The sequence below is a fragment of the Gammaproteobacteria bacterium genome, from assembly GCA_036381015.1.
GTDB lineage: Bacteria > Pseudomonadota > Gammaproteobacteria > Steroidobacterales > Rariloculaceae > ZC4RG20.
The window spans coordinates 1-57,004 of the sequence record DASVDR010000025.1 but is presented as its reverse complement, the minus strand read 5'-3'; the positions used below and the strand labels follow the sequence as shown (position 1 = coordinate 57,004).

Sequence of the window (57,004 nt, the reverse complement as noted above, 5' to 3'; positions counted from 1 at the left end):
AGATGAGGATACCGTCGGCCACGATCGGGCCCGAGCCCTGCTTCGCGGGATGGGTCCGGTAGTCCAGAACCTTCGTTTCCCAAACGAGCGCTCCGCTCTCCGCGTCGAGCGCGTAGATGAAGCCGTCCGAGCCGTTGTCGATGATCAGCCTGCCGTAGATCGCGAGATTGCGGTTCGTCGCGGGGAAGGGCACGTAGCGGCCGACGTCGTCCGGCAGGTCGCGCCGGTGCTCCCACAACGTCTCGCCGGTGGCCGCGTTCATCGCGGTCGTCACATCCATCGGCCCCGGGTAATACATCACGCCTCGATAGACGAGCGGGACGCCTTCCTGGCTCGGCGCGTCCGGGAGATCCTTCGACCAGACGAGCTCTAGATCGCTCACGTTGTCGCGGTCGATCCGATCGAGCGGGCTGTACCCCCAGCCGTCCAGCGTGCGGCGCCAGGACGGCCAATCGGCGGCGTCCGGATGCCGCAGCATCTCGTCCGTGACCGGCACGAAGCCGCCGTCGTCGGCGAGCACCGGACTCGAGATCAGTCCGACGAGCGGCAGGATAAGGCTCGACCGGCGGCTCTTCATCGCGTGGCTCCTTCCGAGGGCTCGGGCCCGAATGTTACGACGACGCGTTCATGCCGTGCACGCGCGGCCGAACCGCAGGCTCGGCGTCAACCCTCGACCCGGCGCGTGCGTTTTAAGCATGTCTTGATACGCATCGAGGGAGAGACATCGTGAAAACCAGTGCGACATGGATCGGCGTCGGATTGCTGCTGCTCGCGAGGCCGCTGCTCGCGGACGAGCCCGTGGACCGGAGCGAGCGGCTCGACGAGCGCGGCGAGCGCATCGAGGAGCGTCTCGACCGCCGCGGCGACCGCGTCGAGCGGCACGCCGACCGGCGGGGCGATCGAATCGACCGCCGCCTCGATCGGGCCGCGGCACGCGCCGAGGAGGCGGATCGGGATGTCGCGGCCGAGCGGCTCGATCGACGTGGGGACCGCGTCGACAACCGGCTCGATCGGCGCGGCGCGCGCGCCGATCGGAGACTGGACCGGCGCGGGGACCGCGTCGAGCGCCGATTCGACCGCCGCGCGGCGAGGGCCGATCGCCGCACCTGATTCGAGCGTTCCAGCGCGTCTCGAACGAGAGGCCCCGGCGGGTGCCCGCCGGGGCCTTCTCGTTCCTGCATCGTCCGAGGATCAGCGCGCGCGGCGTGGAGCGCGCTGCTGTGGCCGCTGCGGCGTGCCGCTGCGCGGCACGGCTCGCGGTAGCGGCCGGCGCACGGCGCGCTGCCGCAGCGCACGCCGCTGCTCCGGCGTCAGCTCGCGAAACCGCTCGCGCAGCTCGAGGCGGCGTTCGGGCGGCAGCGCGCGGTAGCGGCGATAAGTCTCGAGCAGGCGCTGCCGCTCGGCCGGCGGAAGGCGCCGAAGCTCGGCGTACCGCTCGCGGATGGCCGCGCGCTGATCCTCCGGCAGCGCTTGCCAGCGACGGAACCGCTCCCGTGCACGCTGGCGCTCTTCGGGGGCCATCTCGAGCCACCGCTCCGCTCCGCGCGCGATGCGCTCCTGGCGCTCCGGGTCGAGCCGATCCCACTGCTCTTGCTGAGGCGCGAGCAGCCGGCGCTGCGCGTCGCTCAGCTCGTCCCAGGCGATCCCCTGAGCGTCCGCGCGGCCCGCGAGCGTCAAGAGCGCCAGGCCGAGCGCGGCGATTCTAGTTGCTCTCGTCATCGTCTTTCCTCGCACGCTCCGGGGACTTGGCGTCGTCCTTCGGCGGCGCCTCCCGATGGGCGCGCTCGTTCTCCGATTCCGCAATCCGCCACAACTCTTCGTCCTCGCCCGCGCCCCAGCTGCCGAGATATTCGAGCAGGTCGACGTCCGGACCGGGCGCCGGCTCCTGCGCAGGCAGCGCGGCGGCCCCGAGAGCCGCGAGCAGGCCGACCGCGGCGGGACGGATCATCCGGCGCCGTCGGCTGCCGCGCCCGGCTCGAGCTCGGGCTGCTCCTCGAGCCACACGTAGAACTCGAGATCCTCCGTCAGCATCTCGAGATCCTCCTCTCCGGACAGAATCTCGAGATCGCCGAGAGCGGCCAAGTCGACGCGCGGGTCCGCGGAGGGGGACCCGAGCGGGCCCAGCCACCACCCGATCGCGACCGCCGCGAGCGTCGCGGCCGCCGCGAGCGACCATCGCGGAACGGCCGCGAACGGGGCGCGCGGCTCGAGCGCCTCGAGTGCGCGCAGCCGGGCATCCCGGAGGCGGCTTCTCGTCGCGACGTCGAGCGCGTCGACGCTGCGTTCGAACGCCTGTCTCGCGTGCCGTTCGAAATCGCTTTCGTTTTGCGGCCGACGTTCGTTCATTCCCGTTGCTCCTCGTCGTGGTCCGCCAGCAACTCGCGTAGGCGATGCACGGCCCGCGAGTAGTGGGTCTTCACGCTGCCTTGCGTGCAGCGCATCGCGGCCGCCGTCTGCGCGACGTCGAGCCCTTCGAAGTTACGCAGCATGAAGGCCTCGCGCTGGCGCGCCGGCAGCGTCCGCAGCGCTTCTTCGAGCGCGCGCATCGCGTCGTCCGAGGACGCGCGCTCGAGCGGGTCCTCGACGGCGGGCGCCGGCGCTTCTTCGATCGGGTCCCGCTCGGCGTCGCCTCCGCCGAAGAACGCGAGCACGCGCGAGCGGACGGTCCGCCGGCGCTGCGCGTCTCGAATCCGATTCTGGAGGATCCGATAGAAGATCGCGCGCCACTCGGCGCTCGGCCGCCGCGCGTAACGGCGAACGAGCCGAATCATCGCGTCCTGCACGATGTCGAGCGCCTCGTCGCGGTCGCGAATGCCGATCCACGCGATGCGATAGGCGCGCGCCTCCACGTCTCGAAGAAAGGCCTCGATCTCGATGCCTGCTTCGAGCGCCTGGATTTCGATGCCCGAATCCAGCGTTCCCTCCCGTCCAAGCCGCATCCGCTGCCCCGATGCACGCCATGTTAGCCTCGTCCCGAGCGCCCTCGGCCGGCGCTCGATCGAATCCGTGCACGCAGTCACGTTTCACGCTCGGACCTGTAACGCACGACCCCGCCCCGCGGTTGACACGCCGGCAGCGCCCCTGTCAACGCGGCTCCGGTCCCGTGCGTTGGAGGAAAGCAGCCCGGCAGCCGGCGACGACAGGAGGGTGAACGGATGAAGGACTTCGCTTCGGCCATCGCGGCGAACCGTTTCGGCCTCGGCGCTCGGCCCGGCGAGCTCGACCGGATCGCCGGCGACCCGCGCGGCTGGCTCGCGGCTCAGCTCGAGCCGCCGGCTCCGACGCTCTCGGGCGCCGGCCTCCGTAGCGCGGCCGGCGTGCTTGCCGAGACGTTGGCGCGGCGCCGCGCGGATCGCGCCAAACGGCTCGGCCGGACGGCGGAGGATCCGCCGGGAGCGGAGGGCCGAAGCTCCGAAGCGAGGCCTGGGGCGGACGCCTCGGAAGAGCGGGACCCCGCCCGGACCGCAGCGCGAGGCGGATCGGCACGCGCCGCGTATGCGGCCGAGGTCGACGCGCGCTTTCGGCATGCCGTCGCGACGGATCGCCCGTTTCTCGAGCGGCTCACGCAGTTCTGGACCAACCACTTCGCCGTCTCCGTCGACAAGCCCGCGGTCCTGGGGCTCGCCGGCGCGTTCGAGCGCGAGGCGATCCGGCCGCACGTGCTGGGCGATTTCGCCGATCTGCTGCTCGCTGTCGAGCGCCATCCGGCCATGCTGATCTATCTCGACAACTACCGCTCGATCGGCCCGAATTCGTCGATCGGAAGGCGCGCGGCCCGCGCCGGCCGAGACGTCGGCCGCAACGAGAATCTCGCCCGCGAGATCCTCGAGCTGCACACGCTCGGCGTTCGCAGCGGTTACACCCAAGAGGACGTGATCGCGCTCGCGAACGTGCTGACCGGCTGGTCGGTCGTCGGTCCCGCGGCCGGCCGCTTCCGCCCGGAAACGCACCGGCCGGGAGAGTTCGCGTTTCGTTCCGAGATGCACGAGCCCGGCGCGCAGCGGATCCTCGGCCGCCGTTATGCCGAGGACGGCGAGGCGCAGGGCGTCGCGGTCCTGCGCGACCTCGCGGCACATCCGTCGACCGCCGAGTTTCTCGCGACGAAGCTCGCTCGACACTTCGTCGCGGACGACCCGCCGCGGGATGTCGTCGGCCGGCTCGCGGCGGCGTTCGCCGAGACCGGCGGGCACTTGCCTGCCGTCTATCGCGAGCTGATCGGTGCGCCGGCGGCGTGGCGGGAGCCATTCGCCAAGTACAAGACGCCGAACGATTACGTCTTCTCGGTCTTCCGCGCTCTCGATTCGCCGATCGACGCCGGTCGCGGGACCGCGGCGCTCACGCTGCTCGGGCAACGCCCGTACGCGCCCGGCTCTCCGGCCGGTTGGCCGGACCGCAGCGCCGACTGGGATGCGCCTTCGGCGCTGCTGAAGCGCATCGAGTGGGCCGGCGCGCTCGCGGGCCGCGTCGGCGGCCGCTACGACGCGGCCGAGCTCGCCGAGCAGCTTCTCGGCGCGACGCTGAGCGAGGAGACGCGCCGCGCGGTCGCGGGTGCCGCGACTCGGCCGCAAGCGCTCACGCTGCTGCTGGCGTCGCCGGAGCTCTTGCGGCGGTGAGCACGACGGTCGTCCGGCCGTCGCGGGGGCGGCGCGGGACGACGGCCGGACGGTCGAGGCTCGATGGAGGGTTCGATGATGAACGGATGGGATCGAAGAGCATTTCTCGCGGCGGCATCGGCGGCGGCCGGAGCGCTTGCGATGCCGCGGGTCGCGTTCGCGGGCACGGGCGGCGACCGGCGCTTCGTGTTCGTCGTGCTTCGCGGCGCGCTCGACGGGCTCGCGGCCGTGCCCGCATACGGCGATCCGCATTACGCGGCGCTGCGCAGCGATCTCGCACTGCCTCCGCCGGGCGCGTCCGGCGGCGTCCTCGCGCTCGACGATCTATTCGGGCTGCACCCGAGTCTCGAGTTCCTCGCGGAGTGCCACGCGGCCGGCGAGCTTTGCGTCGCGCACGCCGTCGCGACGCCGTACCGGGAACGATCCCATTTCGATGCCCAGAACGTGCTCGAGACGGGCGCGGCACGGCCGTATGCGCTGCCGGACGGCTGGCTCAACCGGGCGCTCGGCGCGCTGCCGTTAGGCCGCGCGTCGTCGCCCGGTGTTGCGCTCGGGCCCGACGTGCCGCTCGTGATGCGGGGCGCGACGCCCGTGATCTCGTGGTCCCCGTCGCGGCTGCCGCCGGTTGACGACGACACGCTCGATCGGCTGTCGGATCTCTACGCGCACGACGACGTGCTCGGCAGGCGCCTCGCCGACGCGCTGTCGGCGGAGTCCGCTCTGCCCGTCGAGGCCGCGAGCGAAAGCGCGATGCAGGCGCCGAGCGCACGCGATCGCGGCGCAAGGCGACGGCGCGTTGCGTCGAACGGTCGTGCGCGCGCCGCATCCGGCGAGATCATCCGCGCCGCGGCCGGCTTCCTCGCTCGAAACGACGGGCCGGTCGCGGCCGCCCTCGACATCGGCGGATGGGATACCCATGCGAACGAGCGCGGTGCGCTTCGCCTGCGGCTCGCCGCGCTCGACGCTGCGCTTCGCTCGTTCAAGACGGCGCTCGGCACGACGTGGCAGCACACCGTCGTCGTCGTCGCGACCGAGTTCGGCCGAACGGCGGCGGCGAACGGCACGGGGGGCACGGATCACGGCACCGCCGGCGCCGCGTTCGTGCTCGGCGGCGCCGTACAGGGCGGGCGCGTGATCGCCGATTGGCCGGGCCTCGCTGCGCGCGATCTCTACGAAGGGCGCGACCTCCGGCCCACCCTCGACCTTCGGTCGGTGCTCAAGGGCGTGCTCGGCGAGCATCTCGGCGTTCCGGCCGCGGCGCTCGAGCGCAGCGTGTTTCCGGAGAGCAGGGCCGCCGCGCCGCTCGACGGCCTTGTGAAGGCCTGACGCTGCCGCACGAGCTTTCCGCCGGCCTGCAATGGCATCATGACGGCTTTCGGATCTCGTTCCGGGCGCCGTCGCCCGTTGCAGGATGCACATGAGCTCTTCCGCGGATGCCGCCACCGCGCGCGTCACCGACGCCGGTCCTCTCACCGCCTTCGGGCTGCTCGCTCTCCTCTGGGGCTACAACTGGGTCGTGATGAAGCTCGCGCTGCGCGACGCCGGGCCGATCGATTTCGCCGTGCTGCGCGTCGGGCTCGGGGCGCTGGTGCTGCTCGCGTTGTTGCCGGCGCTCCGCGCGCCGCTTCTGCCGCGGCACGTCGGCAAGACGATTCTGCTCGGCCTCTTCCAGACCACGGGCTTCGTCGGGCTGATCTCGTGGTCGCTCGCGGTGGGCCAGGCGGGAAAAAGCGCCGTGCTCGCGTACACGATGCCGTTCTGGGTGATCCTGCTCGGTTGGCCGTTCCTCGGCGAGCGCCTGCACGGACGGCAGTGGCCCGCGGTCGGGCTCGCGCTCGCCGGCCTCGTGCTCGTGCTGGAGATTTGGGACACCGGCGCCGGCTTCGCGAGCAGCCTCCTCGCGCTCGGCGCCGGTCTTTCGTGGGGGATCAGCGTCGTGATCGCGAAGAAGATCCCGATTCGCGGCCGCGCCGAGCTCGTCTCGCTGACGGCCTGGCAGATGGTATTCGGCTTCGTTCCTCTGGCGGGCGCTGCGCTGATCGTGGCGGAGCGGCCGGTCGAATGGAGCGGGTATTTCATCGGCGCGCTGGCGTACAACGCCGTCGGCGGCACGGCGCTCGCCACGCTGCTGTGGCTCTATATCCTGCAGCGCCTGCCGGCGACGATCAGCGGTCTGAGCTCGCTGATCGTGCCGATCGTCGGCGTCGTTTCGGCATGGTTGCAGCTCGGCGAGCGGCCGAATGCCGCCGAGGGCACGGGGATCGTGCTGATTCTCGCCGCGCTCGGCCTGCTCGCATCCGCCGGCCGCGCGACCGAGCCGCACGCACCGGAGGGCATGTGAATACGGAACTCGCGATCGGCGGCGTGCCGGAGCACTTCAACCTGCCTTGGCTCCGGCTTCTCGAATCGGGCGCGTTGGGCGGCGCCGGCATCCGCGCTGCGTGGAGCGATTTCCCGGGCGGCAGCGGCGTCATGAGCGCCGCGCTCGCCGAAGGGCGGCTCGACGTGGCCATGCTTCTCTGCGAGGCCGCCGTGGCGGCCGTCGCCGGCGGCGCGCCATTCCGCATCGTTAGCCTTTACACCGAAACGCCGTTGCTGTGGGGCATTCACGTGCCCGCCGGGTCACGCTGTGCTGGCGTGGACGACGTTCGCGGCGCGCGGTACGCGATCAGCCGGCCCGGGTCCGGATCGCATCTGATGGCCTTTGCGCTCGCCCGAGCGCGGGGTTGGCCGACCGAGGAGCTCGCGTTCGAGACGGTCGGCGGCGTTGACGGCGCCGTCGAAGCGCTCGAGCGCGGAGCCGCGGACGTTTTCCTTTGGGAGCGATTCATGACGCAGCCCCTCGTCGACGCGGGCCTTTTTCGGCGCATCGGCGAATTCGCGGCACCGTGGCCTGCGTTCGTCGTCTGCGCGTCCTTGTCGGCGATTGCCGAGAAGCGTGCTGCGCTCGCCGCCGCCGTGACGTCGGCTTTGTCGGCGGCGTCCGAGCTCGCCGCATCGCCGGGCGCTGCCGCGGAAATCTCCCGCCGTTACGGGCTGCGGGCGGACGAAGCGGCGCGCTGGCTCGCGGCCACGCGTTGGGCCCCTCGAATCCTACCCGCGGACGCCGCAGCCGCGGCCGCATTCGCGATGCTGCGCGACGTCGGCGTCGTCGCTGCCGGGCCCGCGCCGGTCATGACGGCCGCCCTCTGATTGCCGGGTGCGCGGCGCCCATTCGCCGCGGGAGCGTGTGCTAGCATTGCCGAGGCCGCGCGAAGCGGCCCAGTCGAATGATCTTGCGCAAATCAGGGAGGCCGCGTGCACCGGCGCGGTTTGCGCGGGGCGGGAGAAGAAGTCCAAGAGTCGAGCACGACCGTCGGTTCGGACCCGCCCGGCATGAGGAGTGAGCCATGTTGAACCTCTCCCGTCTCGGGGTGGCCGGAATGCTGGCTGCGTTGGGCGCCGCAGCGGCGGGACCGGCCGCCGCGCAGGTGAACCTCGCCGGCGTGTGGAGCGCGACGTATGCGGAGGATTGGCCGGACCGCATACCGGGGCCGGAGCTCGGCGACTACGCGGGCTTGCCCCTGAACGACGCCGACCGGCTGCGCGCGCAGAGCTGGAGCGCATCGATCCTTTCGCTGCCTCACTACCAGTGCCGCGTCCACCCTTCGGACTACGCCAACAGCTTCGCGGACATCCGCATCTGGGAGGAGATCGACACCGAGACTCAGGAGCTGATCGCGATCCATCTTCAGCACTTCGCGTGGAATACCCAGCGCACGATCTGGATGGACGGCCGCCCGCATCCGCCGGAGTTCGCGGAGCATACGTCGATGGGCTTCTCCACGGGCGAATGGGTGGGCCGTATCCTCAAAGTGACCACGACTCACTTGAAGGAAGGCTGGCTACGCCGCAACGGCGTGGCGCGCAGCGATCGAGCCACCGTCACCGAGCACTTCATCCGCCACGGCAATCATCTGACTTGGAACGTATTCGTGCAGGATCCGCTCTATCTGGAGGAGCCGTTCTTCCGGAATCGGGATTACGTGTTGAGCGAAGCCGGCCGGATCGGCGCGTATCCCTGCGAAAGCGTCGTCGAGGTCGTGCTGCCGGACGGGTATTTCCCGCACTACCTGCCGGGCCAGAACCCGTTCCTGATGGAGTACGCGCGCAAGCACGGCATCCCGTTCGAGGCGGCCATGGGGGGCGCGAAGACGATGTACCCCGAGTACATGGAGACGCTCGAGCGCTTGCCGGTTCCGCCGCCGCTCGAGGCCGAGTGAGCGCGGGACGAGGGTGACGGCATGGGGCTTCGAATGAACAAGCAAGCATTGGCCGCGCTGTGGGCGCTGGCGATTCTCGGCGTCGTCACCGCTGCTCCGGCCCGGGCGCAACGGGACTTCACCGACGTCGAGGTGCAGACGCTGAAAGTCCGCGACAACATCTACATGCTGGTCGGCGCCGGGGGAAACATCACGGTGCAGACCGGGGACGACGGCGTGCTGATGGTCGACACGCAGTACGCGGCGCTCTCCGACAAGATCATCGCCGCGATTCGCGAGCTGTCCGACAAGCCGATCCGCTACATCGTCAATACGCACCACCATCCCGACCATACCGGCGGCAACTCGAATCTTCGGCTGGCGGGAAGCACGGTCTCGGGCGGCAACATGCAGGGTGCGATCGCCGACGCCGGCGTCGGTGCGCAGCTCATCGCTCACGAGAACGTTCTGCTGCGCCTCAGCTCGGCGACGGGTGAGCAGGCGTTGCCGTCCTCCGGCTGGCCGACGAATACGTTTTTCGGCGACGAGAAGCAGATGTTCTTCAACGGTGAAGGGATCCGCATCATCCACTTGCCGTCCGCCCACACCGACGGGGACAGCATCGTCTTCTTCCGCCGCTCGGACGTGATCGCGGTGGGCGACTTGTTCTCCACGACGAGCTATCCGGTCATCGATCTCGAGGGTGGCGGAAGCTATCAGGGCTTCGTCGCCGCGCTCGAATACATCGTCGACCTGATGATCCCCGTCTACGGCCAGGACGGCGGCACTCTCGTGATTCCGGGGCACGGGCGCCTCAGCAACATCGGCGACGTGCTGAATTATCGAGAGATGGTGCTCGTCGTCCGCGATCGCCTTCAGCACATGATCGACGAGGGCATGACGCTCGAGCAGGTCAAGGCGGCCCGACCGACCCGCGACTACGATCCCGTCTACGGCTCCACGTCCGGCTTCTGGACGACCGAGCGCTTCATCGAGGCGGCGTACCGCAGCCTGAGCGAGCAGGAGTAGGACGAACATGAGGGCTCTGCAAGTGAACGCGTTCGCGAGGGCGGCGGCCGCCGGCCTCCTGGCCGTGCTGTGGCTCGCGGCCGTGACGCCCGCCGCCGCGCAGCGGGGCCGGCCGCCCGCCCCGGCGAGTCCGCGGGACGCGGCCCCGATCGATCTCACGGGGCAATGGGTATCGATCGTCACGGAGGATTGGCGCTTCCGGATGATGACCCCGCCGAAGGGCGACATCTCCGGCGTCTCTCTGACGCCGGCCGGGCAGGCGACCGCGGAGAGCTGGGATCCGGCGCGCGACGAGGCCGAAGGCAACGCGTGCAAGGCCTACGGCGTCGGCAACATCATGCGGATGCCGGGGCGGATTCGCATTTCGTGGGATGACGGCTCGACGCTCCGGATCGAGACGGACGCGGGGCGGCAGACTCGGCTCCTCCATTTCGGCGACGTGCCGGAGCCGGCCGGAGAGCCCACGTGGCAAGGCGTGTCGCGGGCGGAGTGGATCATGCACGGCGGCGGGCGCGGCCGGCCCCCGGTATACGGCTCGCTCCACGTCGTCACCACCGGGATGAAGCCCGGATACCTCCGCAAGAACGGCGTCCCCTACGGGGCCGAGGCCGTCGTCACCGAGTACTTCGACTTGCTCCACCATCCGGACGGCTCGCAGTGGCTCGTCGTGAAGACCATCGTCGAGGACCCGGAATACCTTGCGGCGCCGTTCATCACGAGCTCGAATTTCCGCAAGGAGGAGGATCGCAGCGGCTGGAATCCGACGCCCTGCAGGGCTCGGTGAGGAGCGGCTGCGAGGGGCGCCGCCGGCCGAAAAAAAGGCGGCTCCGCCCTCGCGGGACCGGAGCCGCCGGAATTGCCTGGCGCCGCGCGATGCTTCGCGGCGCATCGCGGGCTCAGCGAACCTGGAAGCCCTTACTCGGGTCGAACACCTTGCCGTCGTCGCGCGTCGCCTTCACCCAGAGCGCGGCCGGACGCCCATCCCTCATCGGATGGCCGGTGATCGTCACCTTGGTCCCCGGTGTAAAGTCGCTCCTGCGAATACCCGCGCGCATCAGCGTGCTCGGACCCTCGGCCTCGAAGCCCCACGTCGTGACCGTGCCGTCCTCGCCCGTGACGTCGACGAGGAGCCAGGAGTGGGGATTCGTGTATTGGAACTCCTTCACGACGCCGCTGACGGTGATCTCCTTCTGCTCGTCGAACATCACCGCCGAGTGATGGGCCGCTGCGATTTCGCTCGCGAGCATGCCGCCGAGCAGCATGAAGCCAGCGATCGTGCCTGCCAGTGCTTTCGTCATTGCCTCTACTCCTCGTCCTGGTTACCGCTCGGACGATCGTCTTTCTTGGTAAACGTGAAGTCCTGGAAGGTGGAGGTGCCTTCCTCCGTCTCGATCACGACGTTATTCTGGTTCTCCTGGCAGTGCCAGTAACGGATTCTCAGGCTCTTGTCGTCGTTCGAGAGCTTCTTGTACACCTGTCTAGTGTACCAAGGCTCGACCAGGGCCGGCGGATCGTAAGCCCACACGTCGGCGACGAGCGTGTCGTCGGCGGTCTTGTGCCAGATCTCGACGACCTCGATCTGCTCGCTGTACTCCGGCTGAATGCGTTGATATTGCCCGGGGCGCATCTGCGCGGTGTGAATCACGAGCCGATCGCCGTCCCAGAAGCCGATCGAGTCGCCTTCGTAGAGCGGGTAGGCGTCCTCGGGCGGCGGATGTCCGCGGCCGTCCGTGTAAATGCGGCGCACCTCGTTCATCATCTCGTTGATCAGCCACGTCTGCCGCGGCGTGACGATGAACTCTCTCAAGAACGGCTCCACCAGCCACCGCGGCATGCCTGCGGGATTGCAGGCGCTCAGCGGGTCGTACTCGATGCCTTGCTCGACCCTCTCGAGCTTCTCGAGCAGCCTGCGCTCGTACTCCGGCGTGAGCTTTGCGGTGGGCAGCGTTCCGGGCTGCTGATCCGGGTCGAAGTAGAACGGACTCGCCTCGCGCGTCCAGATACCGCTCCAATCCGGGACGTTCTCCCACGTCAGAGCATCGCCGCCGCCGGCTTGCTCCTTGAAGTACTCGTACAGCCCGAGGGCGGTTTCGTGCTCGATTCCGAGATCGATCATCCGCTGCTTTTCCGGCGAAGGCTCGACGACTCGAGCCTCCTGCGCGCTCCCGAGCGGCGTGATTGCCGCCGCGAGCCAGGCGGTGCCTGCAAGCAGCTTGATCTTCGTGGTGCTCGTCATTCGGTTCTCCTCGCGGACGCCAAGGGGATATTCGGCGGTGCGGGCCGCTCGATCAATGCCCTCGGCGATCCGACTTCATCGTCAGACAACCTGCGCCGACGCCGGTTTCCCCCCGGCGTGCCTCGACGTGTTGCGAAACGGGCACGCTCCGCGGCCGGCGCGGCCGGCGCGCCTGCGCGCAGGCCGCAAGAAATTTCCTTTGTTTTTCTTGACCTTGATCGAGCACGGCGCGCGAGTGTTATCGCATGATCGTCGCTGTGACGCAAATCTGCCGCGCCCGGGCCCGATGCCGCGGATCGATGCCGCGATCGGCGGCGTGTCGCGGCGCGCGGCCCGAAGGCTCGCAGCCGGCGCGCTTCAAAAGGCGCGCCCGGTCGGGGTGCCGGCGCGTTTCAAGGCGCGGCCGGTCGGGGTAACATGCGCCCGCGACGCTTCGGGGCGAGCGGAGCGACCCGGGTTCCCGATTCGGGATGCAGCGCCCATCCGTGACGCAGCGATGAGACGGCTTACACGCAAGGCCCCGTACCGGGCCGACTTGGACACCGAGCGCGCCTGCCCGTGAGCTCGCAGCCGGGAACGGAAGGCGCCGAGGCTGCCGCGGCCGTCGGCGAAGCGGCGACGAGCTTCGATTCGAAGCGGCGCGTGCTCGCCGGCGCGGCGCTTTGCTTCTTTCTTTCCGGCTTCGCCGCGCTGCTCTATCAGACCGCGTGGCTGCGCCAGTTCTCTCTCGTGTTCGGCACGACCGAGCTCGCCGTGGCCACCGTCCTTGCCGCCTACATGGGGGGCACGGCGGCCGGCGCCGCGCTCGCCGCTCGATATGCACGGCGCATGCGACGCCCGATTCTCGCGTACGGCCTGCTCCAGGCCGGCGTCGCCGTTTCGGCGCCGGCGGTGCCGTTTCTGACGGCCGCCGCCGGCGGCGTATACCGCTGGCTCCTCGGCGGTCTGCCGGAGCCCCCGGACGCGGCGGCGGCCGCTCACCCGGTCCTTTATCTTGCTGCCGCCTTCGTCGTGCTGATGCTTCCCACGGGTCTGATCGGCGCCGCGCTGCCGCTGTTGACGCGGTACGCGGTACGGCAAGATCGCGAGCTCGGTCCGAAGGTCGCGCTGCTTTACTCGATCAATGCGGCAGGCGCCGTCGGCGGGACGTTGGCCGCGGCGTTCGCGCTCGTCCCGGCGCTCGGCCTCGTGCGGACCGTTTGGGTCGGAGTCGGCGTGAACGTCGCGGTGTTCGTCGCAGCGGCGCTGCTGTCCCGTAAGGCGGGGACGACGGGCCTTACGGCCGCCGAGCCGCTTTCGGCGCCTCCGCGCTTCTTCGCAAGCTGCATCGCGCCGCTCGTGGGGCTCGGAGGCCGCCCTCGGCGCCCGGCCGTGCACCGCCAGCCTGCTTGGATCCTGCCGTTGATGCTCGTCTCGGGCGCCAACGCATTTCTGTACGAGGTATTGTGGACCCGCATGCTGTCGCACGTGATCGGCGGCAGCATCTATGCGTTCGGGACGATGCTCGCCGCGTTCCTTGCAGGCGTCGCGGCGGGGAGCGGGCTTGCGGGGCGCGTATCCGCGGATCGGAACCGTGCGGCGATCGGGTTCGCCGTCGCTCAGGCAGGCATCGCGGTCTTGTCGATCGCGGTTTATGCAGCGATGCAAGCCCTGGTTCCGGAGAGCCGAAGCCCGGCCGCGTTCGCGGGATATGCCGCGCTCGTGATGCTGCCGGCCACGCTGCTGATCGGCGCCACGTTTCCGCTCGCGGTCCGCGTGCTCGCACGGGGCCCATCGGAGGCGAGCGCGGCCACCGGCAGCATCTACGCCTGGAGCACCGTCGGGGCGATCGCCGGCGCCGTGCTGGGCGGACTCTTCCTGATTCCAGGTCTCGGGTTCGAAGGGACGATCCGACTCGCGGTCGGCGTCAACCTGCTGCTCGCCCTCGTGACGGCCGCACTCGTGGCGCCTCCGAAACGTGTCGCGGTCGGCGCGGCGGCCGCCGCGTTGCTCGCGGCCGCCGTTCTCTACCGGCCGGACCGCCCCGAGGCGGTGATCCGGAGCACCGCGATCGAAGCGCCGACGCGCGATCCGCATGAAATTTTCTTTTCGGTCGGCCGCAGCGCGACCGTGCTCGTCGTGGAAAACGACGGCGAGCTCGAGCTCCGGACCGACGGGCTCCCGGAAGCATCGGTGTTGCCGAAAGGCGCGCCGCTCCTCGGGCAGTCACAGCAGTGGATGCATGCCCTGCCGATCGCGGCGCGGCCCGATGCGACATCGATGCTCGTCGTCGGGTTGGGAGGCGGCGTGGCGCTCGAGGGGGTGCCGCGCAGCATCGAGACGATAGACGTGATCGAGCTCGAGCCGGAAGTGCTCGCGGCGAACCGCGCGATCGCGGAGCTGCGCGCTGTGGATCCGCTCGCCGATCCGCGCGTGAACGTGATCATCAACGATGCCCGCAACGCGCTGCAGCTGACCACGAAGAAGTACGACCTGATCGTCTCGCAGCCGCCGCATCCCTGGACCGCGAAATCATCGCATCTCTTCACGGTGGAGTTCGCGGCGCTCGCGAAGTCGCGGCTCGACGAGGGCGGCGTTTTCCTGCAACGGATCAGCGCCGGTTTCGTGGACGAGGGGTTGCTGCGCTCGTTGGCCGCCACGCTCCTCGAGGTCTATTCCAACGTTCGGCTCTACCACGCGGGCGGCGGCACGCTGTTCTTTCTCGCCTCGGACGGCTCGCTCGACATCGAGCGGCAGATCCTGCGGACCGGACGTCCGCTCAGCACCAACGTGCTGCACTACAGCTATCTCGGCTTGAACGTCGCCGAGGACTTCGCCGCGGCGCTCGTGCTCGACGAGCGCTCCGCGCCCGAGTTCGCCGCGGGCGCCGAGCCGAGCACCGACGATCGGAACCTCATGGCCGCGGAGAGCCGCATGCTGGCCGACGGCCTCGACCAGCGTGAGCTTCTCGAGATGCTCGCGCCTTACGACCCCCTGCTCGATGCCGCGAGCCCGTTGCGCGCGGAGCTCGGCGAGCGGCTGAGTTTCGCCTACGTGGCTTCGCGCTTGCTCGCGAAAGGGCAGAGGGCCCGCGCAGCTCGTCTTGCCGGTACGCTGCAGGACCCTTCGTTGCGCGCGCTCGTCGAGGGCCTCGTGCGGGGAGCCGAAGGCGACCTCGACGGCGCCGTCGAATCGCTGCGCGTCGCGCTCGACGAAGACCCCGGCAACGACGCGGCCCGATTCGCGCTGATCGAGCCGCAGCTACCCGCGATTGCGGCGGGCGGCGAAGACTCCGATGCGGCAAGAGTGGCCGAGGATCTGCGAGGCGCAGCTGCGGCAGTCGTGCGGGGCTGGCGGCTCGCTGCGGACGGGGATTGGGAAGCGGTCGCGCGGCTCGACGGCGCGCTCGCCGGCGCCAGCGTCACGGATCTCTGGTACCCGTATGCGACGCAGCTCCGCGCGAGCTGGCGCACGCAAGTCGTCGGCGAGCCGCGCTACGCGTTCGATGCGTTGCGAATGGTCGACCGGGTGCTGCTTCTACGTCCCGGGCTCGACCTCTACTTGCTGCGGGCGGCGGCTGCCGACGACCTCGGGGATGCGCTGGCATTCACCGAAACCGCCCGCTACGCGGCTCGGTACTTGAACGATTATCTCGACGATGCGGAGCGCCGAGGCACGGCGATCTCCGACACCGAGCTGCTCGTCACGGCTCGGCAGCTCGACGTTTGGCAGCGGCGGCTCGGCGAGCTGCGCGGCGAAGTGAACGGCCGTGTGTCCGCGGTCTTCGACGAGCTCGGAGCGCTTCTGCACCGCTACGAGAGCCTCGCGCGGTCCCGGGGATTGATCGACGGGGGCTGAGAGCGGCGCGCTCCTTCAGGAGCGATGGCGTTTGACCCGGTTTCGGCCGCCGCCTTTCGCCTGCAGCAGCGCGTCGTCGGCCCGCTCGAGCAGCGCCTCGACCGAGGCCTCGTCGCGCGGCTCGCGTACCGTGAAGCCCACGCTCGCGGTCATCGCGATCGCGCGATCGCGCGTGGGAACCGGCGTCTCGTTGATCGCGCGGCGAACTCGCTCGGCTACCGTCGCCGCGGTTTCGGCGTCGGCGTCGGCGACCAGCAGGAGAAACTCGTCTCCGCCCATGCGGCAGATCAGATCCTCGCTCCGAACGCTCGCGACGAGGCGCGCGCCGATCCTCCTCAGCACCTCGTCGCCGATGTGATGTCCGAACGTGTCGTTCACCTGCTTGAAGTTGTCGAGATCGAGCAGCGCGAGCCCGAGCGGCGCCGCGTGCCGGTCGGCGCGCTGGACCGCGGACTCGAGCAGCATCGTCGCGCCGCGCCGGTTCCAAAGCCGCGTGAGCGGATCGATCATCGCTTCCCTCCGAGCCACGCTCAGCTTCGCGGTCAGGGACGCATGGACGCTGCGCAATTGGTCGTCGGCGATTTCGCGCTGGGCGAGCGCCGCGAGATCGCCCAGGCATTGGCATTCGGCTTTGGACAGGTGACGCGGCTTCACGTCGAAGACGCAGAAGGTTCCGCCGAGCAAGCCGCTCGTGTCCGTCAGCGGATGGCCGCCGTAGAATCGGAACCTTGGCGCCGAGACCACCAACGGGTGGTCGGCCGTGCGGGGGTCGCACGCCATATCGGCGATGACGTTCAAGTCGTTCTTCTCCAACGTCAGGTTGCAGAGGCTGCGGCTGCGCGGCAGCTCGGAGACGACCCAACCGGAGACGGACTTGAACCACTGGGTATCGGCGTTGATCAACGTGATCGCAGCTACCGGAACGTCCAAGGCCCGGCGGGCAAGGCGCGTGATGCGCTCGAACCGCTCCTCCAAGGGCGTGTAGAACAAGTCGAGGAGCGGTAGATTCGCGAGCTTCATCGTTGCGGTGCTCGCGATCGTGCGGCTCAGAACGTTGGCGTCCTTGTTCTCGTCCGGCATTGGCTGAAAGAGCGGGGCGGAACCGCAAGTGTACGCGCCGGCGCGCAGCGCACGGTGTGAAGCGCTTCTCGTTCGAGCCGCGCGCGCCGTTACGGATGCGCACGGTTCCCCCCAAGAGGAATCGGGGATATCCCTTACAACATTCGTTTCTCGGATCGATCCATGCCGTTCGGAAGCGAGCGGCGCCGACGCTGATCGGTCCTATTTTTAGCTTTGCTCTTTAAGTGTGAAGCGAATCAACGGGCAACGAGCGGCTTTGTATTACGTTGCCGGGTCATGACGATGGTTGGTGATAGCGGAGCGTCTCCGGCATTCGAGCGGCGCACGGCGCTCTCGGCCGCTTGTCTCGGCGGACGGCCGCGTCGTCGCGAATGACGCTCAAGACGGGCCGGTTCGGCGTGTTGCGAGCGCTTCATGCCGAGGCGACCGGGTTGGGGTTGCTCGAGGAGAGCTCGGTGGCGGCAGCGCTTCTCGTCTCGCCCGAAGGCCGCGTGCTCGCCGCCAACCGCAGGCTCGTTACCCTGCTCCGGGCCGGATCGGCCGACGACCTGATCGGTGTGCCGATCACGGATTTGCTGGTCGAGCGGAAAAGCTGGAACCTTTGGCATCAGGCTTGTCTCGCCGGCCGGGAGCGGAACGTGACGCTCGCTTTCCGGTGCCGGGACGACGCGGAGGTTCTGCTGCGGGGCGACCTCATGCCGGCCCCCGGGGACGCTGCGGTCCGCGGATCCGTGGCCGGAGTCTTCGCCGACGTCACGGAGGAGGAGAAGCTTCGTCGGGCGATCCAGCGGAGCGCGCGCATGGAGGCGCTCGGGAGCCTCACGAGCGGGATCGCCCACGACTTCAACAATCTTCTGACGGTTCTAGTCGGCAACCTGTATCTCGCAGCAGAGGACTTGCGCGAGGACGCCAAGGCGTTCGTGAAGCTCAAGGCGGCCCGGGACGCCGCTAAGCGAGGCGCGGACCTCATTCGTCAGCTGCTTGCGTTCGCGCGCCGCGAGCCGCTCGACACGGACGTGGTCGACCCCGGAAAGATCGTGGAAGGTCTCGTGCCGCTGCTGCGCCGCGCGCTCGGCTCGAAGATCACTCTCGAGACGAAGATTCAGCACGACGCCGGACTCGCCCGCTGCAACGGTGCGCAGCTGGAAAGCGTCGTCGTCAACTTGTCGGTGAACGCCCGCGACGCGATCGAGAGCGCGGGTCGGATCGTCGTATCGGTCGAGGGCGCCGAGCTCGGTGCAAAGACCGCCGCGGTGCAAGGCTTGCCGGAAGGAGAGTACGTGAAGCTCACCGTGGCGGACGACGGCGTCGGCATACCCGCGGAGCTGCTCGATCGCGTCTTCGAGCCGTTCTTCTCGACGAAGACCGATAGCGGCGGCACGGGTCTCGGCCTCAGCATGGTGCGCTGGTTCGCGCAGCAGGCGGGCGGCAAGGTGATCATCGACAGCGCAGTCGGACAAGGGACGCGCGTAACGCTGCTGTTGCCGAAGTCCGGCGACGGCACCACGGAAACGTCCACGAAGACGATGCCGTTGTCGACGCTCGCGGGCGGCGACGAAGCCGTTCTCGTGTTTGCGCGCGACGAGAGTTTGCGCGCCATGATCAAGCAGATCCTGGAAGTCCTCGGGTACGACGTGCAGCTCAGCGAGGACGCCTCGGAAACGATCGCCGCGCTCGAGGCGAAGCCGATCGACTTGCTGCTGGTGGATGGGGCGGCACAAGCGGGTCCGGCCCGGCAGCAGCTGCTGCGGGACGCACTGGCCGCGAGGCCGAATCTCAAGGTGATCGTGACTGTGGATGCGGCCGACGCGGCGCGCGCGAAGGGCTCGAGCGCAACTACGTCGCTTCTCGGGAAACCGTTTTCGCTCGCGGACCTCGCCGGCGCCGTGCGTCGCGCGCTCGACTCGAGCCCCGGGGAGCGTTGACTCTCGTCGCGATCGACGCCGCTTCGGTTCGCCGCTTATCGCCGCGGAGGGGGAACGCGGCGCCTGTTGCGAGGAGGCCTGTACGAGGCCGCCGCGCTGCTCAGCCTGGAGCTGCGCTGTCGAGCAGGGCCGTGAGCCGCTCGAGGACGCTCGCCAGCTCCCGCATCGCGGTCAACTGCTCGGGCGTGAGCCCGTTCAGCGCTTCCGCCAGCTGCTCCAAACGCTGCTGCTGGGCTCGCCGATAGACACGGCGACCCTTCGGCGTGACGCTCACGAGCACGCCCCGGCCGTCGGCTTTGTCCTCGCGCCGCCGCACGAGCCCTTCGTCGACGAGCGCCGAGACCATCCGGGACATTGTGGCTGGACGCACCATTTCCCTGTCGGCCAGCGCCGTGACCGAGATCGGGCCCGTTCTGTCTATGACCGAGAGAGTACTGAGCCGCTCGGGCGTCATGCCGGCGGGCAGTTCCATGTGCCTCAGCTGCCGCGACAGCCTCGAGAAGCGCTCGTGGAGCAATGCAGCGATCTCTCCGGAGCGCGTATTTCCGTGTGCCTGTACCGACATGAAGCCGTTACCTCTTGTTTTTTTGTTCAAGATCGAACCTAAAGAGTTTTAGTCATACAACATTTATCCGGTACAGATCAACGAGCATCGGCGCGCTTTGTATGCCCGATCGCTGCGATCGCACTGTACCCCCCCATTGCCGCATCTCGAATCGCAGAATCTGCCCTTTTTCGATCAATAGGATAGCGTAAACCGCATCAGCACCATCCGCTCCGGGAGAATGCGCGGATTTTCGGGATCGGTATCCTGAAAGCGGAATTCCTCGTCGAAGGCATTGTAGACATTTAACGAGATCTGGCCCCGGCGCGACGGCAACCGATAGCCGAGCGACAGATCGGCGACCCAGAAGCTGTCTTCGCCGTGCTCGGTTTCGACGCCGGGGCCGGAAGCGACGGCGCTGAAGTCGCCGGACTGATCGACGAACGTGGTCGTGATTCCGGCCGTGAATCCGGAGGGGTGGAAATAGTGGACCTCGAATGGAAGGCGGTGCGTGCTCACCTTTTTCGCACCGGCGGAGAGCACGACGTCGTAGTCGAATTGCTCGTACTGATACGAGGCACCCGCGCTGATCGTCTCCGATGGAGTCCAGTACAAATACGCGCGCCGCAGCGCTTCTTCGGTGCCGAAATACTCCAATCTCGTCGTGTCGGGATCCAACACGATCAACCCGGGGCTGCTCAAGGTTCGCCTCGAAGCCTCGATGCCCCCGTAGAGGCGAGGGGAGAAGCGGTGATCGACGGCCGCGCCGTACCGCCAGGCCTCCTCGCCTTCGAGGCCGAAGAATTGCTGATTGAATCCCGCCACGTGCGTCTGCTCGAGGGTCGGCCGAATGTTGTCCCTGGAGACGAACGGACCTTGCAGCGTCCTGAACGCCGCGAGCCTTACGGCCGTGTCCGGCGACACTTGCCAAACCAGCCCCAGCTTGGGGTTCAACTTGGTTCGATCGACGAGCTGCCCGGCCACGTGATCGATCGAGACGCCAACCGTCGCGGTCAGACGCTCTCCGATCGGCACGTTTCCATAAACGTACGCCCCGAATTGCTCGAGATCGCGCTCGAGGGTCCCGGCGCCGCCGCCTTGGCCGCCGAAAACCGTGGTCGCGGTCTCGGTCTGCTCGGATAACGCGAGGCCGCCCGTGAGCTGCCAGCGGTCCAGCCGGAGGAAGTGCCGGACGTCGACCGAATAGCCCTCCCTTTCGATCGCGGCGGAGCGATCCGCCTGGAGATCCAGCGTCCCCGATACCTTTTCATGGATGAGCGCCCCGAGCAGCACCTGGCGCTCCGAAAGCCGGTGTCGGCTGCCGATTCGCACCGAATCGACGTTCTCGAATACTCTCTGCTCTTCGTCGAACGACTCCGGATCGAACAGCAGCTCGAGGTCGCCCTTCTCGATCTCGGTGGATCGAAGCTCCGTGAAGATGCTGGTCTCCGGCGCCGGCCGGAATTGGACGAGGGCGTTCGTCACGCGCTGATCGAAATCGTTGTTCGGCCGAAAGCCGTCCGTTTCGAAATCGAACCTGCCCACGCTGTACGAGACGCGATCGTGCAGCCCGGCGATCGCGACGTCCGCACCCTTCGTCCCGTTCCCGGCCCCGGTTCCCGAGATTTGATAGGAGAGACCGTTTTCTCGAATCGGGGGCCGGAACTCGGTGAAGGCCAACGCGCTCGGGCCGAGCGTGTCGAGCACGAAGAGATTGGCCTCGGCGAGCTGCGGCCGGACGGGCGTGAGGTTCAGAGGCTGCAACAGCTGGGATTGAAACAGCTCGTTGACGCGCGCGATCTCGTGTCTCGGGAGATAGGAGTAGACGTCGGCGAGGAGCCGATGGCCCGAGTAGTCAGCGGGATCCTCGGTCACCGATCGCCAACCCTCGAGCAACGCGAGCTGCTCGAAGCCGAGCGCGCGGTGCAACCGTCCGATGCCGGCGCTGCGCGCGGCGAGATCCTCGTCCACGACGAGGCGCGATCGGTAGACGCCGAGCTGGTCGTTGAGATCGATCGCCGCCTGCAGGTCGTGGAAGGCTTCGACGGGGCGATTCTCGCTCTGCTTGCGAAGCGCGTCGTAGTACCAGGCGGTCGGGTCGCGGCTTCCGAGCTCCTTCGCGAGCTGCAGCTGTGACGCGCTCAGCGTGCGGCGGCGCTCCACGTCGTAAATCTTCGCCATGTAGCTGCGGGAGAGAGCGTCGGTCGGATCGAGGATGACCGCGATCTCCATTTGCTCGCGGCCGGCCTCGAGCTCCCCTTGCCGCACGAGGACGAGGCCGAGGCCGAGACGCGGCAGGGGCGCGGCGCTGTCGAGCCTCGCAGCCTCACGGAAATGCGCCTCGGCCTCCGCGCTGCTGCCCCCGGCGAGCTCGGCGAAGCCGAGCACGGCCTCGGCGTGACCGAGGCTTCGGTCGAGCGCGAGGCCGCGCTCGGCGGCTTGCCGGGCACCCGCCTGATCGCCGGTCGCGAGCCGCATCTCGGCCACTCGAGCCCAGCCGAAAGCATGCTCCGGAGCGAGGTCGACGGCGTGCTCCGCGCTCGCGCGCGCGTCGAGAAGCTCGTAGTTCGCCTCCTCGACATAGGAGCGCGCGAGCCATCCGGCCGGCCGGGTCGGCGCGGCCGCCGTGGCCCGCGCCGCGAGCTCTGCGGCCCGCTCGACGTCGGCCTCGCCGAGGGCGATCATCGACTCCAGAGCGAACGCGTCGGCGTACTCCGGATCGATCGCACGCGCGCGCTCGAGGTCCTCGCGCGCTTCGGCCACGTCGCCCACCGAGAGTCGGCGTGCGGCGCGCAGCGTGTAGAACGCCGCGCTTTGCGCTTCGCTGCCGGTCGGCGTCTGCTCGGCGCCGGGCAGGCGGTTGCCGAGAATCGGCACGTAATACGGCGTCCAGCGAATCGCCTCGGTCGCGTCCGGTATCGGCTCGGACCGGGGGGCCTGGGCGCGGCGCGCGGTGCCTCGTTGTCCGCTCGGAACGCCGATCGACCCCTGCGAGTTGCTGAGCAGGACCTCGCCTTCGAGCACCGTGACGTCGGTTTCTCCCTCGGCGACCTCGATCACGAACTCGGTACCTTCTAGACCTGCGTTCGCGTACGGTGTGTTGAAGCGCAGCGCGCGCGGATCGCGGCTGATGACGTGGATGACGCCCTTGATCACGTCGAGCCAGGAGCCGGTGTCGTCCTGCGGCTGGGAAAACGTCAGGCTCGTATGCTCGTCGAGCCGAAGCACGGTCTTGTCCGGAAGACGGATCGCGGCGCGGCTGTAGCCCTTCACGCGCAACGAGTCGCCCATGCAGACGGTGGCGCCGCTCTCGAGCGGCTGCCAGCCGGCCGTCGTCTGCATCTCGACGGTCCCTTCGACGGCGACGAGCTCGGCATGCCATCCGTCGCAAACCCGTTCCGCACGGCTGGGAGACGCAAGGAGAGCCGCGGCGAGAAGCAGCAATCCGGGTGCCGCCCGCCGCGCAACTGAGGTACGCTCGTCGCCCTGGAACGGCATCGAATACCGGAGCTTCCCAACCGAAGCATTCGGCGAGGGACGGGCTGTCAACGGGCTTCTCTTGCTGGCTTCAAACGGGGCGTCCGGAGACGACGCCGGATCGGACGCCACGATGAACGAGCGCTCTCGACACACGGCCCCCCCGGGAATCTGCGGTCAGTCTAAGCGCGGCACCCTACGTGTCAAGCAAACGGGTCGCGACTTCGGCGCAAGACCGGCAGCGGCTTGGCGCCTCGCGCCCGCGGAGCTTCCCCGTCGGACGTGCGCGATCGGGCCCATCGGCCGGGGACGACGGGGATTATGACCGGTACGCGGCGGTCCGTCGCCCTCGTCGCCGGGGCGGCCACTGCGGTATTCGGCGTCCTCGTCAGCATGATGCCGTTCGTCCTGGAGCTCGAGGAAGCCTTCGGGCTCAGATGGCTGTTCACGGCCCGCGGGCCTCTGAAGCAGCCTGACGAGGTCGCGGTCGTCAGCTTGTCGGGCGATTCCGCGGACGCCTTCGGGTTGACGAGCGACATCGACGAGTGGCCCCGCTCGCTTCACGGCAAGCTCATCGAGCGGCTCGCGAAGGCCGGCGCCGCCGTCATCGTCTTCGACATCATCTTCGACTTGCAGAGCCGGCCGGAGGAGGATCGGCGCCTCGCGGATGCGATCTCGAAGGCCGGCAACGTGATCTTGCTCGAACGCGTTCGAAGCGAACGCATCGAACTCCCGGCGGGGCAAGGAGGTGCGATCATCGAACGCCGTGTCGGCCCGATCGAGTCGCTGCGGAAGGCGGCGTTGACCACCGCGCCGTTCACGCTCCCGGTCGTGCCGATCCGCGTCAGCCAATTCTGGACGTTCGGCCGCGGAGCGGGCGATACGGCAACCTTGCCGGCGGTGGCGCTGCATGCGTACGCATCGAGCGCTCACGACGAGCTCCTCGAGCTGCTCGTCTCCGCGCGCCCGCAACTCGCGTCTCGCCTCGCTTCCATCGATTCGAACGCGATCGACGACGTGGGACTCGCGGAGGTCATGCGCCGCATCCGCGGGATATTTCGCCTGGACCCGCTTCTCGGCGGCGACCTGCGTGCATTGATTCAGGAAGGGGAGGGGAGCGCAGGGAAAGATCACGCGCTGCTGCTTCGCGCGCTCGTCGGGCTCTACGCCGGTCGCGACAGCCGCTATCTGAATTTCTACGGGCCGGCCCGCACGATCAGGACGGTGGCGTATCACGATGCCGTGCTCGGCACGGACACCGAGAAATTGCGAGAGGCGGTGGAAGGCCGCGTGGTGTTCGTCGGCTTTTCCGAGACGCGGCAGCCCGAGCAGCAGGATGCATTCATCTCGGTCTTCTCGCAGCGCAGCGGTCAGAATCTGAGCGGCGTCGAGATCGGCGCTACGGCGTTTGCCAATCTGCTGCACGGCGAGGCGATTCGACCGTTGCCGCTTCCGGCACACTGGCTCGCGGTTGCGTGCTGGGGTATCGTCGTCGGCGCTCTTTGCGTGGCCTTGCGGAGCGTCTCGGCTCTCGCGGCCGCAGTCGTGATCGGGGCGCTGTATGCGGCGGCGGCGCATTATCTCTTTCGATCGCAGGATCTTTGGGTACCGCTCGCCGTGCCGCTCGGAGTGCAGCTGCCCGCCGCGTTGCTCGCCGGCCTCCTGCTCAACTACCGGCTGTTGAGACAGCAACGCGAGCGCATCCAGTCGGCGCTCGGCTACTACGTTCCCGCCAGAGTCGTCGACCGCCTCGCGCACGAGACGATCAGACCGCGGGCCGATCGAGAGCTCGTGTTCGGCACGTGTCTCGTCACGGATGCCGAGCAGTACACGACGCTTTCGGAGGCTCTGCACCCCGCCGAGCTCGGCGAGCTCATGGACGCGTATTACGAGGTGCTGGTGAAAGCCGTCGACCGCCACGGTGGGGTCGTGTCCGACATCGGCGGCGATTCGATGGTTGCGGTGTGGCCGGCATCGCAGAGCGTCGGGACGACGCACGCCGATGCGTGCACCGCGGCAATGGAGATGCTGCAGGCCGTCGACGCGTTCAATCGCAGCCGCGTCCGGCGCGAGCTGCCGACGCGCATCGGGCTCGACTCCGGGCAGCTGCTGCTCGGCAGCATCGGCTCGAGCGGGCGAGGCGAGTTCCGGGCGGTCGGTGACATCGTCAACACGGCCGCCCGGCTGCAAGGGCTGAACCGCTTGCTCGGTACGCGGATACTCCTGTCCGCGACCACCGCCGACGAAACCGCTGATCTCGTGCTCCGCCCGCTCGGGGATTTCCTTTTGCTCGGCAAGCGCTCGCCGGTGTCGGTTCTGGAGCTGCAAGCGGCCGCGGGCGGCGCCGAGCCCCGGCTCGCGGAGCTGAACGAAGCGTTTGCGGCGGCGTTGAAATGCTTTCGAGAGGGGCGTTGGGCGGAGGCGGAAAGCGCTTTCCGTGCGATCCTCGAGCGGTTTCCGGGCGACGGCCCGAGCCGCTTCCTGCTCGAGCAGTGCCGGGCGCTTCGCGTGCGGTATCCGGACGGACCGTGGGACGGCGTCGTGACCGTGAGCGTCAAATAGCGGCCGGCAGCGCGCGCACCCTCGAACGCGGCGAGTCGCTGATCTATTGGGTGGTGCCGCGCACGAGGGACGAGTGCAGGCGCTCCCATCTCGCCGCGCGCTCGTCGCCGTGGACGGCTCTCTCGAGATAGTCGATCAGCCCGTCGACGCCGATCGCGCATTCGAGCTTGGACTCGGGCTCCGCGTCGAGCAGGCTGCGCAGCATCCCGTGCACGCGTTGCTGCACGGGGAACGGGGCAAGGGACAGCAGCTCGACGAGTCTCAGCATGCGCTCTTGGTCTTCGCGCGGCAGCCCGGCGACGGTGCGCACGAGTTTCAGAATTTCGTCCGACGTATCCATTCCGTAGACCACGCTTCAGTTGCCCCGTCGCGCAATCAATATCAGAAGCGGCCCGTCCGTTCTGTCATGTTCCTGACACAAGGGGCGAGCTGACGAGTATTGTCACTCTCCTGACAGACGTGTGTCTCAGCGCATGCCAACCTGCACTCGCCGTCAAGGGGGCGGCGGTTCGGGAATCCGGAGTACGATAATGAAGAAAATAAGAGGAATCCTGCTGGGTGTCGCGCTGGCCTTGCCGCTGATGGCCGCGAGCGCGGCCGCGCCGACGCCGTTGATCGCCGATCAGGTGCAGACGACGAAAGCCAACGCCGGGCCGTCGAAGCAGTACAACTGCTGCTGGGTCTTCTTCATGGGCAGGCTCTACTGCTTCCCGTGCTGACACCGGCGCCCGGGCGGGCACGCCCGGTCGACGTCAAAGCTCTTTGCTCGGCGTCTTGCTGAGCTCCCTCAGCGCGGCAGGATTCGCGATGACGATCCTGCCGCGGCCGAGGGCCACCCAGCCGGCCTTGGCCCATTCGCCGAGGTGCTGGTTCACGATCTGCCGCGAGATGCCGAGGAAGTGCGCGAGATCGGCCTGCGAGATGCGCATCTCGAGCGCATCCTTCGACTCGCCGCCGGCCGGTCGGCCGTGCAGCTGGGCGAGGGTCAGCAATCGTTTCGCGAGCCGCGCGGGGCCGCTGAGAAACGCCGACTCTTCCACGAGCTCGCTCGTCCATCGCAGCCGCTCGCACAGCAGCTTCAGCAGATGAATCGCGAGCTGCGGGTCGCGCTCGAGCAGGCTGAGAAAGTCCACGCGCTTCAGCACGACGAGCGTAGTGCGCTCCAATGCCGTGGCTCCGGCGGTGCGCGGCAGCCCGTCCATGACGGCGATCTCGCCGAACGTGTCTCCGGGCTCCATGATGTTCAGGAACACCTCTCGCCCGCCGGCGCCGCTCGCGCTGATTCGAACGCGCCCGGAGGCGACGCCGTAGAGCGCGTCGCCTTCGTCGCCCTGCGAGAAAATGACCGCTCCCTTCTGATACACCTTGCGGCTCGCAAGCGCGGCGAGCCGATCGAGCGTGCGGTCGGGGAGCCCGCGGAACATGTAGTTCCGTTGCAGCACGGCGGCCGCAGTCAGCGATTCGGACCGTTTCGAAGTCGAGCCCGTGTGCATTCGTTACGATCTCGTTTCTCGTCGCCCGGTCCGGGAAGCGCGGGATCCGTTTCTCCCGTGCTCGACGCATTCGTGCGGCGCGGGGCGGGAGCGCGCCCTTTTTTGGCTTGATCTTGTACTTATTCGGGCGGTCCTGCGCTCGATATGGTACCGCGTAACCGCCGGGGCGCGTAATCCGCACGCGTTCCCGCTCCAAGTGCTCGTCATACGCGCAGAGGTTGCGGAGCGCCGGCCCCGGGGCGGATCAGAGCCGCTCGCGCAGCGCCTCGATGAACGCACCGTTGGACGCGGCGAGCGCGTCGAGCAGGCGCCGAGTCTCCGGGTCGAGAGCGAGTGACGCGGCGGCGTCGAGCGCCCGCCCGGTTTCTACGGCGGCACCGAGCAGCGATTCCACGTAGTGTGCCGTGGTCGCGCCCGGCAGCAGGATCGCGCGCACGACGGCGCCGGCCGCCTCGAGGTGGGATCGTTCCGGATCGCCCGCCTGAGGCAGATCGCCGCGTTCGCGGCGGAGCTCGGCCAGGCGCTCGAGAAGCCTCTTTTGCTCTTCGAGCCTGGCGCGGACGAGCGCCGCGAGCGCGCGATCGTCGATGCGCTCTGCGAGATCCTCGTAGAGGCCGAGCGATTCCGTGCCGGCCTTTTGCACCTCGTCGAGGCGTGCGGTCGTCTCGTCCTTAAGGAGCGTCATCGGGTACGTAGACCTCGAGCGCGCGGGGCAGGACGCGAAACGACGCCGGCGTGCGCGTGCGCGGCTCGCCGTCGGTGGCGACCGTCCTCGGTGAGCGCGTCGACAGCTCGAACGCCGACGCCCGCTCGGCCGCGATCGTTCCCTCGTTCGCGTACACGCCCCGCTTCAGCCGGATCGCGCTCGAAAGATGCTGCCACCACGGGCGCGCCAGAATCATCACGACGTCGAAGCTGCCGTCGTCGATACGCGCGCCCTCGTGGGCGGTCATGCCGCCGCCGTAGTAGCGCCCGTTCGCCACCGTCACCTGGATGACGCGGCGGCGCAGCGTCGAGGTTTCGGTCCGCACTAGGACCGAGAACGGCTCGTGGCGCCGCCAGCGCCGGAGCACGCCGATCGCGTAGGCGAGGGGGCCGAGCACGCCTTTGATTCTCGGCGTGAGCTCGCGATGCAGCCCCGTGCTGAAGCCGATGCCCGCGGCGTTCACGAAGTGCTTGCCGTTAACGACTCCGACGTCGATGCGCCGCTTCCTGTCTTGCAGGATCACGGCGGCCGCCGCGGCGGGATCGACCGGGATGCCGAGCGTCCGCGCGAGATCGTTGGCCGTGCCGAGCGGAATGATGCCGAGCGGCTTCCCGATGCGAAGCAGCACCGGGAGCACCGAGTTGATCGTGCCGTCGCCGCCGGCGACGACCACCCGTTGGACGGCGTCGCCGCAGGCCTGCTCGAGCTTCGCGGCCAGCTCGGCCGGGTCGTCTACTTCGAGCACCTCGGCCGGCCCGAGCCTGTCGGCGAGCGACTCGAGGACCGGTCCGAGATCCGCGCCGCCGGCTCGCGCCTTTCGGTTCACGACGACGACGAGCCGCGAAGGCGTGACCGACGCGCCGCTCGATGGGCCGTCACGGCCGGCTTCGGCGGCCGCGCTGCGCACTCCGGCGTTCGTCGAGACAGGCTTCACGAATCCGCGTCCAGCAAGAACCGTGCCGTACGCGGCGCCGGTCATTCGTCGTCTATTCGCCTGCGGCGCCTTTTCAGCTCGCCCTGCCGGGCCTTGTCCTCGAGCCGTTTGCGGACCGCGGCCGCGCTCGGTTTCGTCGGCTTGCGCGGCTTCGGCACGCTCAAGCCGCGCTCGAGGAGGGTCCGCAGCCGCTCGAGCGCGACCGCCTTGTTGCGCTCGAACGTGCGATGCTGCTGCGCCTTGATCACGACGACGCCGTCGGTCGTGATTCGCCGGTCGCGCAAGGCCAGGACGCGCCGTTTGCACTCGTCAGGCAGCGCACGGGAAGCAGCGACGTCGAAGCGAAGATGTGCGGCGCTCGAGACCTTGTTGACGTTTTGCCCGCCCGCGCCTTGCGCCCGAATTGCAGAGAGCTCGAGCTCCTCGTCCGGGATCACGATCTCTTGCGTGACGCGGAGGGGCGGCAGTCTCTTATCCTTCCTTGCGCTTCGCGAAGACCTCGACCGTGCCTTCGTCGCCGTTCACGCGCACCCAGTCGCCGGTCTCGATCACGTCGAGCGGATCGCGGTCGAGGTCCGTGACCGCGGGCGCGCGCATGACCACGGCGCCGAGCGCGACCTTCGTCGTCATCTCGTTGAACACCATTGCTTTCGGCGCCGTGCCTGCGAGCCGCGCCGTGTGGAACACGACCGACCAGCCCGAGGAGCCTTTCGCGCCCCGAAACACGAGGATCTTGTCCTTGAAGCTCACGCCGCGCAGCTCGTGACGCGTCTCGATGATCGTGCCCGTCATCGGATCCACGCCTCCCCAGCCCGAGATCGTCTCGCGCGTCACGAGCGCCTCGCCCTCCGCGACGCCGCCGACGACCTTGCGCCCGTGCAGCACCGCGCGAAGCTCGCGGGAGTCTCGCTCGACTCCTGCGCCGCTCACGGCGGCACTCCATCCCACCGCCCCGTCAGCGCGGCGCGGACGCAATCCTCGGTGGAGCCGAACCAGGCCTGGATACCCATCATCGCCGGCAGATAATGCACTTGCTTCGCGGAATCGAGCGCCGCGACTTTCGTGCCCGGCGGCAGCGCGCGGCCAATCGCGGAGCAGGTGTCCGTCAGGACCCGACCGCCGGCGTCATGAATCACCTTCGTGTAGCCGGCCTCGTCCGCCTGCCGGCGCACTGAACGCGACGTGAAGATCCAGAGCCGGCAGCTTTCGCTGATTCGCCGTCCGTCGAGGAGATGGCAGACCTCGCGGATCTGCTCGAGAGCCGCGTGCGGGCAGCCGAGCATCACGTAGTCGACGTCCGGGTCGCGGGCATTGGCGTTCAGCGTCTCGTAGGTGCGGCGACGTTCCGCGGCACCGTAGCGAAAGACGTCCACCGGCCGGTTCGAGCCGAACGCGGCCTCCTTCGTCGGCGCGTCGGGCGTGATGCCGGCGAGGTGGTACATCTCGACACCGCCGGATGAGGCGGCTGCGGCCCCGAAGTGCTTGTGTCGGATGACATCGGGCGGCGACGAGAGGCCGGTGACGACCGGGATCCGCTCCTGCACGACGTCGCCGACGAAGTACCCGAGCATGCCCCAATCCATGACGCTCGCAACCTCGACCTCGACGTCGATGCGATGAGTTCCCAAGCGGCAAGCGTCGACATGCAGGCCGCAGTACGGGATCTTTCCGGTCAGCATCGCGGCGCTCGTGCTTTCGCGGCCCTCGGTATTCGTGCGTGCGCCGAGCACGGAGTTGCAGTAGACGACGGCCGAGGATTCCATCCACGCGCAGTGCTCGCCGCGCTTCGGCACGTTGCCGGCGAGATAGGGCGTGCAGGTCTTCAGGATCTCGATGCCGCGCTCCGCGGCAAGACGCTCGCCGTCCCGGCTGAGCTCGGCCGCTTCCCGCGACGCGCCGAGCAGCGCCCACTGCTCGGGGTCGTAGCCGCCCTGAAGATGGCATGCGTGGGTCGTGATCCTCGGCACGTCGACGACCTCGTCGCTGTCGAGGTCGAACAGCGAGAAGATTGCATCTGGCCCGCCGCGCGCCCCGAAACGGTCGCGGAGGAACAGGTTCGGCTGGCCGGGCACGCCGGCGACGTTCGTCACGTCGACGAAACGATCGGCGCCGAGCGCTTCGGCATAGCGGACGAGAAGCTGCATCGCCTTCTGCCGCGCCTTGCCCTCGCGGCCGTCCAGCATGGCTTTCTCGTCGTCGGTGAGGTGCATTTCAGTCTCCGGCGTTCCCGGCAGCATCACGTGGTGCCGCCCGGGCGCGCGCGTAGGTTACCGCCTGGGCGCCAGGCTGACAAAAGGCGCGCGGCGGCCTGCGAGCACCGCGCGTCTCGTCGCCTGAGACCGCCGCGTACGACCGGGCGTCAATCGAAGAGCGGTCGCCCTGAGGCCGCCGCGTAGGCCGGGTCTCGACGTGTGCCTTTGCGAGGCACGCCGGAAGTGCATCCCTGCGGCTCGTCTGCGGCCGTCCTGGCCGCCGACGGCCTCGCAAAGGCACACGTCGAGATCCGGCCACCTTCAGCGTTCGCGCGGCTTGGACCCGGCCACCTTCAGCGTTCGCGCGGCTTGGACCCGGCCACCTTCGCCGTTCGCGCGGCTTCGACCCGGCCCCTTTCGGCGTTCGCGCGGCTTCGAGGCGCGTGAACGACGAATACGCGGCTGTAGCCGATAGCCGCTGTATAGGTATTTGCGGGACGCGACACTAAGCTATACGGATGCGGCCGCCGCGTGCCGGCGGCATCTTCATGACGACGAAACGGACGACGACGAAACGGAGCTCGCGATGATCGAACTTTTCACGGCCTCGACGCCGAACGGGTGGAAGGCGTCCATCACGCTCGAGGAGCTCGGCCTCGAGTACACGGTGCGCCCGATCGCGCTCGACAAGAAGGAGCAGAAGGAGCCGTGGTACCTGCGGCTGAATCCGAACGGCCGCATTCCGACGATCGTCGACCACGACAACGGCGACTTCGCCGTGTTCGAGTCGGGCGCGATCATGATCTATTTGGCCGAGAAGGCCGGCCGGCTGCTGCCGACCGACGTGAAGGGCCGGTCTCTCGTGATCCAGTGGCTCATGTTCCAGATGGGCGGTATCGGGCCGATGATGGGGCAGGCGAACGTCTTCTACCGTTATGCGCCGCAGAAGATTCCGTACGCGATCGAGCGTTACCAGCGCGAAGTGCGGCGCCTCTTCGAGGTCCTCGACGGCCGGCTGGCCGAGCACGAGTACCTCGCCGGCGACTACTCGATCGCCGACATCGCGAACTGGTCTTGGGTGCGCGGATACAAGTGGTCCGGTGTCTCGATCGACGGCCTCGAGCACCTCGCGCGATGGCTCGACGCGATCGGCGAGCGCCCGGCCGTGCAGCGCGGGCTCGCGGTGCCGGAGTACCGCGATTTCGATGAGATGCTGCGCAATGCGGAGGAGGCGGCGTCGAAAGTTCAAGGCATTCTCGCGTGAGCGCGGCGGCGATCGACGTCGATGCGCTCGCGGCGATCGACGTGCACGCCCACGTCGAGGCCTCGGTGCGCGCGCCGGCGGATACGGCGGCGCGGGCGTTCCAGGAAGCCGCGCAGCGGTACTTCAAGCACGATCATCCGCGGCCGACGATTCCGGAGATCGCCGCGTACTATCGCGAGCGCCGCATGGCCTGCGTCGTGTTCTCTGTCGACGGGGAGCGCGCGCGGGGGTTGCGGCCGGTGCCGAACGAGGAGGTCGCCGAGCTTGCGGCCGAGCATTCCGACGTGCTGATCCCGTTCGCGAGCATCGATCCGGGGCGCGGCGCCGAGGGCGTGCGCGAAGCGCGCCGGCTGATCGAGCATTACGGCGTGCGCGGATTCAAGTTCCACCCGCAGTTCCAGGAGTTCTTTCCGAACGACCGGGCGGCCTATCCGCTGTACGAGGTCATCGCGGAAGCGCGTCTGCCGGCGCTGTTCCACACCGGCCACTCGGGGATGGGAACGGGCATGCCGGGCGGGGGCGGAATCAGGCTCAAATACGGCAACCCGATGCAAATCGACGACGTCGCGGTCGACTTCCCGGACATGCCGATCATCCTGGCTCATCCGTCGTGGCCGTGGCAGGACGAGGCGCTGTCGATTTGCCTGCACAAGCCGCAGGTTTACATCGACCTTTCCGGCTGGTCGCCGAAATACTTTCCGCCGCAACTCGTGCATTACGCGAACACGCTGCTGAAGCGCAAAGTGCTGTTCGGCTCGGACTACCCGCTGATCACGCCGGACCGCTGGCTCGCGGACTTCGAGCAGGCGGGCTTCCGTCCCGACGTGCGCCCGCTGATTTTGAAGGAGAACGCGGCCGCGCTCCTGAAGCTCCGCTGACGGTGCAAGACCTGCGCTTCGCCGATCGACCCGACGCGGTTGCGCGGTGCGGGCCGCGGATGCAAAGTTCGAGGTGAAATTCGCAGACCAGGGAGACGCCATGAGCGTTGCGATTGCGGCCCAGCCGGCGCCTTCGCCGGCCGTCAGGGCGTTCTTGAAGCAGCCGCCGCGGCTCCTGATCGGCGGCGAGTGGGTGGGGCCGGCATCGTCGGCCGTCGTGCCCGTCTACGATCCGGCCACCGGCGAGCAGATCGCGACGGTCGCGGACTCGAGCGCCGCGGACGTCGATCGCGCCGTCGCCGCGGCACGACGCGCGTTCGAGGCCGGGCCGTGGCGGGACTTGCTCCCGTCGCATCGGGAGGCGTTGCTCTGGAAGCTTTCCGATCTGATCGATCGGCACGCGGAGGAGCTCGCCGAGCTCGAGAGCCTCGACAATGGCAAGACCAAGCGGATGGCGAGCATCGTCGACATCCCGGGCAGCCGCGACTACTTCCGCTACATGGCCGGCTGGGCGACGAAGATCGAGGGATCGACGATCGACGTCTCGGTCGGCGGCCGGCGCGGCGGCAAATTCCAGGCGTGCACGCTGCGCGAGCCGGTCGGCGTAGTCGCGCAGATCATCCCGTGGAACTTCCCGCTCGCGATGGCCGCGTGGAAGCTCGCACCGGCGCTCGCGGCAGGCTGCACCTGCGTGCTGAAGCCGGCCGAGCAGACCCCGCTCACGGCGCTGCGGCTCGGGGAGCTGATCCTCGAGGCCGGTTTTCCGCCGGGCGTCGTGAACATCGTCACCGGTTACGGCGAGACGACGGGCGCCGCGCTCGTCGCGCATCCCGGCGTGGACAAGATCGCGTTCACCGGCTCGACCGAGGTCGGCAAGCAGATCAACATCGCTGCCACGGCCACGCTGAAGCGCGTGTCGCTCGAGCTCGGCGGCAAGTCGCCGGTGATCGTGCTGCCGGACACGGATCCGCAGACCGCGATCGGCGGCGCTTCGCAGGCGATCTTTTTCAACGCCGGGCAGGTGTGCGCGGCGGGATCCCGGCTTTACGTGCATCGCAAGCTGTTCGACCGCGTCGTGGAAGGCATCGGGGAAGCCGCAAACGGCATCAAGCTCGGTCCGGGCCTCGACGAAAGCACGGAGATGGGGCCGCTCGTCTCGCGCGAGCAGCAGCAGCGCGTGCTCGATTACATCGAGTCCGGGCGCGCATCCGGCGTCTCGGTGATCGCCGGCGGCGATCGGCTGGAGCATCCGGGCTACTTCGTGAAGCCGACCGTGTTGGCGGACGTCCGGCCGGACATGAAGGTCGTTCAGGAAGAGATTTTCGGCCCGGTGCTCGTCGCGCAGCGCTTCGACGACCTGGACGAGGTCGCGGCGCTCGCGAACGACACGCCGTACGGTTTGAGCGCGAGCATCTGGTCGAACGACTTGACGGCCGTGCACCGTCTCGTGCCGAAGATCAAGGCGGGCACCGTGTGGATCAACTGCCATGGCCCGGTGGATCCGAACATGCCGTTCGGCGGTTACAAGCAATCCGGGATCGGCCGCGAGCACGGCCGGGTCGGAATCGAGATGTACACGGAGCTGAAGAGCGTCTGCATGGCGCTGTGAGCCGACGCGTGACACGACGCGGGCAAGGCTTTGCGCTCGACGCGCTCGCCATTCACTGTCCTAAAACAGCCGCGCGAGCTGAAAGCGCCGCGCGAGCGCTTCGCGGCGACGCCTTCGATCCCGGGAAGGCCGCGGCCGCGGTGGGATGGCCGTGAGCGCGAACGAGCTTCTGGTCCGCCGCGCGTTCGTGATGACGATGGATCCGGCGCTCGGCGACTTGCCCGACGCCGACGTCCACGTGCGCGACGGCGCGATCGCGGCCGTCGGCCGGGACCTCCGGGCCCCGGACGCCGAGATCATCGACGGCCGCGAGATGATTGCGCTGCCCGGGCTCGTCGACACGCACTGGCACGTGTGGACGACGCTCCTGCGCAGCATGGCCGGGGACCGCCCCGAGCACGGCTACTTTCCGACGTCACGCGGCATCGGCGTGTTCTACACCCCGACGGACGTCTACCGCGCGACTCGTCTCGCGGCGGCCGAGGCGATCGACTCCGGCATCACGCATATCCACGACTGGTGCCACAACGTCCGCAGCCCCGCCCACGCCGAGGCGAGCCTTGCCGCGCTCGCGGAGTCCGGGATACGCGCGCGGTTCGGCTATGGGTGGCCGACGGCGAAGCAGGGATCGGGGCTGATCGATCTCGACGATCTCGAGCGACTCGCGCGCGGCTGGCCGGACTACTCGGCCGGCGGCCGTCTCACGCTCGGCCTCGCATGGCCCGGCCCGGCGGCGGGCAAGGTGGAAGCCGCAGCGGAGCGCGAGCTGCGCAAGGCGCGCGAGCTCGGGCTTCCGGCATCCGTGCACGCGAACGCCTCGCAGGCGGCCGCGGGCGGCATTGCCGCGCTCGCGCGTAGCGGCCTGCTGGCGCCCGACCTGCAGATCATCCATGCGATCTGGACGACGGAGGAGGAGGTCGAGGCGCTCGCCGCGAGCGGTGCGGCGGTCAGCGTCTCGCCGTTCACGGAGCTGCGGATCGGCTTCGGCATTCCGACGACGCTGAAGCTTCTCGCCGCCGGCGTGAAGCTCGGGCTGTCCGTCGATACGCCGGCGCTGTCCGGCAACGCCGATCCGTTCGCGATCATGAAGGCCGTGCAGAATCTCGCGAACGGGCAGGCCGGCGACGAGCGCGCGCTTCCGGCGCGCCGCGTTCTCGCGCTCGGTACGCTCGAAGGCGCGCGGTCGATCGGCATGGATCACGCAATCGGTTCGCTGACTCCCGGAAAGCGTGCGGACATGATCCTGCTGGACACGCGCCGCCCGAATCTCGCCGTGCTGACGGATGCGGCGCACCTCGTCGTCGAGGCCGTCCATCCGGGGAACGTCGACACCGTGATCGTCGACGGCCGCGTGTTGAAGCGGGCGGGCCGGCTCACGACGCTCGACGTCGAGACGATCGTCGCCGAGGCCCGCGAATCGAACCGCGCGCTGCGCGAGCGCGCCGGCTGGTGGTGAGCGCCCGCGGGTTCAAATGTACTTGTTGAAGCCGCCGTCGACCTCGACGGTCGTGCCGGTCATGTAGCCGTTGCGCTCCGAGACGAGAAACGCGGCCACGTTGCCGATCTCCTCGGGCTCGGCCCATCGGCCGAGCAGCGTCTGAGCCGCGATGCCGGCGCGCACCTGATCGGCCGAGGTTCCGCGCACCTTGGCCATCGCTTCCGCGCGCGGACCCCAGGACTCGGTGTTCGTGAAGCCCGGGCAAATGTTGTTGACCGTGATGCCCGCCGCGCCGAGATCGCCGGCCATCAGCTTCGAGAACGCGATGATCCCCGCGTTCGGGATCGTCGTCGTCCACGAGCCCGGCAAGAGCTGCTTGCCGGTCACGCCCGACACGTTGAGGATGCGCGGCGAGCGCCCCTTCTTCAGATGCGGCAGCGCGTGTTTCGTCGTGTAAACGGCTGCCATCAGATTCACGTTCAGCGCGACGGACCACTGCTCGGGGGACAGGGTCTCGAGAGTCCCCGGGATCATGCCGCCGACGTTGTTCACCAGAATGTCGAGGCCGCCGAGGCCTTCCGCGGCGCCCTCCGCGAATCGGCGGCAGCCTGCTTCGGTCGCGAGATCGGCGACGATGCCGATCGCCTTCACTCCGAGCGCCTCGAGCTCGGCCACGGCACGGTCCAGCCGCTCCTGCCCGCGCGCGGACAGCGCGACGTTGCAGCCCTCCTTCGCGAGCGCCGTCGCGATGGCGAAGCCGATGCCTTGGCTCGACCCGGTGATCGCCGCATTCTTGCCCTTCAGTCCGAGATCCATCCGATGCTCCTCCTCCCCCGACAATGAAAAAGGTGTCAGACACGATTTTTCAGGAAATCGTGTCTGACACCTTTTTTGGTTCACACCTTTTTCGTCACCGCAGCACGAAGCGCAGCTGCTCGACGAGCCAGTCGAGCTGACTGCGCTCGACGATCAGAGGCGGCGCAAGGCGGATCACCTGCTCGTGCGTGTCCTTGCACAGCACGCCGCGCTCGAGCAGCCTTTCGGCGACCTCGCGCGCCGTGCCCGATCCGCGAGCGATCTCGACGCCGACCAGCAGGCCGCGCCCGCGGATCGACGCGACGTGCGGCGACGACCGAAGCGTCTCGAGCCGCTCGAACAGATACGCGCCGAGCTCGGCGGCGCGCGCCGGCAGCCGTGAATCGATGATGACCTCGAGCGCGGCTTCGCCGACCGCCGCCGCGAGCGGATTCCCGCCGAACGTGCTGCCGTGCTCGCCGGGTCTGAAGAGCCCCATGATCTGCGCCGATGCGAGCACGGCCGAGACCGGATAGACGCCGCCGCCGAGCGCCTTGCCGACGACGAGCAGGTCGGGCTTCGCGTACGCCTCGTGCTGGTAGTCGAAAAGCTTCCCGGTCCGTCCGAGCCCGGTCTGAATTTCGTCGAGAACCAGCAACACGTTGTGCCGGCGGCAGAGGTCGCGCACGGCCGTGAGGTACCCCGCCGGCGGCACGATGATGCCCGCTTCGGCCTGAATCGGCTCGACGATGAAGGCCACCGTGCTCGGCTTGATCGCATCCGCAAGCGCATCCGCGTCGCCGTACTCGATCGTCGTGAAGCCCGGCCCGAACGGGCCGAAGTCCTCGCGATAATGCGGCTCTGACGAGAAGCCGACGATCGTCGTCGTGCGTCCGTGGAAGTTGTTGCGGCAGACGATGATATCCGCTTCGTTCCGCGGCACGCCCTTGACGCGGTAGCCCCACTTGCGCGCGAGCTTGATCGCGGTCTCGACCGCCTCCGCGCCGGTGTTCATCGGCAGCGCCATGTCCATCTCGGCGGCCGCGCAGAGCTTTTCGAGGAACGGCCCGAGGCGGTCGTTGTGCACGGCCCGCGACGTGAGCGTGAGCCGGCCGGCTTGCGTCAGCAGCGCCTGCAGAATGCGCGGATGCCGGTGACCCTGGTTCAGCGACGAGTACGCGCTGATGCAGTCGAGATATTTGCGTCCCTCGACGTCCCATGCCCACACGCCTTCGGCGCGGGTAATGACGACCGGAAGCGGCGCGTAGTTGCGCGCGCTGACGCGCTCCGTCTGCGCGATGATCTGCTCGGTTCGTTTCACAGCGTGTATTTCGTGGCCGGCCCGCCGGTGCGCGCGAGAATCTGCTCCCCGAACAGGCTCTCCACGAGCTCGACGGCGAGCTCCGCCGTGCGGTTGCGATCGTCGAATGCGGGGTTCAGCTCCATGATGTCGAGCGAGCGCAGCAGGCCCGAGTCGTGAATCATCTCCATGCAGAGCTGCGCCTCGCGGTAGGTCGGCCCGCCCGGAACCGTCGTCGGGACGCCGGGCGCGATCGCGGGATCGAGGAAGTCCACGTCGAACGAGACGTGCAGATGCCCGCCGCGCCGGCCGAGATAGTCGAGCGAACGCTCCACCGCCGTGCGCATCGTGATCTCATCGATGAGGCGCATGTCGTAAACGATCATGCCGCTCTCGACGACGAGCTTCTTCTCGATCTCGTCGACCGAGCGGATGCCGATCTGCACGATGCGCTCCGGCGCGACGATCGGCACGTCGGGCCCGAGATCGGTGAGCTCCGGCGGACCGTGGCCCGTGAGAATTCCGGCCGGCATGCCGTGGAGATTGCCCGTCGGGGAGGAGCTCGCGACGTTGAAGTCGGAATGCGCGTCGAGCCACAGCACCGTCGGCACGATTCCGCGCTCGCGGCAATGACGCGCGACGGCCGCGATCGAGCCGACGGCCAGGCTGTGGTCGCCGCCCATCAGAATCGGAAAGTCGCCGTCCCGGAGCGCGCCGTAAACGGCGTCGTGCACGGCTCGGCACCACGCACTGACCTCGGGGAGGTGCCGGTAGCCGTCGACACGCGCCGCCTCCGGGTTGATCGGTCCGGTCACGTTGCCCCGATCGACCACGGTGCGGCGCAGCCGCTCGAGCGACTGCTTCAAGCCCGCGACGCGCAGCGCCTCGGGTCCCATGGACGCGCCGCGCCGTCCTGCGCCGACGTCGGTCGGCGCACCGATCAGCGAGACGCGTTGTCCGAGCGCTTCAGACATGCACGTCGAAATGCGGAGCCCTCGCCGAGTGTGGCACGGCGATGAATCGAAGAAAACAGCGCCCTGCCGCGCGGAGTAGAATGCGCCGGGGCCGGAGGCGCGGGAGATCGAATGGAGGCGGCGGCGCGCATCGTGATCAAGGCCGGGCGCGAGAAGTCGCTTCGACGCCGGCACCCTTGGATTTTTTCGGGCGCCGTCGAGAAGGTCGAGGGCGCGGCCGGCGCGGGCGACACGGTCGACGTCGTCGACGCCGCCGGCGAGTTTCTCGCGCGCGCGGCCTATTCCCCGGCCTCCCAAATCCGCGCGCGGGTCTGGACGTTCGATCCCGCCGAAACGGTCGACGAGGCGTTCTTCAGGCGGGCGATCGCGCGCGCGGCCGACCTGCGGCGCCGCCTCGGGCGCCTCGACCCGGACGGCGCCTGCCGCGTGGTCTTCTCCGAATCGGACGGTCTGCCGGGGGTCATCGCGGATCACTATGCCGGCCACGTCGTCTGCCAGTTCGTGTCCGCCGGCGCCGAGCGCTGGCGGGACACGATCACCGCGGCGCTCGTTGCGGAGCTTGCGCCGCGGGCCGTCCACGAGCGCTCCGAGGGCGCCGGGCGCCGCAAGGAGGGCCTGCCGTCGCGCCGGGGGCTGCTGGCCGGAGAGGCGAGCGCCGGCGCCGTCGAGTACCGCGCGGGCGCATTGCGCCGGCTGGTACGAATCGGGAGCGGCCAGAAGACCGGCGCGTATCTCGACCAGCAGGACAACGTCCAGCGCGTCGCGCGCTACGCGCGCGGTGCTCGAGTGCTCGACGCCTTCGCCTACACTGGCGGCTTCGCGATCGCGGCGCTGGCCGAAGGGGCCGCGTCGGCGACGCTGATCGACGGCTCCGGCGAAGCGCTCGAGGCCGCGGCCGAGGAAGCGGCCCTGAACGGAGTCGCCGAGCGATGCCGCTGCATCGAAGCGGACGTCTTCGAGGAGTTGCGCGCGCTCGGCAAGCGCGGAGAGCGGTTCGGTCTCGTCGTGCTCGACCCGCCGAAGTTCGTGCACTCCGCGAGTCAAATCCAAGCCGGCAGCCGCGGCTACAAGGACGTCAACCTGAGCGCGCTGCGCCTCGTCGCGCCGGGCGGCGTGCTCGCGACCTTCTCCTGCTCGGGGCACGTCGACGCCGCACTGTTTCAAAAGATCGTCGCGGGCGCCGCCGTCGACGCGGGCCGCCGGGTACGGATTCTCGAGCGTCTGGGGCATCCGCCGGACCATCCGATCGCGCTCGAATTTCCGGAAGCGGAGTACCTGACCGGCCTCGTGCTGCACGTGCAGTGACGTGACCGGCGCCGTCGCGGCCGAGGCGCGGCCGTGCCGATCCGCGGCTCGAGGCCGTATACTGTGGGGCCGCATCTGCGACCGTCGGCGCGCGATCGGTGCGCCGCGCTGCACCCGCCCGATACGGTCATCCGATTTTCATGCACGACGAGCAACTGGAGCGCTGGCAGCATTCGCATTCGTTCGGGCAGGACCTGAAGCGTCCCGGCGAGAGGAAGACTTTCATCGTCATCGCGCTCACGGCGACGATGATGATCGTCGAGATCGCCGCCGGGCTCGCGTTCGGCTCCATGGCGCTCTTGGCCGACGGGCTGCACATGGCCTCGCATGCGGCTGCGCTGGGGATCAACGCGTTCGCCTACGTCTACGCCCGGCGGCATGCGCACGACGCGCGCTACAGCTTCGGCACGGGCAAGGTCAACACGCTCGGCGGCTTCACCGGCGCGGTGCTCCTCGCCGGATTCGCGTTGGTGATGGCCGCGGAGAGCATCGCGCGGATCGTCGCACCCGTCCCGATCGCGTTCGATCACGCGATTCTGGTCGCCGTGCTCGGGCTCGTCGTGAACGGCGTGTCCGTGCTGATTCTCGAGCACCGCGGCGGCGGGGCGCCCGTCGATCTCGCGCTCGTGCCGCTGCATTCGCACGAGCCCGACGCCCGCGGCGAGGTGGCGCACGTCCGCGACGCCGGGCACGAGCAGGCGCATGCCGGCGGCCACGGACATTTCCATGCCGGCCACGGACACGGCCACGTCCATGCCGACAGCCACGGGCACGCGCACGTCCACGCCGGCCACGATCACAACCTCGTGTCCGCGTATCTGCACGTGCTCGCCGACGCGCTGACGTCGCTGCTCGCGATCTTCGCGCTGCTCGGCGCGAAATATTTCGGCTTCACGTGGATGGATCCGTTGATGGGCATCGTCGGCGCCGTGCTCGTCGCGCGCTGGTCGCTCGGGCTGCTGCGGGTGACGAGCGCGATCCTTCTCGATCGCACGGCCCCGGACTCCGTCTGCCGCGCGATCCGCGAGAGCATCGAGTCGCGCGACGACAACCGCATCGCGGACCTGCACGTCTGGAACGTCGGCCCGGACATCTACAGCGCGCAGCTTTCCGTCGTCACGCACGCCCCGAAGCCGCCGGAGCACTACAAGCGTCTCGTCCCGCCGCATCTCGGCATCGTGCACATCGCCGTGGAGGTGCATCGATGCGCCGCGGAGCCGGACCGGCACGAAGCGCAGTCGATGCAGGCATGACGGCTCCGTCCGCACGACCGCGCCCGGCTTCCGTGCTGAGCGTGCTGTTCGCAGGCGTGCTGATGGCCGCGCTCGACATCGCGGTCGTAGGTCCCGCTCTCCCGGCCTTGCAGGACGGCTTCGGCATCGGCGATCGCGCGTTGTCGTGGGTGTTCTCGATCTACATCCTGTTCAATGTCGCCGGCGCGCCTTTGATCGCGAAATGGTCGGACCGGTACGGCCGCCGCCCGCTGTTCGTCGCAAGCGTCGGGCTGTTCGCGGCGGGCTCGGCTCTCGTCGCCGCCGCGCCGACGTTCGACGTGCTCCTGGTCGGGCGCGCCGTGCAGGCGTTCGGCGCGGGCGGCGTGTTCCCCGTCGCGAGCGCGGTCGTCGCGGAAACGTTTCCGATGGAGCGGCGCGGCCGCGCCCTCGGTCTGATCGGCGCCGTGTTCGGCCTGGCCTTCCTGCTCGGCCCGCTGCTCGGCGGGTTGATACTGCCGCTCGGGTGGCGGTGGCTCTTTCTGATCAACCTGCCGATCGCCGCCGCCGTGATCGTCGCGGCCGTCCGGCTGCTGCCGGTGCGCCCCGCGCATCGGGCCGGCCGCTTCGACGCGGGCGGCGCGCTGCTCCTGTGCGTCGTGCTGCTCGGCGCCGCATGGGGCGTGAACCGATTGGATGCGGGTCGACTGCCCGCGGCGCTGCTCGCGCCGGACGTCTGGCCCGGGCTGCTCGCGGCCGGCATCGCCGCGATCCTGCTCGTCCTCGTCGAGCGCCGCGCATCCGATCCGATCCTGCCGCCGGCGCTCTGGCGGTCGGTGCCGCTTCGTGCAGTCGGCGGCATTGCGGTTGCGGCGGGCCTCGTGGAAGCCGGCATGGTGTTCCTGCCCGAGCTCGCGGTCGGGGCGTTCGACGTGGAGCCGGCTTCTGCGAGCCTGATGATGCTTCCGCTCGTGCTGACGCTGATCGCCGGCGCCCCGGCCGCCGGATATCTGCTCGACCGCATCGGGCCGCGTACGGTGATTCAGGCGGGCCTCGTGCTCACCGGCGCGGGGCTCGCGACGTTTCACGTGCAGCCGCTCGGCATCGGGACCTTCTACACGGCCGGCGCGCTCGTCGGCTTGGGGCTCGCGGCGCTGCTCGGCGCGCCGCTGCGCTACGTCGTGCTCCGCGAATCCGGCGAGTCTCGGCGCGGCGCCGGGCAGGGGCTCTTGACGCTGTTCCTGAGCGCCGGGCAGCTCGTCGGGTCCGCGGCCATCGGCGCCGTGGCGGGCTCCACCGCGCACGCCTCTGCGGGCTACGCGTCGGCGCTGCTCTCGCTCGCCGGCGCCTGTGTCGTCGTGCTCCCGCTCACGTTCCTGATCGAGCCGAGAGCAAACGGCGCGGAGCTGCCGGCCCGGGATGAGGCGCATCCGGGTTCGTGAAATAATCCGCCGACGGCCACGGCCGCTTCGCGGCGGCCGCTCGAGGTCGATGAGGTCGAGAGGATGACAAAGCTGCCGCTAGGCGGGCATTGGATCGCGCCGTCGATACTGTCGGCCGATTTCGCGCGGCTCGGCGAAGAGGTGGACCGGGTTCTCGCGGCCGGCGCAGACCTGATCCACTTCGACGTCATGGACAATCACTACGTGCCGAATCTCACCGTCGGCCCGCTCGTGTGCAAGGCGTTGCGGAACTACGGCGTCACGGCACCGATCGACGTGCACCTGATGGTGAAGCCGGTGGACCGGATCATTCCGGATTTCGCCGAGGCGGGCGCGACCTTCGTCAGCATCCACCCGGAGGCGACCGAGCATTTGGATCGCTCGCTGCAGCTCATCCGCGACCACGGCTTGAGGAGCGGACTGGTGCTGAACCCGGCGACGCCGCTCGATTGGCTCGACTACGTGCTCGACAAGCTCGATTTCGTGCTGCTGATGTCGGTCAACCCGGGCTTCGGCGGGCAGTCGTTCATCGAGTCGGCGATCGGCAAGATCGAGCGCACCCGCGAGCTGATCGATCGCTCCGGGCTGCCGATCCGGCTCGAGGTCGACGGCGGCGTCAAGGTCGACAATATCGGCCGGATCGCGCGCGCCGGCGCCGATATTTTCGTGGCGGGCTCGGCGATTTTCCGGTCGGCTGACTACGCCGCGACGATCGGCGCGATGCGCCGCGAGATCGCGGCCGGCGCGGGTTGACGCGCGGCGGAACGGCGGGCCCGCGCGGGCGCGAACGACCCGGACGGCGCCGCGAACCGCGGCAAAGCGGCGGGCCCGGCACCTCGACTGCGGTTCTGCTATCCTCGCCGCCCGTTTCCGAGCATCTTCGAGCTTCGTCGATGGACTGGACCGTCCACAAATTCGGAGGCACGAGCCTCGCCGATGCGGAATGCTTCCGCACCGTAGCGGACATCGTCACGGGTGCGGGCGGCGGTAACCTCGCCGTCGTCGTCTCCGCGATGCGCGGCACGACCGATCTGCTGCTCGGCCTCGTGGATCGGGCGGCGAAGCGGGAGCCCGTTCGAGAGGCGCTCGACGGGCTTCGGGAACGCTACCGAGCGGCCGCGAAGGACCTGCTTGCGGGGCCGTCCGCCGATGAGGTGCTCGCCCCGTTCGAAAAGGATCTCGGCGATATCGAGAGCGTGCTGAAAGCGCTCTCGCTCGTGCGCGCGGCTTCCTCCCGAAGCCGCGCGCTCGTCGGCGGCTTCGGCGAGCTTTGGTCCGCGCGCCTGCTCACGGCCGTGTTGGCCGGCCGGGTCGGTGCCGGCCGCCGCGTCCTCTGCGTCGACGCACGCGACGTGCTCGTCGTCGCGCCCGGGGAAATGGGACCGATCGTCGTCTGGGACGAGTCCCGGGAACGGCTCGCGCGCGCGGTGCCGGCCGATTTCGACGGCGTCGCCGTGATCACCGGTTTCATCGCGTCGGACCGTGAAGGCTTGCCGGCCACGCTCGGCCGCAACGGCAGCGACTATTCGGCTTCGATCTTCGGCGCGTTGCTCGGCGCGCGCGAGGTCTGCATCTGGACGGACGTCGACGGCGTGATGAGCGGGGATCCGCGCCGCGTGCCGGAAGCCACCGTCATCGAGCAAATCTCGTACAACGAGGCGATGGAGCTCGCCTACTTCGGGGCAAAGGTCATTCACCCGCAGACGATGGCGCCGGCCGTCGCGCACGGCATCCCGATCCTGATCCGCAATACGTTCAACCGCGCGCATCCGGGCACGCGGATCACGGCGCCGTCCGCCGACCGGAACGGCGTCGTGAAGGGCATCAGCGGCGTCGACGGCGTCGCGCTGATCAACCTGGAGGGCGCCGGCATGATCGGCGTTCCCGGCACGGCGGACCGGCTGTTCGGGGCGCTCCGCGAGGCCGGCGTCTCGGTCATGCTGATCTCCCAGGGCAGCTCCGAGCACTCCATCTGCTTCGCCGTGCCGGAGGCCTCGGCCGGCGCGGTCCGCAGCGTCGTCGAGCGGGCGTTCGCCGTGGAGCTCGACCAAGGGCAGGTGCAGCGTGTCGAGGTCACGAGCGGCTGCGGCATCCTCGCCGTGGTCGGCGACGGCATGGCCGGCGCGCCGGGAACGGCCGGGCGCTTTTTCCGCACGCTCGGCAACGCGGGCATCAACGTGATCGCCATCGCGCAAGGCGCCTCCGAGCGGAACATCTCCGCCGTGATCGCGACGAAAGACATGACGCGCGCGCTTCGCGCCGTGCACAGCAGCTTCTATCTGTCGGCCAAGACCGTCTCCGTGGGGCTGATCGGCCCGGGGCTCGTCGGCAGCGCGCTGCTCGATCAGCTCGCCGACGCCCGCGAGCGGCTGCGCGACAAGTTCAATCTCGATCTCCGCGTGCGCGCGATCGGCGGCTCGCGGCGCATGCACCTCGGCGAGCCGCGCATCGATCTCGGATCCTGGCGCGAGGCGCTCGGCGGCGGCGAAGCCATGCGCCTCGATGCGTTCGTCGATCATGTGCAAACGGATTACCTGCCGCACGCCGCGCTGATCGATTGCACCGCGAGCCAGGAGATCGCGAACCGATACGCGAGCTGGCTCGAGCGCGGCATCCACGTGATCACGCCGAACAAGCGGGCGCACAGCGGGCCGATCGGGTACTACGAGGAGCTGAAGAAGCTGACGCGGTCGGCGAACCGCCATTTCCTCTACGAGGCGACCGTGGGCGCCGGCTTGCCGGTCATTCAAACGCTGAAAGATCTCGTCGAGACCGGCGACGAGATCGAAAGCATCAGCGGCATCTTTTCCGGGACGCTCGCGTACCTCTTCAACGTCTTCGACGGCGGCCGCCCGTTCTCCGAGATCGTGCGCGATGCACGGTCGCGGGGCTACACGGAGCCCGATCCCCGGGACGACCTTTCCGGGATGGACGTCGCCCGCAAGGCCGTCATCCTCGCGCGGGAAGCGGGCCTCGCGCTCGAGCTCGAGGATCTGGACGTGGAGAGCCTCGTGCCCGCGGCGCTCGCGGACGCGTCGGTCGACGAGTTCCTCGATCGGCTGTCGGACTTCGACGCGCCGATGGCCGAGCGCGTGGCCGAAGCGAAGCGAAACGACACGGTGTTGCGCTACGTCGCCGATATCGACATGCGGCGCGGAACGGCGAGGGTGCAGCTGCAGAGCTTTGCGAAAGACCATCCGTTCGCGAACATCAACCTCACGGACAACATCGTGCAGTTCGTCACCCGCCGCTACTGCGACAATCCGCTGATCGTCCGCGGGCCGGGCGCCGGTCCGGACGTGACCGCCGCCGGAATCTTTGCGGATCTGCTGCGGCTCTGCAGCATGCTGAGCGGCAATCAGGACTGAAAGCGTGGCACGCACCGGCATGCGTTATCTCAGCACCCGAGCGGGCCGCGAGACGGACATCGTCGGCGCGGTGCTGCAGGGCCTTGCGCCGGACGGCGGGCTCTACGTTCCGGAGCAGTTGCCGCGTTTCGAGCCCGGCGCCGTGCGCGCCGAAAGCCTGGCCGACGTCGCCGCGGAGCTGCTCGCGCCGTTTTTCGCCGCCAGCCCGCTCGAGCCCGAGCTCGACTCGATCTGCCGCGAGGCGCTCGGTTTTCCGGTGCCGCTGAAGCCGGTCGGCAGCAGCGGCACGCTCTTCGTCCTCGAGCTCTTCCACGGCCCCACCGCGGCCTTCAAGGACGTCGGCGCGCGCTTTCTCGCAGCGCTCACGGAACGCGCGCTGCCGCTATCCGGCGACGACGGCCGGCCGCTCACGGTTCTCGTCGCCACGTCCGGCGACACGGGCGGGGCGGTCGCCGCGGCGTTCCATCGGCGCCGCGGAATTCGTGTCGCGGTGTTGTTCCCGAAAGGGCAGGTATCGCCGCGCCAGCAACATCAGCTCACGTGCTGGGGCGACAACGTGCGCGCGTTCGAGGTGGACGGCACCTTCGACGAGTGCCAGGCGCTCGTCAAGGCCGCTTTCGTCGACCCGGAGCTCGCCCGGCATTGCCGATTGACGGCCGCGAACAGCATCAACCTCGGCCGCCTGCTGCCGCAGGCCGCTTACCACGCTGCGGCGGCGCTCTGGCACTGGCGGCAACATGGGACCGCCGCCGGCTCCATCGTCCCGACCGGCAATCTCGGCAATGGCGTCGCGTGCCTCTGGGCGAAGGCGATGGGCATGCCGATCCGCGAGGTCGTGCTCGCGCTGAACGCGAACAGGACCATCTCGGATTTCCTCGCCACGGGCGACTGGCAGCCGCGGCCGAGCCGGCGGACGCTTGCCTCGGCAATGGACGTCGGCAATCCGAGCAACATGGAGCGGCTGCGGTACCTGCTGCCGGACTTCGACGTGCTGCGCGCGGCCGTGGAGGCGTATCCGGTCGACGACGACGCGATCCGCGCGCAGATCGCGAAGGACGACCGTCGCTACCACGAAGTCTGGTGCCCCCACACGGCGACCGGTTTTCATGTTCACGACCAGCTGCCGGGGGCGCGACGTGCGCTGCCGTGGATCGTCTCGGCCACCGCGCATCCGGCGAAGTTCGAGACCATCGTGGAGCCCATCGTCGGCCGGCGGATCGACATGCCGCCCGCGCTCGCGGCGCTGCTCGAGCAACCGGCGGAATCGATTCCGCTGCCGCCGAGGCTCGACGCGCTCCGAGCACAGCTCGTGCAGTGGGATTTGTGATTGTATATCAATAATTTAAAAGAATAACTTAAAGTCATGCAGGGGTACTGGTTCGTCGCGATCGGCGCGATCGCCGCGCTCGTGCTCGCCCTGATCCTCGCGTTGCTGGTGTGGCGCAGGCGGCAGTCGGATCTCGGGAGCACGGTGCGCTCGGTAGCGATCGACTCGGCCCACCGTGTGCTCGTGCCGAACGGAATGGGCGGCTACATCGAGCTCGAGCATCTGCTGCTGACGGCGCACGGTCTCGTCGTCGTCGACACGAAGGCGTTCGAAGGGACGATCTTCGGCAGCGATCGGATGGAAGAGTGGACGGTGATGAGCCGGCAGCGCCGCTTCACGTTCCCGAATCCGCAGCACACGCTGTACGACCGCATCGCCGCCGTGCGGCGCCTGGTCCGCGACATCCCGGTCGAGGGCCACGTCGTGTTTTCGCCGGCCGCGGACTTCAGCAAGGGGCGGCCGCGCGAGGTGATGCTCGCCGACGAGTTCGTGGAGCGCTACAAGAAGCCCGACAGGGGCGAGGTCGAGCGCCTGAAGGCGGCGTTCGCGCCGCAGTGGGAGCGTGTGCGCGAGGCGCTTCAGCCGGTCAGCGACGCGCGCTGACGAATCCGAGAAGGATTCGAGCAAAGCGGCATAATCTTTTAATCGGAAAGGGAGGGATCACCGGGCCGAACGTTCCGAGAGCCGAAACAAGCGCTCGGTGTTCTCGGCCGCGGCGCGAGCGATCGCCTCGGCGCTTCGGTTCATGCCCGCGGCCACGTGCGCGAGGATATGCGGCAGAAAGGCCGGCTCGTTGCGGCGGTTCCTGGGCTTCGGCTCGAGATCGCGCGGCAGCAAGTACGGTGCGTCGGTCTCGAGCAGCAGCCGATCGAGCGGAATCCTCGGGAGCGCGGCGCGCAGCGCCTCTCCCCGTCGCTCGTCGCAGACCCAGCCGGTCACGCCGATGTAGAGCCCAAGGTCGAGGTACGCATCGAGCTCCGCGGGCCCCCCGGTGAAACAGTGCGCGACGCCGCCCGCCAGGCGGTCGCGGTAGGCGCTCAAGATCGACGTGAACGTATCGTGCGCATCCCGCTGGTGGAGGAACACCGGAAGCCCGCAATCGGCCGCGAGATCGAGCTGAGCCGCGAACGCGCGCTCCTGCGCGTCGCGGGGCGAGAAGTTGCGAAAGAAGTCGAGGCCGCATTCGCCGATCGCGACCGCGCGCGGGTGGCCGAGCAGCGCACGCAACGCTTCGAGGGCGTGCGGATCGAGCTCGTCGGCGTGATGCGGATGCACGCCGATCGTGCAGTAGAGGGCGGGGTGCGACATCGCAAGCTCGGCCGCCCGGGCGCTGGCGGTGACCGAAGTGCCCGTGACGATCATGCGTGTTACGCCGGCGGCCGCCGCCCGCTCGATGACCGCGTCCCGGTCGGAATCGAAGCTGTCGTGCGTCAGGTTGACGCCGATGTCGGTGAGCTCGGGCATTTTCTCGGGTGACTGGCGGCTCGGCGGCCCCGGCGGGCCGCCGGCGGCCGGGGTGCCCACGCTACGGCCGCCGGCTTCATGACCATTCGCCGAGCCGCACCGCGGGCGGCTATTATACGGGCGGGAGGAGCTTGCAAAGACAGGGAATGCCGCAACAACTTCGCTTGCTCGACGACCAGCGACACCCGGCGTTCGTCGCTGGCGGCCACCTGGTCATGCGCGAAAGCCGTCGTGCGCGCCGCTTGTTCCTGCAGCTCGTGCCGCCGCACACGCTCGAGCTCGTCGTGCCGATCGGTACGCGCCCGAAAGAGATCGCAGCATTCGTCGACGAGCATCGCGATTGGATCGAGCGCGCCCGCACGCATGTCAGCACGCGCTACGCGGGGGACCGCGAGCTGTTGCCGTCGACGGTCACGCTGCGGGCCGTCGGCCGCTCGCTGAAGGTGCGGTACCGGCACGAAGCCGGCGGGCGCCCGCGGGCGCGCGTGACCACGCAGGGACTGCTGGTTCAGACCGCGTACGCCGACCATCGAGACGCCCGAAAGCGGCTGCGCGCATGGCTGCTCGACGAAGCGCGGCTGCATTTGAAGCCCTGGCTTCTTCGCGAAGCCGAAGCGATCGGCCGGATGCCGAACAAGGTCCAGGTGCGGCTGCAGCGCACGCGATGGGGAAGCTGCTCGGGCCAAGGCAACATCAGCGTCAACGCGAGCGCGATGTTCCTCGATCCGGCCGTTGTCCGATATCTGCTCATTCACGAGCTGTGCCATCTCTTCTCGCTGAATCACTCGCGCCGTTTCTGGCGTCACGTCGAGCGATTCGAGCCGGCGTACCGCGCGCTCGATCGCAGTCTCGCAAACGCGTGGACCGAAGTGCCGCTCTGGGTCTCGGCCGAGTGAGCGCTCGCGGCTGAGCGCATGCCGGCGCCGAAGGCCACGTGGGTCGACCGGCCGCAGAGCTCGCGCCTGCGCCGCGCGCTGTTCCAAGTGCACCTCTGGACCGGCATCGTGCTCGGAGTCTATGTCGTCGTGATCAGCGTGAGCGGCAGCGTCGCGGTGTTTCGACGCGAGGTGAACTTCGCGCTGATTCCGCGAACGGTCGAAACGGTGGGCGAAACGCGTCTCGATCGGTCTGCGCTCGAGGCCGCGCTCGCGCCGCGCTATCCGGGCTACCGGCTCGTGCGGATCAGCGAGCCCCGCCGCCCGGAGCGGCCGGTGCAGGTCGCGCTCGAGCGCGACGGCATCGAGATCAGCCGGCTCGTCGACCCGTACACCGGGCGCGACCTCGGCTCTCCTTTTCCCGCAGGCGTGCGCGTCATGGAGTGGATCGTGCGCCTGCACGACGATCTCCTCGCCGGGGAAACCGGCCGCAAGCTCAACGGGGCGGCCGGGGTGCTCTGCACTGCGCTCGTGCTCACCGGCGCCGTGATTTGGTGGCCGGGTCGGCGCCGCTGGCGTTATGCGTTGACGATGCGGCGCGGCCGCGGCGCTCCGCGCCTGAGCTGGCAGCTGCACAGCGTGCTCGGGTTCTGGTGCTTCGCGCTGCTTCTCGGGTGGGCCGTCACCGGAGTGTACTTCGCGTTTCCGCAGCCGTTCGAAGCGGTGATGGACGGTCTCGACTCGGATCCGAGCGATCTTTCGAGGCCAGGCGAGGGCTTGCTGCTCGCGCTGATCAAGCTCCATTTCGGCCGGTTCGGCGGCCTCGGCATCCGCTTCACCTGGGCGCTGCTCGGACTCGTGCCGGCGGTGTTGTTCGTCACCGGGTTCACGATGTGGTGGCGCCGCGTCGTTCGCCGCCGCTGGCTGCGCGATCGTACCGCGCCGGGATCGGCGATCCGCGCGCCGGCTTCGTAAGTCCCCGCGTCGCAGCCCGGCGCGGCGAGCGCGCCGGGCCGCCGAGCACGCGAACGTGCGCGTCGTCAGTGCGTGATCGCGTAGACGAGGTAATTCACGCCGAACCGGTAAGCGAGCGCGGTCAGCGGCTCGGGGTAGAACGCGTCGTCGGCGTGCTCCCACGCGTCGCCGAGATCCATGTTGAAGTTGATCGCGATCATCAGTCGGCCGTCGTCGTCGTAGATGCCGCGCCATCGGGCGGGCACGCCTTGCGGGTGCTCCCAAGTGACGCCGCTCAATACGGCCTGGCGACCCGGGATCTGCACGCGCTGATCGAGATCGTAGAGCACGTGAAAAACCTCGTCCGCGTCCGGCATGTCGAGGATGGGCCGATCAGGGAACACGCGGGCCATCGAGGCGGCGAACTCGTCCCATTCCGCGGGGCCGTGGAAGTCGTCGACGATCAGGAAGCCGCCGCGGAGCAGGTACTCGCGCAATTGCGCGGCTTCGCGGTCGTCGAGCCGCATGAATCCGACCTTGACCGCGTAGATCACCGGATAGTCGAAGAGATCCTCGCCCAGAAGCCCGACCTGCCGGCTGCCGTCGGCGGCGTCGATCCGCGTCAGCCGGCGCACGCCCTGCATGAAATGGTAGTCGGCGTCGGGCCAATCCCGGAGCCACGGCTCGCCGCGGCCGATGCCGAACCGGCTGCCGAATGCGCCGAACGCGAGTCGCGCGAAATGAAACTCCGCCGCGTCGGGCTCGGCGTCGTCCGCTCGCGGGCCGCCGTGCGTCAACGTGCAAAGGAGCACGGCGGCGAGCGCGGCGAGCTTGTCGGCGAAGCGCGGCATCTAGCCCGAGTCTACCGCAGCCGACGGACCGAGCGCGTGCAGACCGAAGGGCCTTGCCGCCGTCCGCTCGGATCGGTAGCGGCCGGCACGCGCCGCAGCACGCTCTCGCGAGGGCGAGCCCTCGGGCGGGCTCGTCAACGCTGTTGTGTGAACTGATCCGTTCCGGCGTGCAACCGGGTCTGCTACGGTGCATGCGCGGCAACGACTCTACCGCCGGCGTCGTCGGCTCGATCTCGCCGCGAAAGGAATCACATGAAACCGAAGGCCCTGGCGATCCTCGTTGCGCTGCTCGCGTCGACGCCGAGCTATGCGGGTCCGTTCACGGACGAGCTCGCGAAGTGCCTCGTCCGCACCACCAGCGAGGCGGACCGGGAAATGCTGATGAGGTGGGTGTTCGCCGCGATGGCCGCCCATCCGAGCGTCAGCGAGCTCGGCAACGTCTCGAGCGAGCGGGCGGACGAGCTGAACCGCGGGGCGGCGCAGCTCTTCGTGACGCTGCTGACCGAACGATGCAAGTCCGAGACCGAGCAGGCTCTGACCTACGAGGGGGGGAGCGCGTTCGAGGCGAGCTTTCAGGTGCTCGGGCAAGTCGCGATGCAAGGCCTGATGACTCACCCTCAGGTGATAGCCTTCATGTCGGGCCTCCAGGCGCACATCGACGTGCAGGCGGTGCAGGCCGCGTTCGGCGCGCCGTAACACGGCGCGCGACCCGCCTTCACGCTCGGCTCACGCCGGCCCCGCCCTCGGGCGGGACGGTGCTTCTTACGTCGCAAGCTGCCTCAGCACGTAGTGCAGGATGCCGCCGTGCACGTAGTATTCCTGCTCCTTCGGTGTGTCGATGCGCACCCGCGCCTCGAACTCGATCTTTCGGCCGTCGTCGCGCGTGGCCGTGACGCGCACGCGCGCGCGGCGCTCGGCGCCGAGACCTTCGATGTCGTAGTGCTCGGTGCCGTCGAGGCCGAGGCTTTCGGCCGTGTCGCCGTCGAGGAACTGGAGCGGCAGCACGCCCATGCCGATCAGATTCGACCGGTGGATGCGCTCGAAGCTCTGCGCCAGCACGGCGCGCACGCCGAGCAACGCGGTGCCTTTCGCCGCCCAGTCGCGCGAGGATCCCGCGCCGTACTCTTTGCCCGCGATCACGACCAACGGCGTGCCGTCCTGCTGATAGCGCATGGCCGCGTCGTAGATGCTCGTCTGCTCGCCGGTCGGCAGGTAGATCGTCCAGCCGCCTTCGGTGCCCGGCGCGAGGAGGTTGCGGAGCCGGATGTTCGCGAACGTGCCGCGCATCATCACCTGGTGGTTGCCGCGGCGCGCGCCGTAGGAGTTGAAGTCCTTCCGCTCGACGCCGAGCGAGAGCAGGTAGCGGCCGGCCGGGCTCTCCGGATGGATGCTGCCGGCCGGGGAGATGTGATCGGTCGTGATCATGTCGCCGAGCAGCGCGAGCACGCGTGCACCGCGGATGTCCGAAGGCGGCCGCGGCGTGCGCGTCATCGACGCGAAGTAGGGCGGGTTCTGCACGTACGTGGAATTCTCGTCCCACGCATAGGTTTCTCCGGCCGGCACCGCGAGGCTGTTCCAGTTCTCGTCGCCGGCGAAGACGTTCGCGTAGCTCGCTTTGAACATCGCCGCATCGATGGTCGACATGACGAGATCCTGAACCTCCTTGGCGCTCGGCCAGATTTCCTTGAGGTAGACCGGCTTGCCGTCGCGGTCCGTGCCGAGCGGATCGTTGTAGAGATCCACCTTCATGCTACCGGCGAGCGCGTAGGCCACGACGAGCGGCGGCGACGCGAGGAAATTCATCTTCACGAGCGGATGGATGCGGCCCTCGAAGTTGCGGTTGCCGGAGAGCACCGAGCACGCGGTGAGATCGGACTGCTGGATCGCTTCGGCGATCGGGTCCGGCAGCGGACCGGAGTTGCCGATGCAAGTCGTACAGCCGTACCCGACGAGGTTGAAGCCGAGCTGCTCGAGATCGTCGAGCAGACCGGCCCTTTTGTAGTAGTCCGTGACGACCTTCGAGCCCGGCGCGAGGCTCGTCTTGACCCACGGCTTCGGCTTCAGACCCCGCGCCGCGGCGTTGCGCGCGAGCAGGCCCGCACCGAGCATCACCGATGGATTCGACGTGTTCGTGCAGCTCGTGATCGCCGCGATCGTCACCGCGCCGTCCTCGAGGTCGAACTCCTGCCCGTCGAGCTTCACCGGCACGCGCCGGGCAGCCTTCGCCTCCGAGCTGGCGAGCAGGGCCTTCGCCTTCGCAGCGGCGGAGCGCAGCGGAATGCGGTCCTGCGGGCGCTTCGGCCCCGAGATGCTCGGCTCGACGTCGTTCAGGTCGAGCTTCAGCACGTGCGTGTAGCGGGCGCGTCGGCCGTCCGTGCGCCACAATCCCTGCTCCTTCGCGTAGTGCTCGACCAGGCGGATGCGCTCCGGGTCGCGTCCCGTGAGCTCGAGATAGCGCAACGTCTCGTTGTCGATCGGAAACACGGCGCACGTGCTGCCGTACTCCGGGGACATGTTGCCGATCGTCGCGCGGTCGGCGAGCGGCAGATGGTCGAGACCGTCGCCGAAGAACTCGACGAACTTGCCGACCACACCATACGCTCGCAGCATCTCGGTGACCGTGAGCACGAGATCCGTGCCGGTGGCGCCTTCGGCGAGCCGCCCCGTGAGCTCGAAGCCGACGACCTGCGGGATCAGCATCGTGATCGGCTGCCCGAGCATCGCGGCCTCGGCCTCGATGCCGCCGACACCCCAGCCGAGCACGCCGAGGCCGTTGATCATCGTCGTGTGCGAGTCGGTGCCGACCAGCGTATCCGGATAGGCGACGCGCTCGCCGTCCTGCTCGGCGTCGAAGACGACGCGGCCGAGATATTCGAGGTTGACCTGATGCACGATGCCGGTGTTCGGCGGCACCACGCGGAAATTGCGAAACGCGTTCTGGCCCCAGCGCAGGAACGCGTAGCGCTCACGGTTGCGCTGGAACTCGATCGCGTTGTTCTGCCGGAGCGCGTCGGGCGTGCCGAACTTGTCGACCTGAACGGAGTGATCGATCACGAGCTCCACCGGCGAGAGCGGATTGATCGACGACGCTTTCCCGCCGAGCGCGACGACGGCGTCGCGCATCGCGGCCAAATCGACGACGGCCGGGACGCCGGTGAAGTCCTGGAGAATCACCCGCGCCGGCGTGAACGAGATCTCCCGCTCGGGCTCGGCGGCCGGATCCCAGCTCGCGAGGGCGGAGATGTCCTCGGCCTTGATGTTCTCGCCGTCCTCGTGCCGCAGCAGGTTCTCGAGCAGGATCTTCAACGTGTAGGGGAGATCATCGACCTCGCTGCCGACTGCGCCGATTCGATGAATGCGATAGGACACGCCGCCGACGGAGATCGACTGGCGGGCGCCGAAGCTGTCTGTCATCACGAAGACCTCGGGGAGCTGCTGTGGACGGCGAAAAAGGAATTATAGCAAGCGACGGACGGGGCTAGCCCGCGGCGTCGACACCGAGGGCGACGCATCCGTCCTCGATCGCCGTGAACGCGGGCGGCTCGCCGGTGCTCGCGATGCCGGCGTCGACGCGCTCTGCAACGTCGATCACGGCGCCGCCGAGACAGCGCTCGCCGTCGTACAGCACGACGTACTGCCCGGGTGTCACGGCCCTCTGTGGCTGCTCGAAGGTCACCTCGATCGCATCGGAACCGGTGCGTACGGTTGCGCAGCGCTGGTCGCGCTGCCGGTAGCGCGTCTTCGCGGAGCACACGAGAGGCGCGCCGTCGTCCCAGCCGCGCGGCGGGCCGTTGATCCAATGCAGGCCGGTGGCGCGCAGCCGCTGACAGAGCAGCGCCGGATGGTCGTGCCCCTGCGCGACCAGCAGCTCGTTGCGCTCGAGATTCTTTTCGACCACGTACCACGGCGCATTCGCGCGTGCGGCGACGCCGCCGATGCCGAGCCCGCGGCGCTGGCCGAGCGTGTAAAAGGCGAGCCCGCGGTGGGTGCCGAGCATCGTGCCGTCGATTGCACGGATCGGGCCGGGCTGCGCAGCCACGAACCGCGCAAGAAACTCCGCGAACGGCCGCTCGCCGATGAAGCAGATTCCGGTGCTGTCCTTTTTCTCGGCGACGGGCAGGCGGGCGCGGCGCGCGATGCCCCGGACTTCGTCCTTCGTGAGGTCGCCGAGCGGAAACAGCACGTCCTCGAGGTCCTCCTCGTGCACGGCGTGCAGGAAATAGCTCTGGTCCTTGCCGCGGTCGCGCCCCTTCAGCAGCAAGGGCCGCCCGCCGGCGGTGTCGAGGCGCGCGTAGTGCCCGGTGGCAAGAGCGCGTGCGCCGAGGCGGCGCGCGTAGCGGCGCAGCACGCCGAACTTGATCTCGCGATTGCAGAGCACGTCGGGATTCGGCGTGCGGCCGCGGCGTGATTCCTCGAGGAATCGGGCGAAGACGCGCTCGCGATATTCGCGGGCGAAATTCACCCGATGAAGCGGGACGCCGAGCAGGCGGCAGACGCGGCGGGCGTCGTGGAAATCCCGAGCCGCATCGCAGTAGCCGTCGTCGTCCTCCCAATTGGTCATGTGGAGGCATTCGACGTCGTGCCCGGCTTCCCGCAGTAACCAGGCGGCCACGGCGGAATCGACGCCGCCGGACAATGCGACGATGACAGGGCCCGCAGTCATGACCGCGATTGTATCAACGCGATGGTGCGCAGCGGCGGCGTGGTGCGCAGCGGTGGTGCGCGGCGGTGGTGTGTGCGCAGCGGCGGTGCGGAGGGCTGTGTGGGTGGGCCCTTTCGGGACCGCCGTGAACCCATCCCTGGGGCTCGCTCCGCGACATCCCTGTCGCGGAGCGTCCCGAAAGGCCCCACCCACACAGCCCTCCGCGGACACGGCGTGCCGTTCATGAGCGATCCGCGTTCGACACGTCGCCGCATTGCCGAGCGGAGCAATGGTGGCGAAACGCGCGCGGCCGCTGTGGGGAGGTCTTGCCGAGGGCACCGCGGCGTTTGGGGGAACGTGCCGCAAGCATCGTCCTTCGGAGACCGTCCGCGGCCAGGGACGGCCGCGGACGAGCCGCAGGGACGCACTGCCGGCGTG

General features: G+C 68.9%; 50 protein-coding genes (1 of these 50 cut by a window edge). 26 read left to right on the top strand and 24 right to left on the bottom strand.

Going from position 1 to position 57,004, the window contains the following annotated elements; genetic code table 11:
• Positions 1–577, bottom strand: partial view of a PQQ-binding-like beta-propeller repeat protein gene (locus VF329_09625; protein HEX7081262.1) — the 5' end (the start) only. 1,172 nt of this gene lie to the left of the window's left edge; the window shows 577 of its 1,749 coding nt (coding positions 1–577); it begins with the start codon at positions 575–577; its stop codon lies off the left edge, out of view.
• 149 nt (positions 578–726) lie between these two features.
• On the opposite strand from VF329_09625, the gene VF329_09620 reads away from it, so the two are divergent.
• Positions 727–1,110: a hypothetical protein gene (locus tag VF329_09620; protein ID HEX7081261.1), complete on the top strand. Its 384-nt coding sequence runs from the start codon at positions 727–729 to the stop codon at positions 1,108–1,110.
• 81 nt (positions 1,111–1,191) lie between these two features.
• Here VF329_09620 and VF329_09615 read toward each other — a convergent pair whose 3' ends face one another.
• The 4 genes from VF329_09615 to VF329_09600 are packed head-to-tail and all read right to left on the bottom strand — an operon-like array spanning position 1,192 to position 2,939.
• Positions 1,192–1,719 carry a DUF3106 domain-containing protein gene (locus VF329_09615; protein HEX7081260.1) on the bottom strand — a complete coding sequence of 176 codons (528 nt, stop codon included), beginning with the start codon at positions 1,717–1,719 and terminating at the stop codon, positions 1,192–1,194.
• Complete coding sequence (locus VF329_09610; GenBank protein ID HEX7081259.1) at positions 1,703–1,948, bottom strand: hypothetical protein; 246 nt, start codon at positions 1,946–1,948, stop codon at positions 1,703–1,705. The genes VF329_09615 and VF329_09610 overlap by 17 nt, the downstream gene beginning before the upstream one ends.
• Positions 1,945–2,346: a hypothetical protein gene (locus VF329_09605; protein HEX7081258.1), complete on the bottom strand. Its 402-nt coding sequence runs from the start codon at positions 2,344–2,346 to the stop codon at positions 1,945–1,947. Before VF329_09605 ends, VF329_09610 begins: the two co-directional genes overlap by 4 nt.
• Positions 2,343–2,939, bottom strand: coding sequence for an RNA polymerase sigma factor (locus VF329_09600; GenBank protein ID HEX7081257.1), 597 nt, complete (start codon positions 2,937–2,939; stop codon positions 2,343–2,345). Before VF329_09600 ends, VF329_09605 begins: the two co-directional genes overlap by 4 nt.
• Positions 2,940–3,155: 216 nt before the next feature.
• Between VF329_09600 and VF329_09595 the strand changes: the two genes are divergently transcribed.
• From VF329_09595 to VF329_09565, 7 genes are all read left to right on the top strand, one after another.
• Complete coding sequence (locus VF329_09595; protein HEX7081256.1) at positions 3,156–4,613, top strand: DUF1800 domain-containing protein; 1,458 nt, start codon at positions 3,156–3,158, stop codon at positions 4,611–4,613.
• 75 nt (positions 4,614–4,688) lie between these two features.
• Positions 4,689–5,939: a DUF1501 domain-containing protein gene (locus VF329_09590; GenBank protein HEX7081255.1), complete on the top strand. Its 1,251-nt coding sequence runs from the start codon at positions 4,689–4,691 to the stop codon at positions 5,937–5,939.
• Between the two features lie 91 nt (positions 5,940–6,030).
• Complete coding sequence (locus VF329_09585; protein HEX7081254.1) at positions 6,031–6,954, top strand: DMT family transporter; 924 nt, start codon at positions 6,031–6,033, stop codon at positions 6,952–6,954.
• Positions 6,951–7,805, top strand: a complete 855-nt coding sequence (locus VF329_09580) for a PhnD/SsuA/transferrin family substrate-binding protein (GenBank protein ID HEX7081253.1) — start codon at positions 6,951–6,953, stop codon at positions 7,803–7,805. The genes VF329_09585 and VF329_09580 overlap by 4 nt, the downstream gene beginning before the upstream one ends.
• Before the next feature lie 197 nt (positions 7,806–8,002).
• Positions 8,003–8,875: a hypothetical protein gene (locus VF329_09575; protein HEX7081252.1), complete on the top strand. Its 873-nt coding sequence runs from the start codon at positions 8,003–8,005 to the stop codon at positions 8,873–8,875.
• Between the two features lie 33 nt (positions 8,876–8,908).
• Complete coding sequence (locus VF329_09570; GenBank protein ID HEX7081251.1) at positions 8,909–9,883, top strand: MBL fold metallo-hydrolase; 975 nt, start codon at positions 8,909–8,911, stop codon at positions 9,881–9,883.
• A 7-nt stretch (positions 9,884–9,890) separates the two neighbouring features.
• On the top strand, positions 9,891–10,667 hold the full coding sequence (locus VF329_09565) for a hypothetical protein (GenBank protein ID HEX7081250.1): 777 nt from the start codon (positions 9,891–9,893) through the stop codon (positions 10,665–10,667).
• Between the two features lie 112 nt (positions 10,668–10,779).
• Here VF329_09565 and VF329_09560 read toward each other — a convergent pair whose 3' ends face one another.
• The gene (locus VF329_09560) at positions 10,780–11,181 is read right to left on the bottom strand and encodes a DUF6152 family protein (GenBank protein HEX7081249.1); all 402 of its coding nucleotides are present in this window, start codon (positions 11,179–11,181) and stop codon (positions 10,780–10,782) included.
• Positions 11,182–11,186: 5 nt separating this feature from the next.
• The gene (locus tag VF329_09555) at positions 11,187–12,119 is read right to left on the bottom strand and encodes a hypothetical protein (GenBank protein ID HEX7081248.1); all 933 of its coding nucleotides are present in this window, start codon (positions 12,117–12,119) and stop codon (positions 11,187–11,189) included.
• Positions 12,120–12,677: 558 nt separating this feature from the next.
• Between VF329_09555 and VF329_09550 the strand changes: the two genes are divergently transcribed.
• Entirely contained in the window at positions 12,678–15,956 is a 3,279-nt protein-coding gene (locus VF329_09550; protein HEX7081247.1) for a fused MFS/spermidine synthase, read from the top strand.
• 15 nt (positions 15,957–15,971) lie between these two features.
• Here the strand turns inward: VF329_09550 and VF329_09545 are convergent, their stop codons facing one another.
• A complete protein-coding gene (locus VF329_09545) occupies positions 15,972–17,036 on the bottom strand; it encodes a sensor domain-containing diguanylate cyclase (protein ID HEX7081246.1) in 1,065 nt (354 codons plus the stop codon).
• Between the two features lie 371 nt (positions 17,037–17,407).
• Between VF329_09545 and VF329_09540 the strand changes: the two genes are divergently transcribed.
• On the top strand, positions 17,408–18,961 hold the full coding sequence (locus VF329_09540; protein HEX7081245.1) for an ATP-binding protein: 1,554 nt from the start codon (positions 17,408–17,410) through the stop codon (positions 18,959–18,961).
• A 100-nt stretch (positions 18,962–19,061) separates the two neighbouring features.
• Here VF329_09540 and VF329_09535 read toward each other — a convergent pair whose 3' ends face one another.
• Both VF329_09535 and VF329_09530 read right to left on the bottom strand, forming a co-directional pair.
• Positions 19,062–19,433: a MarR family transcriptional regulator gene (locus tag VF329_09535; protein HEX7081244.1), complete on the bottom strand. Its 372-nt coding sequence runs from the start codon at positions 19,431–19,433 to the stop codon at positions 19,062–19,064.
• 267 nt (positions 19,434–19,700) lie between these two features.
• Positions 19,701–22,949 carry a TonB-dependent receptor gene (locus tag VF329_09530; GenBank protein HEX7081243.1) on the bottom strand — a complete coding sequence of 1,083 codons (3,249 nt, stop codon included), beginning with the start codon at positions 22,947–22,949 and terminating at the stop codon, positions 19,701–19,703.
• 354 nt (positions 22,950–23,303) lie between these two features.
• Between VF329_09530 and VF329_09525 the strand changes: the two genes are divergently transcribed.
• The gene (locus VF329_09525; GenBank protein HEX7081242.1) at positions 23,304–25,544 is read left to right on the top strand and encodes a CHASE2 domain-containing protein; all 2,241 of its coding nucleotides are present in this window, start codon (positions 23,304–23,306) and stop codon (positions 25,542–25,544) included.
• 43 nt (positions 25,545–25,587) lie between these two features.
• Here VF329_09525 and VF329_09520 read toward each other — a convergent pair whose 3' ends face one another.
• Positions 25,588–25,812 (bottom strand): hypothetical protein, encoded by a 225-nt coding sequence (locus tag VF329_09520; GenBank protein ID HEX7081241.1) that lies wholly within the window; start codon positions 25,810–25,812, stop codon positions 25,588–25,590.
• A gap of 262 nt (positions 25,813–26,074) precedes the next feature.
• Between VF329_09520 and VF329_09515 the strand changes: the two genes are divergently transcribed.
• Positions 26,075–26,263, top strand: a complete 189-nt coding sequence (locus tag VF329_09515; protein HEX7081240.1) for a hypothetical protein — start codon at positions 26,075–26,077, stop codon at positions 26,261–26,263.
• Between the two features lie 33 nt (positions 26,264–26,296).
• Here VF329_09515 and VF329_09510 read toward each other — a convergent pair whose 3' ends face one another.
• From VF329_09510 to VF329_09485, 6 genes are all read right to left on the bottom strand, one after another.
• Positions 26,297–27,037, bottom strand: coding sequence for a Crp/Fnr family transcriptional regulator (locus VF329_09510; GenBank protein HEX7081239.1), 741 nt, complete (start codon positions 27,035–27,037; stop codon positions 26,297–26,299).
• A 244-nt stretch (positions 27,038–27,281) separates the two neighbouring features.
• The gene (locus tag VF329_09505; protein ID HEX7081238.1) at positions 27,282–27,722 is read right to left on the bottom strand and encodes a hypothetical protein; all 441 of its coding nucleotides are present in this window, start codon (positions 27,720–27,722) and stop codon (positions 27,282–27,284) included.
• Entirely contained in the window at positions 27,709–28,722 is a 1,014-nt protein-coding gene (locus tag VF329_09500; protein HEX7081237.1) for a lipid kinase, read from the bottom strand. Before VF329_09500 ends, VF329_09505 begins: the two co-directional genes overlap by 14 nt.
• Positions 28,719–29,144 carry an alternative ribosome rescue aminoacyl-tRNA hydrolase ArfB gene (gene arfB, locus VF329_09495; protein HEX7081236.1) on the bottom strand — a complete coding sequence of 142 codons (426 nt, stop codon included), beginning with the start codon at positions 29,142–29,144 and terminating at the stop codon, positions 28,719–28,721. The genes VF329_09500 and arfB overlap by 4 nt, the downstream gene beginning before the upstream one ends.
• A 4-nt stretch (positions 29,145–29,148) precedes the next feature.
• Entirely contained in the window at positions 29,149–29,607 is a 459-nt protein-coding gene (locus VF329_09490) for a DUF126 domain-containing protein (protein HEX7081235.1), read from the bottom strand.
• Positions 29,604–30,887 (bottom strand): aconitase X catalytic domain-containing protein, encoded by a 1,284-nt coding sequence (locus VF329_09485; GenBank protein ID HEX7081234.1) that lies wholly within the window; start codon positions 30,885–30,887, stop codon positions 29,604–29,606. Before VF329_09485 ends, VF329_09490 begins: the two co-directional genes overlap by 4 nt.
• 568 nt (positions 30,888–31,455) lie before the next feature.
• Here VF329_09485 and VF329_09480 point away from each other — a divergent pair.
• From VF329_09480 to VF329_09465, 4 genes are all read left to right on the top strand, one after another.
• On the top strand, positions 31,456–32,133 hold the full coding sequence (locus VF329_09480; GenBank protein HEX7081233.1) for a glutathione S-transferase N-terminal domain-containing protein: 678 nt from the start codon (positions 31,456–31,458) through the stop codon (positions 32,131–32,133).
• Positions 32,134–32,144: 11 nt separating this feature from the next.
• Positions 32,145–33,011 carry an amidohydrolase family protein gene (locus tag VF329_09475; GenBank protein ID HEX7081232.1) on the top strand — a complete coding sequence of 289 codons (867 nt, stop codon included), beginning with the start codon at positions 32,145–32,147 and terminating at the stop codon, positions 33,009–33,011.
• Positions 33,012–33,111: 100 nt separating this feature from the next.
• Positions 33,112–34,620 (top strand): aldehyde dehydrogenase family protein, encoded by a 1,509-nt coding sequence (locus VF329_09470; protein ID HEX7081231.1) that lies wholly within the window; start codon positions 33,112–33,114, stop codon positions 34,618–34,620.
• 151 nt (positions 34,621–34,771) lie between these two features.
• Complete coding sequence (locus tag VF329_09465) at positions 34,772–36,076, top strand: amidohydrolase family protein (GenBank protein HEX7081230.1); 1,305 nt, start codon at positions 34,772–34,774, stop codon at positions 36,074–36,076.
• Positions 36,077–36,088: 12 nt separating this feature from the next.
• Here VF329_09465 and VF329_09460 read toward each other — a convergent pair whose 3' ends face one another.
• The 3 genes from VF329_09460 to rocF all read right to left on the bottom strand — a co-directional run bounded on the left by VF329_09460 (position 36,089) and on the right by rocF (position 39,127).
• Entirely contained in the window at positions 36,089–36,874 is a 786-nt protein-coding gene (locus VF329_09460) for an SDR family oxidoreductase (GenBank protein HEX7081229.1), read from the bottom strand.
• A gap of 94 nt (positions 36,875–36,968) precedes the next feature.
• Positions 36,969–38,174 (bottom strand): ornithine--oxo-acid transaminase, encoded by a 1,206-nt coding sequence (gene rocD, locus VF329_09455; GenBank protein ID HEX7081228.1) that lies wholly within the window; start codon positions 38,172–38,174, stop codon positions 36,969–36,971.
• Positions 38,171–39,127 (bottom strand): arginase, encoded by a 957-nt coding sequence (gene rocF / locus VF329_09450; GenBank protein ID HEX7081227.1) that lies wholly within the window; start codon positions 39,125–39,127, stop codon positions 38,171–38,173. The genes rocD and rocF overlap by 4 nt, the downstream gene beginning before the upstream one ends.
• Positions 39,128–39,238: 111 nt before the next feature.
• Between rocF and VF329_09445 the strand changes: the two genes are divergently transcribed.
• From VF329_09445 to VF329_09415, 7 genes are all read left to right on the top strand, one after another.
• Complete coding sequence (locus VF329_09445) at positions 39,239–40,432, top strand: class I SAM-dependent methyltransferase (protein HEX7081226.1); 1,194 nt, start codon at positions 39,239–39,241, stop codon at positions 40,430–40,432.
• A gap of 140 nt (positions 40,433–40,572) precedes the next feature.
• Complete coding sequence (dmeF, locus tag VF329_09440; GenBank protein ID HEX7081225.1) at positions 40,573–41,685, top strand: CDF family Co(II)/Ni(II) efflux transporter DmeF; 1,113 nt, start codon at positions 40,573–40,575, stop codon at positions 41,683–41,685.
• On the top strand, positions 41,682–43,085 hold the full coding sequence (locus tag VF329_09435; protein ID HEX7081224.1) for an MFS transporter: 1,404 nt from the start codon (positions 41,682–41,684) through the stop codon (positions 43,083–43,085). The genes dmeF and VF329_09435 overlap by 4 nt, the downstream gene beginning before the upstream one ends.
• A 63-nt stretch (positions 43,086–43,148) precedes the next feature.
• Positions 43,149–43,838: a ribulose-phosphate 3-epimerase gene (rpe, locus tag VF329_09430; protein HEX7081223.1), complete on the top strand. Its 690-nt coding sequence runs from the start codon at positions 43,149–43,151 to the stop codon at positions 43,836–43,838.
• A gap of 140 nt (positions 43,839–43,978) precedes the next feature.
• Positions 43,979–46,453, top strand: a complete 2,475-nt coding sequence (gene thrA, locus VF329_09425; GenBank protein HEX7081222.1) for a bifunctional aspartate kinase/homoserine dehydrogenase I — start codon at positions 43,979–43,981, stop codon at positions 46,451–46,453.
• 19 nt (positions 46,454–46,472) lie between these two features.
• Positions 46,473–47,780, top strand: coding sequence for a threonine synthase (gene thrC, locus VF329_09420; protein HEX7081221.1), 1,308 nt, complete (start codon positions 46,473–46,475; stop codon positions 47,778–47,780).
• Positions 47,781–47,816: 36 nt separating this feature from the next.
• A complete protein-coding gene (locus tag VF329_09415; GenBank protein ID HEX7081220.1) occupies positions 47,817–48,383 on the top strand; it encodes a nuclease-related domain-containing protein in 567 nt (188 codons plus the stop codon).
• A gap of 57 nt (positions 48,384–48,440) precedes the next feature.
• Here VF329_09415 and VF329_09410 read toward each other — a convergent pair whose 3' ends face one another.
• Positions 48,441–49,244 (bottom strand): TatD family hydrolase, encoded by an 804-nt coding sequence (locus VF329_09410; GenBank protein HEX7081219.1) that lies wholly within the window; start codon positions 49,242–49,244, stop codon positions 48,441–48,443.
• 146 nt (positions 49,245–49,390) lie between these two features.
• Here VF329_09410 and VF329_09405 point away from each other — a divergent pair, with 146 nt between their 5' ends.
• The gene (locus tag VF329_09405; GenBank protein HEX7081218.1) at positions 49,391–50,140 is read left to right on the top strand and encodes a SprT family zinc-dependent metalloprotease; all 750 of its coding nucleotides are present in this window, start codon (positions 49,391–49,393) and stop codon (positions 50,138–50,140) included.
• Positions 50,141–50,158: 18 nt separating this feature from the next.
• Complete coding sequence (locus VF329_09400) at positions 50,159–51,094, top strand: PepSY domain-containing protein (GenBank protein HEX7081217.1); 936 nt, start codon at positions 50,159–50,161, stop codon at positions 51,092–51,094.
• A 65-nt stretch (positions 51,095–51,159) separates the two neighbouring features.
• Here VF329_09400 and VF329_09395 read toward each other — a convergent pair whose 3' ends face one another.
• Positions 51,160–51,924 carry a DUF4159 domain-containing protein gene (locus tag VF329_09395; GenBank protein HEX7081216.1) on the bottom strand — a complete coding sequence of 255 codons (765 nt, stop codon included), beginning with the start codon at positions 51,922–51,924 and terminating at the stop codon, positions 51,160–51,162.
• Positions 51,925–52,176: 252 nt separating this feature from the next.
• Here VF329_09395 and VF329_09390 point away from each other — a divergent pair, with 252 nt between their 5' ends.
• Complete coding sequence (locus VF329_09390; protein HEX7081215.1) at positions 52,177–52,620, top strand: hypothetical protein; 444 nt, start codon at positions 52,177–52,179, stop codon at positions 52,618–52,620.
• A gap of 66 nt (positions 52,621–52,686) precedes the next feature.
• On the opposite strand, the gene acnA is transcribed toward VF329_09390, so the two are convergent.
• Together acnA and mnmA are read right to left on the bottom strand one after the other, a co-directional pair.
• Entirely contained in the window at positions 52,687–55,338 is a 2,652-nt protein-coding gene (gene acnA, locus VF329_09385; GenBank protein ID HEX7081214.1) for an aconitate hydratase AcnA, read from the bottom strand.
• Between the two features lie 64 nt (positions 55,339–55,402).
• Complete coding sequence (gene mnmA, locus VF329_09380; protein ID HEX7081213.1) at positions 55,403–56,587, bottom strand: tRNA 2-thiouridine(34) synthase MnmA; 1,185 nt, start codon at positions 56,585–56,587, stop codon at positions 55,403–55,405.
• Positions 56,588–57,004 lie beyond the last annotated feature (417 nt).

Excerpts from the sequence above, each read along its gene's own strand:
- VF329_09615 (HEX7081260.1), bottom strand. The coding sequence starts at position 1,719 with ATGACGAGAGCAACTAGAATCGCCGCGCTCGGCCTGGCGCTCTTGACG.
- VF329_09610 (HEX7081259.1), bottom strand. The coding sequence starts at position 1,948 with ATGATCCGTCCCGCCGCGGTCGGCCTGCTCGCGGCTCTCGGGGCCGCC.
- VF329_09605 (HEX7081258.1), bottom strand. The coding sequence starts at position 2,346 with ATGAACGAACGTCGGCCGCAAAACGAAAGCGATTTCGAACGGCACGCG.
- VF329_09600 (HEX7081257.1), bottom strand. The coding sequence starts at position 2,939 with ATGCGGCTTGGACGGGAGGGAACGCTGGATTCGGGCATCGAAATCCAG.
- VF329_09595 (HEX7081256.1), top strand. The coding sequence starts at position 3,156 with ATGAAGGACTTCGCTTCGGCCATCGCGGCGAACCGTTTCGGCCTCGGC.
- VF329_09590 (HEX7081255.1), top strand. The coding sequence starts at position 4,689 with ATGATGAACGGATGGGATCGAAGAGCATTTCTCGCGGCGGCATCGGCG.
- VF329_09585 (HEX7081254.1), top strand. The coding sequence starts at position 6,031 with ATGAGCTCTTCCGCGGATGCCGCCACCGCGCGCGTCACCGACGCCGGT.
- VF329_09575 (HEX7081252.1), top strand. The coding sequence starts at position 8,003 with ATGTTGAACCTCTCCCGTCTCGGGGTGGCCGGAATGCTGGCTGCGTTG.
- VF329_09570 (HEX7081251.1), top strand. The coding sequence starts at position 8,909 with ATGAACAAGCAAGCATTGGCCGCGCTGTGGGCGCTGGCGATTCTCGGC.
- VF329_09565 (HEX7081250.1), top strand. The coding sequence starts at position 9,891 with ATGAGGGCTCTGCAAGTGAACGCGTTCGCGAGGGCGGCGGCCGCCGGC.
- VF329_09560 (HEX7081249.1), bottom strand. The coding sequence starts at position 11,181 with ATGACGAAAGCACTGGCAGGCACGATCGCTGGCTTCATGCTGCTCGGC.
- VF329_09555 (HEX7081248.1), bottom strand. The coding sequence starts at position 12,119 with ATGACGAGCACCACGAAGATCAAGCTGCTTGCAGGCACCGCCTGGCTC.
- VF329_09545 (HEX7081246.1), bottom strand. The coding sequence starts at position 17,036 with ATGCCGGACGAGAACAAGGACGCCAACGTTCTGAGCCGCACGATCGCG.
- VF329_09540 (HEX7081245.1), top strand. The coding sequence starts at position 17,408 with ATGACGCTCAAGACGGGCCGGTTCGGCGTGTTGCGAGCGCTTCATGCC.
- VF329_09535 (HEX7081244.1), bottom strand. The coding sequence starts at position 19,433 with ATGGAACTGCCCGCCGGCATGACGCCCGAGCGGCTCAGTACTCTCTCG.
- VF329_09525 (HEX7081242.1), top strand. The coding sequence starts at position 23,304 with ATGACCGGTACGCGGCGGTCCGTCGCCCTCGTCGCCGGGGCGGCCACT.
- VF329_09520 (HEX7081241.1), bottom strand. The coding sequence starts at position 25,812 with ATGCTGAGACTCGTCGAGCTGCTGTCCCTTGCCCCGTTCCCCGTGCAG.
- VF329_09515 (HEX7081240.1), top strand. The coding sequence starts at position 26,075 with ATGAAGAAAATAAGAGGAATCCTGCTGGGTGTCGCGCTGGCCTTGCCG.
- VF329_09510 (HEX7081239.1), bottom strand. The coding sequence starts at position 27,037 with ATGCACACGGGCTCGACTTCGAAACGGTCCGAATCGCTGACTGCGGCC.
- VF329_09505 (HEX7081238.1), bottom strand. The coding sequence starts at position 27,722 with ATGACGCTCCTTAAGGACGAGACGACCGCACGCCTCGACGAGGTGCAA.
- VF329_09500 (HEX7081237.1), bottom strand. The coding sequence starts at position 28,722 with ATGACCGGCGCCGCGTACGGCACGGTTCTTGCTGGACGCGGATTCGTG.
- VF329_09485 (HEX7081234.1), bottom strand. The coding sequence starts at position 30,887 with ATGCACCTCACCGACGACGAGAAAGCCATGCTGGACGGCCGCGAGGGC.
- VF329_09480 (HEX7081233.1), top strand. The coding sequence starts at position 31,456 with ATGATCGAACTTTTCACGGCCTCGACGCCGAACGGGTGGAAGGCGTCC.
- VF329_09470 (HEX7081231.1), top strand. The coding sequence starts at position 33,112 with ATGAGCGTTGCGATTGCGGCCCAGCCGGCGCCTTCGCCGGCCGTCAGG.
- VF329_09460 (HEX7081229.1), bottom strand. The coding sequence starts at position 36,874 with ATGGATCTCGGACTGAAGGGCAAGAATGCGGCGATCACCGGGTCGAGC.
- rocF (HEX7081227.1), bottom strand. The coding sequence starts at position 39,127 with ATGTCTGAAGCGCTCGGACAACGCGTCTCGCTGATCGGTGCGCCGACC.
- VF329_09445 (HEX7081226.1), top strand. The coding sequence starts at position 39,239 with ATGGAGGCGGCGGCGCGCATCGTGATCAAGGCCGGGCGCGAGAAGTCG.
- dmeF (HEX7081225.1), top strand. The coding sequence starts at position 40,573 with ATGCACGACGAGCAACTGGAGCGCTGGCAGCATTCGCATTCGTTCGGG.
- VF329_09435 (HEX7081224.1), top strand. The coding sequence starts at position 41,682 with ATGACGGCTCCGTCCGCACGACCGCGCCCGGCTTCCGTGCTGAGCGTG.
- rpe (HEX7081223.1), top strand. The coding sequence starts at position 43,149 with ATGACAAAGCTGCCGCTAGGCGGGCATTGGATCGCGCCGTCGATACTG.
- thrA (HEX7081222.1), top strand. The coding sequence starts at position 43,979 with ATGGACTGGACCGTCCACAAATTCGGAGGCACGAGCCTCGCCGATGCG.
- thrC (HEX7081221.1), top strand. The coding sequence starts at position 46,473 with ATGCGTTATCTCAGCACCCGAGCGGGCCGCGAGACGGACATCGTCGGC.
- VF329_09415 (HEX7081220.1), top strand. The coding sequence starts at position 47,817 with ATGCAGGGGTACTGGTTCGTCGCGATCGGCGCGATCGCCGCGCTCGTG.
- VF329_09410 (HEX7081219.1), bottom strand. The coding sequence starts at position 49,244 with ATGCCCGAGCTCACCGACATCGGCGTCAACCTGACGCACGACAGCTTC.
- VF329_09405 (HEX7081218.1), top strand. The coding sequence starts at position 49,391 with ATGCCGCAACAACTTCGCTTGCTCGACGACCAGCGACACCCGGCGTTC.
- VF329_09400 (HEX7081217.1), top strand. The coding sequence starts at position 50,159 with ATGCCGGCGCCGAAGGCCACGTGGGTCGACCGGCCGCAGAGCTCGCGC.
- VF329_09395 (HEX7081216.1), bottom strand. The coding sequence starts at position 51,924 with ATGCCGCGCTTCGCCGACAAGCTCGCCGCGCTCGCCGCCGTGCTCCTT.
- VF329_09390 (HEX7081215.1), top strand. The coding sequence starts at position 52,177 with ATGAAACCGAAGGCCCTGGCGATCCTCGTTGCGCTGCTCGCGTCGACG.
- acnA (HEX7081214.1), bottom strand. The coding sequence starts at position 55,338 with ATGACAGACAGCTTCGGCGCCCGCCAGTCGATCTCCGTCGGCGGCGTG.
- mnmA (HEX7081213.1), bottom strand. The coding sequence starts at position 56,587 with ATGACTGCGGGCCCTGTCATCGTCGCATTGTCCGGCGGCGTCGATTCC.